General features: G+C 68.6%; 54 protein-coding genes, 3 tRNA genes and 1 other RNA gene (2 of these 58 cut by a window edge). 43 read left to right on the top strand and 15 right to left on the bottom strand.

What is annotated here, in order from left to right; translation table 11 throughout:
* The 5 genes from CK240_RS09720 to CK240_RS09700 form a co-directional block, all read left to right on the top strand.
* A protein-coding gene (locus CK240_RS09720; RefSeq protein WP_095640136.1) for a protein-L-isoaspartate(D-aspartate) O-methyltransferase crosses the window boundary here: on the top strand, positions 1-526 show its 3' portion. It extends 128 nt beyond the left edge of the window; only the last 526 of its 654 coding nucleotides appear in the window; the start codon falls outside the window, past its left edge; the stop codon is at positions 524-526.
* A 41-nt stretch (positions 527-567) separates the two neighbouring features.
* Positions 568-855: a GNAT family N-acetyltransferase gene (locus CK240_RS09715; protein WP_095640135.1), complete on the top strand. Its 288-nt coding sequence runs from the start codon at positions 568-570 to the stop codon at positions 853-855.
* Between the two features lie 311 nt (positions 856-1,166).
* The gene (locus CK240_RS09710) at positions 1,167-3,407 is read left to right on the top strand and encodes a FepA family TonB-dependent siderophore receptor (protein ID WP_095640134.1); all 2,241 of its coding nucleotides are present in this window, start codon (positions 1,167-1,169) and stop codon (positions 3,405-3,407) included.
* Positions 3,408-3,577: 170 nt separating this feature from the next.
* Positions 3,578-4,255, top strand: a complete 678-nt coding sequence (locus tag CK240_RS09705; RefSeq protein ID WP_095640133.1) for a TRAP transporter small permease subunit — start codon at positions 3,578-3,580, stop codon at positions 4,253-4,255.
* Positions 4,252-6,345: a TRAP transporter large permease gene (locus tag CK240_RS09700; RefSeq protein ID WP_240517361.1), complete on the top strand. Its 2,094-nt coding sequence runs from the start codon at positions 4,252-4,254 to the stop codon at positions 6,343-6,345. Before CK240_RS09705 ends, CK240_RS09700 begins: the two co-directional genes overlap by 4 nt.
* 106 nt (positions 6,346-6,451) lie before the next feature.
* Here CK240_RS09700 and CK240_RS09695 read toward each other — a convergent pair whose 3' ends face one another.
* Positions 6,452-7,609, bottom strand: a complete 1,158-nt coding sequence (locus CK240_RS09695) for a TRAP transporter substrate-binding protein (protein WP_095640132.1) — start codon at positions 7,607-7,609, stop codon at positions 6,452-6,454.
* A gap of 204 nt (positions 7,610-7,813) precedes the next feature.
* Between CK240_RS09695 and CK240_RS09690 the strand changes: the two genes are divergently transcribed.
* The 3 genes from CK240_RS09690 (at position 7,814) to CK240_RS09680 (ending at position 10,673) form a co-directional block, all read left to right on the top strand.
* On the top strand, positions 7,814-8,683 hold the full coding sequence (locus CK240_RS09690) for an ABC transporter permease (protein ID WP_095640131.1): 870 nt from the start codon (positions 7,814-7,816) through the stop codon (positions 8,681-8,683).
* Entirely contained in the window at positions 8,680-9,486 is an 807-nt protein-coding gene (locus CK240_RS09685) for an ABC transporter permease (RefSeq protein WP_095640130.1), read from the top strand. Before CK240_RS09690 ends, CK240_RS09685 begins: the two co-directional genes overlap by 4 nt.
* 89 nt (positions 9,487-9,575) lie before the next feature.
* Complete coding sequence (locus tag CK240_RS09680) at positions 9,576-10,673, top strand: ABC transporter ATP-binding protein (RefSeq protein WP_095640161.1); 1,098 nt, start codon at positions 9,576-9,578, stop codon at positions 10,671-10,673.
* Between the two features lie 38 nt (positions 10,674-10,711).
* On the opposite strand, the gene tpiA is transcribed toward CK240_RS09680, so the two are convergent.
* Complete coding sequence (gene tpiA, locus CK240_RS09675; RefSeq protein ID WP_095640129.1) at positions 10,712-11,458, bottom strand: triose-phosphate isomerase; 747 nt, start codon at positions 11,456-11,458, stop codon at positions 10,712-10,714.
* Between the two features lie 205 nt (positions 11,459-11,663).
* The gene (locus CK240_RS09670) at positions 11,664-12,041 is read right to left on the bottom strand and encodes a HesB/IscA family protein (RefSeq protein ID WP_095640128.1); all 378 of its coding nucleotides are present in this window, start codon (positions 12,039-12,041) and stop codon (positions 11,664-11,666) included.
* 134 nt (positions 12,042-12,175) lie between these two features.
* Between CK240_RS09670 and dusA the strand changes: the two genes are divergently transcribed.
* Together dusA and CK240_RS09660 are read left to right on the top strand one after the other, a co-directional pair.
* Complete coding sequence (gene dusA / locus CK240_RS09665; protein WP_095640127.1) at positions 12,176-13,168, top strand: tRNA dihydrouridine(20/20a) synthase DusA; 993 nt, start codon at positions 12,176-12,178, stop codon at positions 13,166-13,168.
* 93 nt (positions 13,169-13,261) lie between these two features.
* Positions 13,262-14,068: a sulfite exporter TauE/SafE family protein gene (locus tag CK240_RS09660; protein WP_095640126.1), complete on the top strand. Its 807-nt coding sequence runs from the start codon at positions 13,262-13,264 to the stop codon at positions 14,066-14,068.
* On the opposite strand, the gene mazG is transcribed toward CK240_RS09660, so the two are convergent.
* Positions 14,065-14,862: a nucleoside triphosphate pyrophosphohydrolase gene (gene mazG, locus CK240_RS09655; RefSeq protein WP_095640125.1), complete on the bottom strand. Its 798-nt coding sequence runs from the start codon at positions 14,860-14,862 to the stop codon at positions 14,065-14,067. The two genes, CK240_RS09660 and mazG, sit on opposite strands and share 4 nt — an antisense overlap.
* A 205-nt stretch (positions 14,863-15,067) precedes the next feature.
* Here mazG and yajC point away from each other — a divergent pair, with 205 nt between their 5' ends.
* The 9 genes from yajC to CK240_RS09610 are packed head-to-tail and all read left to right on the top strand — an operon-like array spanning position 15,068 to position 21,234.
* Positions 15,068-15,403 (top strand): preprotein translocase subunit YajC, encoded by a 336-nt coding sequence (yajC, locus tag CK240_RS09650; RefSeq protein WP_095640124.1) that lies wholly within the window; start codon positions 15,068-15,070, stop codon positions 15,401-15,403.
* A 15-nt stretch (positions 15,404-15,418) separates the two neighbouring features.
* Positions 15,419-17,083 carry a protein translocase subunit SecD gene (secD, locus tag CK240_RS09645; protein ID WP_095640123.1) on the top strand — a complete coding sequence of 555 codons (1,665 nt, stop codon included), beginning with the start codon at positions 15,419-15,421 and terminating at the stop codon, positions 17,081-17,083.
* 12 nt (positions 17,084-17,095) lie between these two features.
* Positions 17,096-18,091: a protein translocase subunit SecF gene (gene secF, locus CK240_RS09640; RefSeq protein ID WP_095640122.1), complete on the top strand. Its 996-nt coding sequence runs from the start codon at positions 17,096-17,098 to the stop codon at positions 18,089-18,091.
* Entirely contained in the window at positions 18,091-18,444 is a 354-nt protein-coding gene (locus CK240_RS09635) for an Mth938-like domain-containing protein (RefSeq protein ID WP_095640121.1), read from the top strand. The genes secF and CK240_RS09635 overlap by 1 nt, the downstream gene beginning before the upstream one ends.
* Positions 18,445-18,458: 14 nt before the next feature.
* Positions 18,459-19,088, top strand: a complete 630-nt coding sequence (ccmA, locus tag CK240_RS09630; protein WP_095640160.1) for a heme ABC exporter ATP-binding protein CcmA — start codon at positions 18,459-18,461, stop codon at positions 19,086-19,088.
* A gap of 40 nt (positions 19,089-19,128) precedes the next feature.
* A complete protein-coding gene (gene ccmB, locus CK240_RS09625) occupies positions 19,129-19,785 on the top strand; it encodes a heme exporter protein CcmB (RefSeq protein WP_095640120.1) in 657 nt (218 codons plus the stop codon).
* A 42-nt stretch (positions 19,786-19,827) separates the two neighbouring features.
* A complete protein-coding gene (gene ccmC / locus CK240_RS09620; protein ID WP_095640119.1) occupies positions 19,828-20,553 on the top strand; it encodes a heme ABC transporter permease CcmC in 726 nt (241 codons plus the stop codon).
* On the top strand, positions 20,550-20,696 hold the full coding sequence (gene ccmD / locus CK240_RS09615) for a heme exporter protein CcmD (protein ID WP_240517360.1): 147 nt from the start codon (positions 20,550-20,552) through the stop codon (positions 20,694-20,696). The genes ccmC and ccmD overlap by 4 nt, the downstream gene beginning before the upstream one ends.
* Entirely contained in the window at positions 20,689-21,234 is a 546-nt protein-coding gene (locus CK240_RS09610) for a DsbE family thiol:disulfide interchange protein (protein ID WP_095640118.1), read from the top strand. Before ccmD ends, CK240_RS09610 begins: the two co-directional genes overlap by 8 nt.
* A 34-nt stretch (positions 21,235-21,268) precedes the next feature.
* Here the strand turns inward: CK240_RS09610 and CK240_RS09605 are convergent, their stop codons facing one another.
* The 3 genes from CK240_RS09605 to CK240_RS09595 all read right to left on the bottom strand — a co-directional run bounded on the left by CK240_RS09605 (position 21,269) and on the right by CK240_RS09595 (position 23,643).
* Complete coding sequence (locus CK240_RS09605) at positions 21,269-22,063, bottom strand: calcium-binding protein (protein WP_095640117.1); 795 nt, start codon at positions 22,061-22,063, stop codon at positions 21,269-21,271.
* 570 nt (positions 22,064-22,633) lie between these two features.
* Positions 22,634-22,708, bottom strand: a tRNA-Asn gene (locus tag CK240_RS09600).
* Between the two features lie 59 nt (positions 22,709-22,767).
* Entirely contained in the window at positions 22,768-23,643 is an 876-nt protein-coding gene (locus tag CK240_RS09595; RefSeq protein WP_095640116.1) for an MBL fold metallo-hydrolase, read from the bottom strand.
* Positions 23,644-23,689: 46 nt separating this feature from the next.
* Between CK240_RS09595 and CK240_RS09590 the strand changes: the two genes are divergently transcribed.
* The 8 genes from CK240_RS09590 to CK240_RS09555 all read left to right on the top strand — a co-directional run bounded on the left by CK240_RS09590 (position 23,690) and on the right by CK240_RS09555 (position 32,143).
* Positions 23,690-25,030, top strand: coding sequence for an ATP-binding protein (locus CK240_RS09590; RefSeq protein ID WP_095640115.1), 1,341 nt, complete (start codon positions 23,690-23,692; stop codon positions 25,028-25,030).
* Between the two features lie 174 nt (positions 25,031-25,204).
* A complete protein-coding gene (lon, locus tag CK240_RS09585; protein WP_095640114.1) occupies positions 25,205-27,622 on the top strand; it encodes an endopeptidase La in 2,418 nt (805 codons plus the stop codon).
* A 206-nt stretch (positions 27,623-27,828) separates the two neighbouring features.
* Entirely contained in the window at positions 27,829-28,143 is a 315-nt protein-coding gene (locus CK240_RS09580) for an HU family DNA-binding protein (RefSeq protein ID WP_095640113.1), read from the top strand.
* A gap of 55 nt (positions 28,144-28,198) precedes the next feature.
* Positions 28,199-28,273: transfer RNA gene (locus CK240_RS09575), tRNA-Val, on the top strand.
* 94 nt (positions 28,274-28,367) lie between these two features.
* Positions 28,368-28,443, top strand: a tRNA-Val gene (locus CK240_RS09570).
* Positions 28,444-28,972: 529 nt separating this feature from the next.
* The gene (locus tag CK240_RS09565; RefSeq protein WP_095640112.1) at positions 28,973-30,133 is read left to right on the top strand and encodes an isovaleryl-CoA dehydrogenase; all 1,161 of its coding nucleotides are present in this window, start codon (positions 28,973-28,975) and stop codon (positions 30,131-30,133) included.
* 40 nt (positions 30,134-30,173) lie between these two features.
* On the top strand, positions 30,174-30,599 hold the full coding sequence (locus CK240_RS09560; RefSeq protein ID WP_095640111.1) for a DUF1622 domain-containing protein: 426 nt from the start codon (positions 30,174-30,176) through the stop codon (positions 30,597-30,599).
* Positions 30,600-30,604: 5 nt separating this feature from the next.
* Positions 30,605-32,143 (top strand): AMP-binding protein, encoded by a 1,539-nt coding sequence (locus CK240_RS09555; protein ID WP_240517359.1) that lies wholly within the window; start codon positions 30,605-30,607, stop codon positions 32,141-32,143.
* Positions 32,144-32,193: 50 nt separating this feature from the next.
* On the opposite strand, the gene CK240_RS09550 is transcribed toward CK240_RS09555, so the two are convergent.
* Positions 32,194-32,802: an OmpW/AlkL family protein gene (locus tag CK240_RS09550; RefSeq protein WP_095640109.1), complete on the bottom strand. Its 609-nt coding sequence runs from the start codon at positions 32,800-32,802 to the stop codon at positions 32,194-32,196.
* 140 nt (positions 32,803-32,942) lie between these two features.
* Here CK240_RS09550 and CK240_RS09545 point away from each other — a divergent pair, with 140 nt between their 5' ends.
* The 5 genes from CK240_RS09545 to CK240_RS09525 all read left to right on the top strand — a co-directional run bounded on the left by CK240_RS09545 (position 32,943) and on the right by CK240_RS09525 (position 38,953).
* A complete protein-coding gene (locus tag CK240_RS09545; protein WP_095640108.1) occupies positions 32,943-34,547 on the top strand; it encodes a carboxyl transferase domain-containing protein in 1,605 nt (534 codons plus the stop codon).
* A gap of 100 nt (positions 34,548-34,647) precedes the next feature.
* Entirely contained in the window at positions 34,648-36,573 is a 1,926-nt protein-coding gene (locus CK240_RS09540) for an acetyl-CoA carboxylase biotin carboxylase subunit (RefSeq protein WP_095640107.1), read from the top strand.
* Positions 36,566-37,297 (top strand): glutathione S-transferase family protein, encoded by a 732-nt coding sequence (locus CK240_RS09535; RefSeq protein ID WP_095640106.1) that lies wholly within the window; start codon positions 36,566-36,568, stop codon positions 37,295-37,297. Before CK240_RS09540 ends, CK240_RS09535 begins: the two co-directional genes overlap by 8 nt.
* Complete coding sequence (locus CK240_RS09530) at positions 37,290-38,141, top strand: hydroxymethylglutaryl-CoA lyase (protein WP_095640158.1); 852 nt, start codon at positions 37,290-37,292, stop codon at positions 38,139-38,141. Before CK240_RS09535 ends, CK240_RS09530 begins: the two co-directional genes overlap by 8 nt.
* Positions 38,142-38,173: 32 nt before the next feature.
* Positions 38,174-38,953, top strand: coding sequence for a crotonase/enoyl-CoA hydratase family protein (locus CK240_RS09525; RefSeq protein ID WP_095640105.1), 780 nt, complete (start codon positions 38,174-38,176; stop codon positions 38,951-38,953).
* Here the strand turns inward: CK240_RS09525 and CK240_RS09520 are convergent.
* Positions 38,950-39,693: a DUF599 domain-containing protein gene (locus tag CK240_RS09520; RefSeq protein ID WP_240517358.1), complete on the bottom strand. Its 744-nt coding sequence runs from the start codon at positions 39,691-39,693 to the stop codon at positions 38,950-38,952. The genes CK240_RS09525 and CK240_RS09520 overlap by 4 nt on opposite strands.
* A gap of 61 nt (positions 39,694-39,754) precedes the next feature.
* On the opposite strand from CK240_RS09520, the gene CK240_RS09515 reads away from it, so the two are divergent.
* The 6 genes from CK240_RS09515 to CK240_RS09490 all read left to right on the top strand — a co-directional run bounded on the left by CK240_RS09515 (position 39,755) and on the right by CK240_RS09490 (position 44,861).
* Positions 39,755-39,991 (top strand): HP1242/YdcH family protein, encoded by a 237-nt coding sequence (locus tag CK240_RS09515; protein WP_095640104.1) that lies wholly within the window; start codon positions 39,755-39,757, stop codon positions 39,989-39,991.
* 3 nt (positions 39,992-39,994) lie between these two features.
* Positions 39,995-41,443: an FAD-linked oxidase C-terminal domain-containing protein gene (locus tag CK240_RS09510; protein ID WP_095640103.1), complete on the top strand. Its 1,449-nt coding sequence runs from the start codon at positions 39,995-39,997 to the stop codon at positions 41,441-41,443.
* Complete coding sequence (locus CK240_RS09505) at positions 41,433-42,506, top strand: FAD-binding protein (protein WP_095640102.1); 1,074 nt, start codon at positions 41,433-41,435, stop codon at positions 42,504-42,506. Before CK240_RS09510 ends, CK240_RS09505 begins: the two co-directional genes overlap by 11 nt.
* A 1-nt stretch (position 42,507) precedes the next feature.
* On the top strand, positions 42,508-43,812 hold the full coding sequence (gene glcF / locus CK240_RS09500; protein WP_095640101.1) for a glycolate oxidase subunit GlcF: 1,305 nt from the start codon (positions 42,508-42,510) through the stop codon (positions 43,810-43,812).
* The gene (locus tag CK240_RS09495) at positions 43,809-44,258 is read left to right on the top strand and encodes a VOC family protein (RefSeq protein ID WP_095640100.1); all 450 of its coding nucleotides are present in this window, start codon (positions 43,809-43,811) and stop codon (positions 44,256-44,258) included. The genes glcF and CK240_RS09495 overlap by 4 nt, the downstream gene beginning before the upstream one ends.
* 129 nt (positions 44,259-44,387) lie before the next feature.
* Complete coding sequence (locus tag CK240_RS09490) at positions 44,388-44,861, top strand: Hsp20 family protein (protein WP_095640099.1); 474 nt, start codon at positions 44,388-44,390, stop codon at positions 44,859-44,861.
* Between the two features lie 54 nt (positions 44,862-44,915).
* Here the strand turns inward: CK240_RS09490 and CK240_RS09485 are convergent, their stop codons facing one another.
* The 4 genes from CK240_RS09485 to CK240_RS09470 are packed head-to-tail and all read right to left on the bottom strand — an operon-like array spanning position 44,916 to position 48,152.
* Positions 44,916-45,398 carry a thioesterase family protein gene (locus CK240_RS09485; RefSeq protein ID WP_205957802.1) on the bottom strand — a complete coding sequence of 161 codons (483 nt, stop codon included), beginning with the start codon at positions 45,396-45,398 and terminating at the stop codon, positions 44,916-44,918.
* A gap of 25 nt (positions 45,399-45,423) precedes the next feature.
* Entirely contained in the window at positions 45,424-46,023 is a 600-nt protein-coding gene (gene recR, locus CK240_RS09480; protein ID WP_095640098.1) for a recombination mediator RecR, read from the bottom strand.
* A gap of 1 nt (position 46,024) precedes the next feature.
* A complete protein-coding gene (locus tag CK240_RS09475) occupies positions 46,025-46,369 on the bottom strand; it encodes a YbaB/EbfC family nucleoid-associated protein (RefSeq protein WP_095640097.1) in 345 nt (114 codons plus the stop codon).
* Between the two features lie 4 nt (positions 46,370-46,373).
* The gene (locus tag CK240_RS09470; RefSeq protein WP_095640096.1) at positions 46,374-48,152 is read right to left on the bottom strand and encodes a DNA polymerase III subunit gamma/tau; all 1,779 of its coding nucleotides are present in this window, start codon (positions 48,150-48,152) and stop codon (positions 46,374-46,376) included.
* Positions 48,153-48,322: 170 nt separating this feature from the next.
* Here CK240_RS09470 and nudC point away from each other — a divergent pair, with 170 nt between their 5' ends.
* Positions 48,323-49,240, top strand: a complete 918-nt coding sequence (nudC, locus tag CK240_RS09465; protein WP_240517357.1) for an NAD(+) diphosphatase — start codon at positions 48,323-48,325, stop codon at positions 49,238-49,240.
* 293 nt (positions 49,241-49,533) lie between these two features.
* On the opposite strand, the gene ffs is transcribed toward nudC, so the two are convergent.
* Positions 49,534-49,630, bottom strand: an RNA gene (gene ffs / locus CK240_RS09460) — signal recognition particle sRNA small type.
* 135 nt (positions 49,631-49,765) lie between these two features.
* Between ffs and CK240_RS09455 the strand changes: the two genes are divergently transcribed.
* Positions 49,766-50,224, top strand: coding sequence for an SRPBCC family protein (locus CK240_RS09455; protein ID WP_095640094.1), 459 nt, complete (start codon positions 49,766-49,768; stop codon positions 50,222-50,224).
* A 10-nt stretch (positions 50,225-50,234) separates the two neighbouring features.
* On the opposite strand, the gene CK240_RS09450 is transcribed toward CK240_RS09455, so the two are convergent.
* The gene (locus CK240_RS09450; RefSeq protein WP_095640093.1) at positions 50,235-51,143 is read right to left on the bottom strand and encodes a prephenate dehydratase; all 909 of its coding nucleotides are present in this window, start codon (positions 51,141-51,143) and stop codon (positions 50,235-50,237) included.
* A 183-nt stretch (positions 51,144-51,326) separates the two neighbouring features.
* Here CK240_RS09450 and CK240_RS09445 point away from each other — a divergent pair, with 183 nt between their 5' ends.
* The 3 genes from CK240_RS09445 to CK240_RS09435 form a co-directional block, all read left to right on the top strand.
* Entirely contained in the window at positions 51,327-51,863 is a 537-nt protein-coding gene (locus CK240_RS09445; RefSeq protein ID WP_095640092.1) for a c-type cytochrome, read from the top strand.
* Positions 51,864-52,044: 181 nt separating this feature from the next.
* Positions 52,045-53,946 (top strand): extracellular solute-binding protein, encoded by a 1,902-nt coding sequence (locus CK240_RS09440; RefSeq protein ID WP_095640091.1) that lies wholly within the window; start codon positions 52,045-52,047, stop codon positions 53,944-53,946.
* Between the two features lie 28 nt (positions 53,947-53,974).
* Positions 53,975-54,941, top strand: the 5' portion of a protein-coding gene (locus tag CK240_RS09435) for a microcin C ABC transporter permease YejB (RefSeq protein ID WP_095640090.1). The gene runs 110 nt beyond the window's last position; only the first 967 of its 1,077 coding nucleotides appear in the window; its start codon is at positions 53,975-53,977; its stop codon lies off the right edge, out of view.

Raw genomic sequence — 54,941 nt, 5'->3', positions numbered from 1 at the left:
GGCGGCAGACGCCTATACCGACCGGCCGCTGTCCATCGGCGAGGGCCAGACCATCTCGCAGCCCTATATCGTCGGGCTGATGCTGGAAGCGGGCGAGATCGGGGGGCAGGACCGCGTGCTCGAGATCGGGGCAGGGTCGGGTTATGCCGCCGCCGTGGCAAGCCGCCTGGCCGCGCAGGTCTGCGCTGTCGAGCGCATTGGGGCCTTGGCGCAGGCCGCGCGCGAAAGGCTGGCCCGGCTGGGCTATGACAACGTCGAGGTTTTGCAGGGGGACGGAACGGAAGGTTGGCCGGCGCGGCGCATCTTCGACGTGATCCTGGTTGCCGCGGCCGGCCCCGAAGTGCCGCAGGCGCTGGTGGCGCAGCTTGCGCAGGACGGTCGGCTGGTGATGCCGGTCGGCCCCCGGTCCGGCCCGCAGCGGCTTGTGCGCCTGCGCCGAACCCCGGATGGTTTGCGGCAGGACGACTGGGGCGCCGTGGCCTTCGTGCCCTTGATCGGCGCCGAGGGCTTTGCCGAGGACAAGTGAACCCCGTCGGACCAGGACGGCAGCAGCGAAAGGACGCATCGATGGCCGAGTTTCAGATTGAACGCGAGGAGAGCGGAAAGGGTGGTCGCTATGTCACCCGGCTGGAAGGGGCCGAGGCCGAGATGACATGGACCGCCGCCGAAAGCCTGGACATCATCGACCACACCTATGTTCCGCCGGAATTGCGTGGCCGGTCGGTGGGCGAGGCGCTGGTCGCCCGCGCGGTCGAGGATGCGCGTCGAAGCGGCCGCAAGATCCTGCCGCTGTGCAGCTTCGCGGCGGCGCAGTTCCGGCGCAATTCCGACTGGCAGGACGTGCTGGCGCGCTGACCGCTCCCCGTCACGTCCGATGGCGCAGCGTCAAGGGCGGGCCCGGCCGCCCCCCGGCCCGTCGTATCCCGAACACGCCGCGTCGGTCCGTCATCCCGGGATCGTTCCATATGCCGTGCCGACCCGCCGCACGATCCTGCCTTGCAGGCTGGCCGCGCTGAGGTCGCCCGTCAGATCCCGGCATGTGACGGAAGGTCGCCTCGTTCCTGCCGCCCTTGCATGTCCAACTAAATTAGTAAAGAAGAACAATCCTCTGCATATGCAAGCCTCCACTGCCAGCCAATGCGTCTTTCTGGTGAGTGGAGCGATAGATGAGAACTCTTGCGATGCGGCTGGCCTCGGGCACGGCGCTTGGACTGGCCGCGGCCGCGATGGCGGTCCCCCTTTCCGCGCAGGAAACCGACAGCGTGGTGCTGGAAACGGTGGTGCTGACCGCAGAGGAGCAGGCCAAGCAGGCACTTGGCGTGTCCCAGATCACCGAGGAGGACCTTGAAAGGCAGCCCGTCGTCAACGACGTGGCGGAAATCATCCGCAAGCAGCCCGGCGTCAACCTGACCGGGGCCACGGCCACAGGTCAGCGCGGCAACCAGCGCCAGATCGACATCCGTGGGATGGGGCCGGAAAACACGCTGATCCTGATCGACGGCAAGCCCGTGCTGTCGCGCAACTCGGTCAAGATGAGCCGGGGCGGCGAGCGCGACACGCGCGGCGATTCCAATTGGGTGCCCGCCGAACTGATCGAAAGCATCGAGGTCATCCGCGGCCCGGCGGCGGCGCGCTATGGCTCGGGTGCCTCGGGTGGGGTGGTCAACATCATCACCAGGCGCCCCGACAGCTTCACGGGCCAGGTCACGACCCACTACAACCTGCCCGAAAGCAGCGACGAGGGCGACACCGCCCGCGCGAACTTCATGCTGGCGGGCCCGGCGGGCGAACGGATGAGCTTCCGCCTGTTCGGCAGCTACAACAAGACCGACCCGGATTCGACCGACATCAACGCGGTCGAGGTGATCGACGAGGACACCGGCCTGCCCGTCGTCCAGGAACTCTCCGGCCGCGAGGGCGTCGTGAACAAGGACGGGGGCGCGCTGCTGACGTGGCAGGCCGCGCCGGGCCACGAGGTCGATTTCGAGGTCAATGTCTCGCGCCAGGGGAACCGCTTCGCCGGCGACACCCGCAACGGCGCGGTGCAGGAGGACGTGGGTGACGTGAACCTGATCGGGGACGAGACCAACCGGATGTATCGCCGCGCTTATGCGATCACCCATCGCGGCGAATACGCCTTCGGCGAGTCGCGCAGCTTCATCCAGTGGGAGAACACCCACAACACCCGGCTCTGCGCGGGGCTTGCCGGCAGCTCCGAGGACAACATCACGAACTGCGTCGACACCGACGGCGACGGCACCAACGATGCCACCGAATATCAGACCATCAAGCTGGACACGGTCACGGCCAAGTCCGAATGGATCATGCCGATGGACCTGGGCGGAAAAGCCAGCAAGCTGACCTTCGGCGCCGAGTACCGGGGCGAGTTCATGGAGGACGCGGCCTCGATCCGGAACGCGCTGCCACCCGAACTCGGAGGGGATACGGGCGTCCCGCCGGACCCCTCGGACCGCGACCCCGACATCGACCAGCAGACCATCGGGCTTTACGCCGAGGCCAATATCGAGTGGAACGACCGTCTGACGCTGACCCCCGGCCTCCGGCTGGACCATGGCGACCGCTTCGGCAGCGCCGTCTCGCCAAGCCTGAACGCGACCTATGCGATCAGCGACGCCTGGACGATGAAGCTGGGCGTCGCGCGCGCCTTCAAGACGCCGAACCTGTACCAGCTGAACCCGAACTACGTGTATTCGACCAACGGCAACGGCTGCCCGTTCCCCTATTACCGGCAGGGCCCGTGCTACATCCTCGGCAACCCCGATCTTGAACCGGAACGCAGCCTGAACAAGGAAATCGGCATCGCCTATGAGGGCGCGAACGGGGTGGCCGGCAGCCTGACCTGGTTCCACAACGATTATGACAACCGCATCGCCGCCGGACTCGAGCAGATCAACGGTGATGTCGTGCCGCGTCTTTATCGCTGGGAAAACCAGGGCGAGGCCGTGATCTCGGGGATCGAGGGGAACTTCTCGACCGACCTCGGGGAACGCTTTGCACTGAATGCGAACCTCACCAAGATGATCAAGTCCGAGAAGAAGAACGGCGAGCCGCTGAGCCTGATCCCCGACTATACGGTGAACGCGTCTCTGGACTGGTATGCGGGCGACGCGGTCACGGTGACACTGTCGGCCACCGTTTATGGCGAGATCGACGCGGCGACGCTCAACTCCTCGACGGGCTACGAGCTGGACGAAACGAACGACCGCCCCTCGTATTCGGTGGTCAACCTCGGGGCGGTCTGGGACGTGACCGAACAGGCGCGCGTTTCGGCCGGGATCACGAACCTGTTCGACGAAAGGGTCCTTCGGACGGACACCAACACCGGCGCCAACACCTTCAACGAGCCCGGCCGCGCGTTCTACCTGACGCTCAGCCAGTCCTTCTGAAAACGGCCGCCCGCCCCGCGTCCTGCGCCGGGGCGGGCACGGGCCCGGGCGGCCACGGAAATGCTTGACCGCCCCGGCGAAGGTCCGCCATATCCGCGCACCATCGAGGCCGGGGAAGACGCGTCGGAAAGGCGCGCGAACGGCGGCCGTCAAAGGGGAGGGATCTGGACATGAGCGGCCTTCTGGCCCTGTCGCGCGGCATCGACCGCATCAACACGGTGATCGGCCGCAGCGTCAGCTGGCTGATCCTCGTGGCCGTGCTGGTCAGCGCGGGAAACGCGATCATCCGCAAGGTATGGTCGATTTCCTCGAACGCCTGGCTCGAATTGCAATGGTATCTGTTCGGCGCGGCCTTTCTGCTGGCCGCGGCCTATACCCTGCTGGAAAACGAGCATATCCGCATCGACATCATCTATGGCGCGCGTTCGCGGCGCACGCAGCACTGGATCGACCTGATCGGGCATCTGCTGTTCCTGATGCCCTTCGTCATCCTGATGATCTGGCTGATGGTGCCCTGGCTTGAGCGCTCGATCGCCAACGGCGAGCGGTCGATGAACGCGGGCGGGCTGGTCCTGTGGCCGGCCAAGGCGCTGCTGCTGGCGGGCTTCATCCTGCTGTTCTTCCAGGGGCTGTCCGAGATCATCAAGAAGATCGCGGTGATGCGCGGGATCATTCCCGACACCCAGGCGCAGTTCTCGGCCCATGGCGAGGTGTCCATCGACGACAAGCTGCTGGCCGAGGCCGGCTTTGCCGATCCCGACCATCCGATCACGGACGAGCTGCTCGGCCACCCGGCCGACCACCGCACCAACTACACCGACCGCACCGACCGGGGGACGCGCAAATGATGGAACTGATCGCGCAGAACATGGCGCCGATCATGTTCGCAAGCCTCGTGGTGTTCCTGCTGCTGGGCTATCCCGTCGCCTTCGCGCTGGCCGCGAACGGCCTTCTGTTCTTCATCGTCGGCGTCGAGCTTGCCCCCCTGTCGGGGGGCAACATCAACCTGTCTTGGAACCTGCTTCAGGCCATGCCGGAACGGTTGTGGGGGTTGTTATCCAACGAGACATTGCTGGCGATCCCGTTCTTCACCTTCATGGGGATCGTGCTCGAGAAATCCGGCATGGCCGAGGACCTGCTGGACACCATCGGCCAGCTGTTCGGTCCGGTGCGGGGCGGCCTTGCCTATGCGGTCATCATCGTGGGCGCGCTGCTGGCGGCGACCACGGGCGTCGTCGCGGCCTCGGTGATCGCCATGGGGCTGATCTCGCTGCCGATCATGCTGCGCTACGGTTATGACCGGCGGCTCGCCTCGGGCGTGATCGCGGCCTCGGGCACGCTGGCGCAGATCATCCCGCCCAGCCTCGTGCTGATCGTGCTGGCCGACCAGCTCGGCCGGTCGGTAGGCGACATGTACAAGGGCGCCATGATCCCGGGCCTCGTGCTGACCGGGTTCTACCTGTCCTATGTCTTCGTGATGTCGATCATCCGGCCGAACTCGATGCCCGCGCTGCCGAAAGAGGCGAGAACGCTGGGCTCCGGCGTCGCCTCGCTTCTGGTGGCGCTGCTGCTGACGGGCGCGCTGGGCTATGCGCTGTTCCACTGGATGCACCCGCGCTACGGCACCAACGCCGACATCCTGGCCCCCACCGCGGCAGTGGTCGCGATCTACGTGCTGGCGCTGCTGGACCGCACGCTGAAGACCAACGTGATGAGCCGGCTGGCGCAGCAGGTCATCATCGTGCTGATCCCGCCGCTGGCGCTGATCTTCCTGGTGCTGGGCACGATCTTCCTCGGCATCGCCACGCCCACCGAGGGCGGCGCCATGGGCGCGGTCGGCGCGCTGGTGCTGGCCGGCGCCAAGGGCCGGCTGGGCGGCGGGGTCATCCCGCAGGCGCTGACGGCGACGACGCGGCTGTCGGCCTTCGTCATGTTCATCCTGATCGGGGCCCGGGTCTTCTCGCTGACCTTCTACGGGGTGAACGGGCACATCTGGGTCGAGCATCTGCTGACCTCGCTGCCGGGCGGCCAGTACGGCTTCCTGATCGTGGTCTCGATCCTCGTCTTCCTGCTGGCCTTCTTCCTCGACTTCTTCGAACTGGCCTTCATCATCGTGCCGCTGCTGGCACCGGCCGCGGAAAGCCTGGGCATCGACCTGATCTGGTTCGGCGTCCTGCTGGGCGTGAACATGCAGACCTCGTTCATGCACCCGCCCTTCGGCTTCTCGCTGTTCTTCCTGCGCTCGGTCGCGCCCAAGGTGCCCTACAAGGACAAGGTGACCGGCCTGATGATGGAGCCGGTGAGGACGGGCCAGATCTACTGGGGGGCCGTGCCCTTCGTGGTGATCCAGATCGTCATGGTGGGCATGGTCATGGCCTTCCCGGGAATGGTCATGCACTACAAGGGCCCGGCGATCGACACCTCGAACGTCGAGGTCAGCTTCCCTGCTGGCAACCTGGGCGGCGGCCTGGGCGGGCTCGGCGGTCTGGGCGGCACTCCCTTCGGCGCGCCGGCCGCACCCGGAGCCGCACCCGGCGGCCTTGGCGGTCTCGGCAATCCGTTCGGAGCGCCCGCACCCGCCCAACCTGATGCCGCCGCTCCTGCGGCTCCTGCGGCTCCGGCGGCTCCGGCAAGCGGGGGCCTGGGCGGGTTGAGTTCCCCGCCCAGCTTCGGCGCGCCTGCGACGCCTCCGGCTCCGGCTCCGGCTCCGGCCCCGGCAGCGCCGGGCGCCGACCTGAGCGCACCGCCCAGCTTTGGCGCCCCTGCGGCCCCTGCGGCCCCTGCGGCCCCTGCGGTCCCGGCGCCCGCACCCGCTGGCGGCCTTGGGACGCCCCCGAACTTCGGGACGCCTGCGGCCAGTGCCCCTGCCGGCGGGACGACGCCCGCCGTGCCGGTCACGCCCGCACCGGCGGAACCGGCGGCTCCTGCACCCAACTGAACGAAGAAAGGGCGCCTCAACGGCGCCCTTTTCCTTTGCAGGCCTACCGGGCCAACAGGAAAGCCGCCGCCCCGAGGGACGGCGGCTCTTTGTTCCGGCGCGCGGCTTACAGCTTGCCGTTGCGCTGCTGGATCATCATCATCGTGTCGAAGGTGTAGTCCGTCGTCTGGCCGTAGAGATACCAGTCGTTCAGGAAGGATTTCTGCGCCTCCCACATCCGCTTGAACTCGGCGTTCTCGTTCGACAGCTCGTCATAAACCTGCCGCGAGGCGTCGAAGGCGGCCATCATCACGTCTTCCGGGAAGGGCAGCGGCTGCGCGCCCGACTGGGCCAGGCGCTTCAGCGCCGTCGGGTTCTTGTAGTCGTATTCCGACAGCGTGTTCAGGTCGGTCGCCTGGCAGGCCGTGCGAAGGATCGCCTTGTAGACCTCGGGCAGCTCGTTCCACTTGGCGAGGTTGAAGAACATCCCCACCGTGGGCCCGCCTTCCCAGAAGCCGGGGTAATAGTAGAAGGGCGCGACCTTCTGGAAGCCAAGCTTCTCGTCGTCATAGGGGCCGACCCACTCGGCGGCGTCGATGGTGCCCTTTTCCAGCGCCGGGTAGATGTCGCCGCCCGCGATCTGCTGCGGCACGACGCCCAGCTTCTCCATCACGCGGCCGGCGAGGCCCGAGATGCGCATCTTCAGGCCCTGCATGTCGGCCACGCTGCCGATCTGCTTGCGATACCAGCCGCCCATCTGCGAACCGGTGTTGCCCACCGGCAGGGCCAGCAGGTTCTGCTTGGCCAGGAACTCGTTGTAGGAATCGATCCCGCCGCCGTGATAGTTGTAGGCAGCCTTGCCGCGGGCGTTGAACGTCCAGGGCAGGTCGGCGCCGCAGGCGAAGGCCGGGTCCTTGCCCCAGCTGTAATAGCCGACCGAGTTCGCCATCTCGACCGTGCCGTCGGTCGCCGCGTCGATGGCCTGCAGGCCGGGCACGATCTCGCCTGCCGCGAAGACCTGCAGGTTGAACTTGCCGTCGGTCATGGCCTTGACGCGCTCGGACACGTCCACGCCGCTGCCATAGATCGTTTCAAGCGACTTGGGGAAGGACGAGGCGACGCGCCAGTTGATCGTCGGCATTTCCTGCGCGATGGCGGGCGCGGCCAGGGTCGCGCCGGCTGCAGCCGCGGCGCCGCCGACCGAGGCAGTCGTCAGGAACCGGCGGCGGTCGAGTTTGGTCTTGTCGGTCAAGTCATTTCCTCCTCTGTGACGGGCGTGCGGCATTGACCGCGCCGCCGCCCGTTCGTGCGCGCAGATTGCATTGCGGGCAGGGGGCTGTCCACATGGCGTTGCAGTCATCCCGAGGAAACCTTGCCAACGGATTGATCTTGTCGTGCGGGACGCCGGGTCAGGGCGCGAAATCGTCTTTCCCTTTGGCCGCGTCTGTGGAATCGATGCGACCGGAACAAGCTTGGACAAGGACGCGCGATGGCGACCGCAAACGGCAGCGAGGCCGCCCAAGGGCTGCGCATGATTGCGCCACCACTGGTCTATGCCATCCTGATGCTGGCGATCCCGCTGCTGACGATCCTGACATATTCCTTCCTGACCGACGGCTATCAGACGATCATCCGCGAGTTCACGCTGGAGAACTATCGCGCCGTCTGGGGTGACCCGATCTTCCGCACGCTGATGCTGCGATCGCTCTTCGTGGCGGGGCTGGTGACGCTGGTCACGGTCGTGCTGGCCTTTCCGGTCGCCTATTTCCTGTCCTTCGTCGTGGCCCCCCGGCACAAGGCGGTGTGGATATTCCTGATCACGATCCCCTTCTGGACCAGCTACCTGATCCGCGTGTTCCTGTGGAAGGTGATCCTCGGCTACAACGGCGTCATCAACTCGGGGCTGAAATCCCTCGGGATCATCGAGCAGCCGCTGTCGTTCCTGTTGTACAACACCGGGTCCATCGTGGTGACGCTGGCCCACGCCTATGCCCCCTTCGCGATCCTGCCGATCTATGTCGCGCTGGAAAAGATCGACCGCTCGCTGCTCGAAGCCGGGCGGGACCTGGGCGAAAGCCGGCTGATGACCTTCTGGCGCGTCACGCTGCCCCTGGCCATGCCGGGCGTGCTGGCGGCCGTACTGATCGTCTTCATCCCGACCATCGGCGACTACGTCACCCCCACCCTGATCGGAGGCGGCAAGATCCCCATGGTGGCGAACCTGATCCAGGCGCAGATGCTGGACATCGACAACAAGCCCCTCGGTTCGGCCATCGCCGTGACGGCCATGGCGATCGTGGGGGTGCTGGCGCTGGTCTTCCTGTTCCTCAACCGCCGCTTCCTGAAGGTGCGGCAATGAGGGGGGGCGGCCTGCGCGCCTATGCGCTGCTGTATCTGCTGTTCCTTTACGCGCCGATTCTGCTGCTGCCGATCTTCGCCTTCAACTCGGGCACCATCATCGCCTTCCCGCTGCAGGGCCTCACGACCCAGTGGTTCGAGCAGATGTGGGCCAACGCGACGCTGCGGCGCGCGCTGGGGAACTCGCTGACCATCGCGTTCAGCGCGGCGGTGCTGGCGACCTGCCTCGCGATCTTCGCGGCGCGCGCCTCGACCCGCTACCGCTTCCCTGGCAAGGGCGGGGCGCTGGGGCTGATCATGATGCCGCTGATCCTGCCGGAAATCATCGTCGGCCTTTCGCTGCTGGTGGTGCTGCTGGCGGTCGGCGTGCGCCTGTCGATCCTGACCATCATCATCGGCCACACGCTGATCTGCATGCCCTATGCCGTGGCGATCCTGACCACGGCCTTTTCCTCGCTGGACCGGTCGCTCGAAGAGGCCGCCTATGACCTGGGCGAAACGAAGTGGAGCGCGTTCCGGCTGGTGATCCTGCCGCTGGTCATGCCCGGCATCATCTCGGCCATGCTGATGAGCTTCACCATCAGCCTGGACGACTTCATCATCGCCTTCTTCATGGGCGGCAACGAACCGACGCTGCCAACCTACATCTTCAGCCAGCTTCGCTTCCCCAAGTCGATCCCGATGATCATGGCGGTGGGGACGGTGCTGGTGATGATGTCGATCCTGCTTCTGGCGATCGCCGAGTATTTCCGCCGTCGCGGCGCTGCCCGCACCGGCCAGACAAGCAGCGGAGGCTTGCTGTGAACGCCCGAAATCCCATGCCTGTGGCGCGCGAAGGCGGCCCCGCCCGAGACGAGCACGGCCGCCCCACGCCCATCGAGACGCGTCGCGTGATGATCGAGTGCCGCGATGTCCACAAGTACTACGGGGACTACCATGCCCTTCGCGGCATCGACCTGACCATCCGCGAGGCCGAGTTCTTCTCGCTTCTCGGCCCCTCGGGCTGCGGCAAGACCACGCTGCTGCGGACCATCGCCGGGTTCGAGGACATCTCCTCGGGCGTCGTGCTGATCGACGGCAAGGACATGGCGAACGTGCCCGCCAACGTCCGGCCCACGAACATGGTGTTCCAGTCCTACGCCATCTTCCCGCACCTCACCGTGGCCGAGAACGTGGCCTTCGGGTTGCGCCGCGATCCCCGCTCCAGGGCGGAAAAGGCCGCCGCGGTCGAGGAGGCTCTGGCGATGGTTGGCCTTCGCGGCTACGGCGCCCGTGCGGCCCACGCCCTGTCGGGTGGCCAGCGGCAGCGGGTGGCACTGGCGCGCGCGCTGATCCTCAAGCCCAAGGTGCTGCTGCTGGACGAGCCGCTGTCGGCGCTGGACCGCAAGATGCGCGAGCAGATGCAGGTCGAACTGATCAAGCTGCAGCGGCAGGTCGGCATCACCTTCGTTCTGGTGACGCATGACCAGGAAGAGGCGCTGGTCATGTCCGACCGCATCGCCGTCATGTTCGAGGGCGAGATCGCGCAGCTGTCCTTTGCCGAGGAACTTTACACCCGCCCCGCCAGCCGGCGCGTCGCGGATTTCATCGGCGTGATGAACTTCCTGCCCGCACGCGTGCTGGGCGACACGGCCACCGGCGTCCGCGTGGATGTTCCCGGCTTCGGCGAGTTCGAGGTTCCCGCCGCCAATGTCAGCCGCGCGGATGCGGGCGACAAGGGCCCCTCGGTCGGCTTCCGTCCCGAGGCGGTGACGCTGCTGACCCGCGACGCGCCCGCGCCCGACAGGGAAACGCCCGGCGTGATCGAGGAGATCGTCTATTACGGCGACATGTCCTATTACGACGTGCGGCTGGACGGCTCGGCCCGGTTTGACGGTCAGGGGCACCCCATCCGCATCTCGATGCGCAACGTCTTCGGGCGCGACCTGCCGGACCTCGGCACGCGCACCCGCGTCAGCTGGTCCCCCGGCTCGGTGATCCTGTTCCGCTGAGGAAAGGGCGGCCCGGATCGCCGGGCCGCGCCAGGGGTTCAGGCCGCGTCCAGCGCCTTGACGATGGGACCGAAGTCGCTGGCCTTCAGGCTCGCCCCGCCCACCAACGCGCCATCGACATCGGCAATGGCGAAGATCTCGGCGGCATTCGACGGCTTGACGCTGCCGCCGTAAAGCAGGCGGAACCCGGCCCCGTCGGGGAAGCGCGCAACCAGCGCCTTGCGCATGGCGGCATGGACCTCGGCGATCTGTTCGCCGGTCGGGGTGCGGCCGGTGCCGATGGCCCAGACGGGTTCGTAGGCGACGACGGTGTTCGCCGCCGTGGCGCAACCGGGAACCGAGTCCGCCAGTTGGCGCGCGATCACGTCCAGCGTTTCGCCGGCGTCGCGCTGCGCCTCGGTCTCGCCGACGCAGATGACGCTGACGATGCCGGCGCGGTGGGCGGCGACGGCCTTGGCGGCAACCGCCGCGTCGGTCTCGCCGTGATCGGCACGGCGTTCGGAATGGCCGACGATGACATGGCTCGCACCCGCGTCACGCAACTGCTCGGCCGAGATGTCGCCGGTATGGGCACCCGACTCCTTGGCGTGACAATCCTGGCCGCCCACGGCGACGGGGCCTCGGCCCACGCGTTCCGCCATGGGGTGCAGCAGCGTGGCGGGCGGGCAGATGAGGATATCGACCTCCGCGGAGGCGCAGTCGCGCATCAGCGTTTCAACCTCGGCCAGCGAGGCGAGGGTTCCATTCATCTTCCAGTTTCCGGCGGCAAGCTTGCGGGGCGGCATGGGATCCTCCTGTTGGGTCGGCCACGGCGTAGCGCGGGGGGACGCAGGGGATCAAGGGCGCGTACCGGCGTCGCTGCCGGACCGGGGCGCTGCCCCGGGCCCCGGGATACTTGAACGAAGAAGAACTGCCTTCAGCCCCGGAAGGGGCGCAGGCCGTCTTCTGTCCTCAGGGGGCCGCGCCAAAGGCGCCAGCGAAGGTCCGCCCTCAGCCGTCCCGGCGGGCGGCCAGGCCTTCCAGCGGCTCGAAACGGATCGATTCGCCGCAGCCGCAGGTGTCGGTGACGTTCGGGTTCACGAAGCGGAAACCGCTGTCCAGCAGGCCGGTGCGATAGTCGATCTCGGTCCCGAACAGGAACATCTGCGCGGTGGGCGCGATCAGCACGCGCGCCGCGCCCTGTTCCACCACCTCGTCATTGGGCGACGGGGTCTCGGCCAGTTCCATCGTGTATTCCATGCCTGCGCAGCCGCCCTTCTTCAGGCCGATACGCAGCCCCGAGGCCCCCTTTTCTGCCATCAGCCGGGCAATCCGTGCCTCGGCCGCGGGAGTGATGGTGACGGGAGGTTTTCCGGGGATCGAGAACATGGGAGAGGCCTTTCGCGCTGGCCACCAAGATAGGCAGCCGGGTCCCAACGCTCAAGCCGTGGCGCGGCGGGTTTGCCGTCGCGGGCTCGGTCTGCTAGAAGGCGCGGTCCCGAGAAAGCCGCAAGACCCCGCCGATGACCGCCGAAACCCCTGTCCGCAGCGCCGCCCGCCTGTCCGTCGCACCCATGATGGACTGGACGGACCGCGTATGCCGCGGGTTCCACCGCCTGCTCAGCCGCCGGGCGTTGCTTTACACCGAGATGGTCACGGCGCCCGCCGTCATTCATGGCGACCGGGCACGGCTGCTGGACTATGACGCGGCCGAGCATCCGGTGGCGTTGCAACTGGGCGGCTCGGACCCGGCAGAGCTGCGCGAGGCCACGCGGATCGCCGCCGACTGGGGCTATGACGAGATCAACCTGAATGTCGGTTGCCCCAGCGACCGGGTCCAGTCGGGCTGCTTCGGGGCGGTGCTGATGAAGACGCCCGCGCTGGTCGCGGAATGCGTCGCCGCCATGCAGGCCGTCAGCCCGGTCGAGGTCACGGTCAAGTGCCGCATCGGCGTGGACGAGCAGGAGCCCGCCGAGGTGCTGCCCCTCTTCCTCGACACCATGGTTGCAGCAGGCGTCCGCCGCGTCACCATCCATGCCCGGAAGGCCTGGCTGCAGGGCCTCAGCCCGCGCGAGAACCGCGAGATCCCGCCCCTGGACTATCCGCTGGTCCATGCGATGAAGACGGCCTTTCCGCAGCTTCACCTGTCCATCAACGGCGGCATCGGCTCGCTGGAGGCGGCGGCGCGGCACCTTGAGGTCATGGATGGCGCCATGATCGGGCGGGCAGCCTATCACGAGCCCTGGGCCATCCTCGGCGGGGCCGACAGGCTGTGGGGCGACGCACCGCCGTTCGCCGAGCCGGCGCAGGCCGCGATGGCGATGCGCGAGGTGATCGCGCGGCATCTCGAGGCCGGCGGGCGGATGCACCAGGTCACGCGGCACATGCTGGGCCTGTTCCACGGCCGTCCCGGCGCCCGGATGTGGAAGCGCATCCTGTCCGAGCGCGGCTCGGCCGGCACTCTGGACGACTACGACGCGGCGCTGGCGGCGGTCGGCGCGCGCGAGTTCGCCTGACGCACGACCGGGCCGGAAAACGGCGCCGCCCTCTGGCCCGCGCGGGCCGGTCGCGCTAAGCGGCGGCTTTGCCTCTTGCCCTAAGGCGCGCCCATGATCGCCCTGCTGCCCCATGTTCTTGCCGTTCTTGCCGCCGGAGCCTTCGCGGGCATCCTTGCCGGGCTTCTGGGCGTGGGCGGCGGGATCGTGCTGGTGCCGGCCTATGGCGCGATCCTTGCGGCGGCCGGCTACGGCGGGGGCGACATGATGCAGATCTGCCTCGCGACCTCGCTGTCCACGATCATCGTGACCTCGATGCGCTCGGTCACGGCCCATCACCGCAGGGGCGCGGTGGATTGGCAGATCCTGCGCGACTGGGCGCCCTGGATCGTGCTGGGGGCGTTCGCGGGCGTGTGGCTGGTGTCGCGCCTGACCACGCATGAGTTGCAGGTCATCTTCGGCGTGCTGGTCTTTGCCGTTGCCAGCTACATGCTGCTGAGCCGGTCCGAATGGCGGCTGTCGGACCAGGCACCGCAGGGTGCGGCCCGCGCCGTGATGGCCGGGGCGGTGGGTCTGGTCGGCGTGCTATTGGGCATCGGAGGCGGCTCGATGGGAGTGCCGCTGCTGACGCTGCACGGGCGGCCGATCCACCGCGCGGTCGCCACGGCGGCAGGCTTCGGGGCCGTGATCGCGCTGCCCTCGGTGCTGGCCTTTCTGTTCGTCCCCGCGGACGGCGCGCCGCCCGGTACCGTCGGTTCTGTCAACCTGCCCATCTTCGCCATCACCATCACCATGTCGCTGCTGACGACGCCTTATGGCGCGACGCTGGCGCACAACACCGACCCGCGCCGGCTCAAGCGGATCTTCGCGGTGTTCCTGATGGTCGTGGCGCTGAACATGCTGAGGAAGGCGCTGCTTTAGGCCCTTTCGGCGGCCTTCGCGGCGTCCCACAGCGCGTCCATCTCCTCAAGCGTCGAGTCCTCGGGGCGGCGGCCCTGGCTTGCAAGGGTGGCTTCGATGGATTGGAAGCGGCGTGTGAACTTGGCGTTGGCGCCACGCAGCGCCTCCTCGGGGTCGATCTTCAGGTGGCGGGCGAGGTTCGCCATGACGAACAGGAGGTCGCCGAATTCCTCGGTCAGGTGGGCCGGGTCGGCACTGTCGCGGGCGGCCACGAGCTCGGCGGTTTCCTCGCGGATCTTGTCCAGCACCTGTTCGGCCGCGGGCCAGTCGAAGCCCACGCGCGCCGCGCGGTTCTGCAGCTTGACCGCGCGGGTCAGCGCAGGCAGCCCCAGCGCCACGCCGTCCAGCGTGCCCCGTTCCGCCTTGGCGGCCCGTTCCTTCGCCTTGATCGCTTCCCAGTCCTTCACCTGCTGCTCGGCGGACTTGTCGCGGGATTCGTCCCCGAAGATGTGGGGATGGCGTGCGACCAGCTTGTCGGAAATCGCGCGGGCCACGTCGGCGAAGTCGAACATGCCCTTCTCCGCCGCCATCTGCGCGTGAAAGACCACCTGCAGCAGCAGGTCGCCCAACTCGCCCGGCAGTTCCTCCCAGGCCTGCCGGGTGATGGCGTCGGCCACTTCATGCGCTTCCTCGAGGGTGTAGGGCGCGATGGAGGCGAAATCCTGCTCGATGTCCCAGGGGCAGCCGGACTGCGGGTCGCGCAGCGCGGCCATGATGTCGATCAGGCGGCGGGTTTCGGCGGTTGCGTCGGACATGGGCGGCTTTCCTTGAAGGGCAGGGCCTCACGAAGACACGAGCCACGGGGCAGAGTCCACCGCCGCCCCCGCGTTCGTGACCCGACCCTGCCCCGGGGGCGGCGGCTGTTTCTGGACAAGGGCCCTGCCTGCGACTAGGTTCCGCGCCAATCCGCCGCCGGGGCCCTTGCCCCGGCGTCCCCTGACCCTGCGACAAGGATCGCCCATGTTCGTCACACCCGCCTACGCCCAGGCCGCCGCCCCCGCCGCCGGCGGAGCCGCCGCGTTCGCCCAGTTCGTCCCGCTGATCCTGGTCTTCGTGATCATGTATTTCCTGATCATGCGGCCCCAGCAGAAGAAGATGCGCCAGCACCGCGAGATGATCGGGGCGCTGAAGAAGGGCGACAACGTCATCACCCAGGGCGGCATCCTGGGCAAGGTCGTGGCCGTCCGCGACGAGGAGGTCGAGGTGGAGATCGCCCAGGGCGTCCGCATCCGCGTCGTCCGCGCCACCATCGCGCAGGTGGTCAACCGCGCCGCCCCTGCCGCCGCGAACAGCTGAAGCCGCAGGGTCGCCATGCTGCAGATCCCGACCTGGAAGCGCGTCCTCATCATCGGCATCGTTCTGGTGGGGCTGCTTTATGCGATGCCGAACCTGTTCTATCAGCGGGTCGAGACGCATAACGACGCCATCACCGCGGCCGAGCGCGCCGGGTTCGAAACGCCCGAGCAGGCCGCCGCCCGGTCCTTGTGGCCGGACTGGCTGCCCGCGACCCTGGTGAACCTCGGGCTGGACCTGCGCGGCGGCGCCCATCTTCTGGGCGAGGTCAACGTCGAGGAGGTCTATGCCTCGCGGATGACGGCCCTGTGGCCCGAACTGCGCGACGCCCTGGCGGCACAGCGCGATGTGGTGGGCGCGGTGCGCCGCGTTCCCGGCCCGCCCGACCAGCTGCACGTAGAGATCGGCAATCCCGACCAGATGGCCCGCGCGGTGGAAATCGTCCGCGGCCTTGCCACGCCGGTGGTGTCCGTGTCGGGGGCGGGAACGTCCAGCCTCGACATCACGGCGCAGGGCGCGACCATGATCGTGCAGCTGTCCGAGGCCGAGCGCGCCGCCACCGACGACCGCACCGTCCAGCAGTCGCTGGAGATCGTGCGCCGCCGCGTGGACGAGGTCGGCACCCGCGAGCCCACGATCCAGCGTCAGGGTCAGGACCGCATCCTGATCCAGGTGCCCGGCATCGGTTCCGCCGAGGAACTGAAGGAGCTGATCGGCACCACCGCCAAGCTGACCTTCAACCCGGTCGTCGGGCGCGGCACCGACCCGAACGTCCAGGCAGGTCTGGGCAACATCGTCGTGCCCGCGATGGAGGAGCCGGGCGTCTATTACACCCTGGCCGAGGCCCCCGTCGTCACCGGCGAAGACCTGACCGACGCGCGGCCCAGCTTCGACCCGAACGGCCAGCCTGCCGTGGACTTCCGCTTCGGCCCGCAGGGCGCGCGGCGCTTCGGTGCCTATACAGCAGCCAACGTTGGCCAGCCCTTCGCCATCGTGCTGGACAACCAGGTGATCTCGGCGCCGGTGATCCGGCAGGCGATCCCCGGCGGCAACGGCCAGATCTCGGGCGCCATGACGGTGGACGAATCGACCCAGCTGGCCGTGCTGCTGCGCGCGGGCGCGCTGCCTGCCGAGATGACCTTCCTGGAAGAACGGACCATCGGCCCGGAACTGGGGCAGGATTCGATCGACGCGGGCACCAAGGCCGCAACCATCGCGACGGTGCTGGTCGTGGGCTACATCGTCGCCAGCTACGGGCTGTTCGGCGCCTTCGCCTCGGCCGCGGTGATCATCAACGTCATCCTGATCCTGGCGATCATGGGGGCGATGGGGGCCACCCTGACGCTGCCCGGCATCGCGGGGATCGTGCTGACCGTCGGCACGGCGGTCGATGCAAACGTCATCATCTATGAACGCATCCGCGAGGAGCTGCGCGCCGGAAAGCGCGTGGTCAAGGCCATCGACGACGGCTTCAACGAGGCGATGAGCGCGATCATCGACGCCAACGTCACCACCTTCATCGCGGCGCTCGTCATGTTCTTCCTGGGGTCCGGGCCGGTCAAGGGCTTCGCCGTCACGCTGGTCATCGGCATCGCCACCTCGGTCTTCACCGCGATCTACCTGACGCGTCTGATGATCGTGGTCTGGCTGGAACGCCGCCGTCCCGCGAGCCTGGTCCTGTAAGGGGAAACATTCATGGCATTCCGTCTGAAACTCGTCCCCGACAACACGAAGATCGACTTCTTCCGCTGGCAGTGGCTGACCGCGGGGATCTCGGGTCTGGCGATGGTGGCGTCGGTGATCATCATCCTGACCATGGGGCTGAACTTCGGCATCGACTTCAAGGGCGGCACCACGATCCGCGCGGAAAGCTCGACCGAGTTCTCGGTGGCCGAATACCGTGACGCGCTGGACGGGCTGGACCTGGGCGACGTCTCGATCACCGAGGTCTTCGATCCCGGCTTCGGTCCCGACCGCCACGTGGCGCAGATCCGCATCGGCACCACGAACGACACCGGCTCGGTCACGCCCGAGGAGCTGAACCGGATCGAGTCCGCCCTGCGCGCGGTCGATCCCAACGTCACCTTCGCCGCCATCGAGTCCGTCGGGCCCAAGGTGTCGGACGAGTTGATCAAGACCGCCCTTTATGCGGTCGGCGCGGCCACGATCGGCATCCTGTTCTACATCTGGCTGCGGTTCGAATGGCAGTTCGCGGTCGGCGCGGTGACGGCGCTTGTCCACGACGTGCTAGTGACGGTCGGCATCTTCTCGCTGTTCCAGCTTCGCTTCGACCTGACAACGATCGCCGCGCTGCTGACGATCCTCGGCTATTCGGTCAACGACACGGTGGTCGTCTTCGACCGCCTGCGCGAGAACCTCATCAAGTTCAAGACCATGCCGCTGATCGACGTCATGAACCTGACCGTGAACGAGACGCTGTCGCGCACGGTCATGACGGCCGTGACCACGGCGCTGGCGCTGGCGGCCCTGCTGATCTGGGGCGGCGACGTGATCCGGAACTTCGTCTTCGCGATGTTCCTGGGTGTCTTCATCGGCGCCTACTCGACCGTGTATCTGGCCAAAAGCGTCGTGCTGTGGCTGGGCGTACGCCGCGACTGGAGCAAGTCCGAGAAGATCGCCAAGGCCGAACGCGACGAGCTGTCGGGTACGCCCTTCCAGGACACGCCCTGATGCCCATGCGCGAAACCGATTTCACCGGGGGCGTCCCGGTGGACGGTTACGGGCCGGGGTTCTTCCGGGTCGCCGGGCAGGTCCATCGCGGCGCGGTGATCGTCGCCGGCGACGGGGCAAGGGCCTGGTCGGGACTGGATGACGCGGCCGCGCTGGTGGCGCTGGCGCGCACGACGGACGTGCTGTTCCTGGGAATGGGCGCGGACATCGCCCGCCCGCCCGCGGCGCTGGTCGCCCTGCTGGAACAGGCGGGGCTGATGGTCGAGGCCATGTCCACGCCCAGCGCCGCGCGCAGCTACAACGTCACCCTGTCCGAGGGGCGGCGGGTCGCCTGCGCCCTGATCCCGGTCTGAGGCCCGGCGTGGCCGTGCTGGTCCGGGTGCATGACCTTGCCGTGTCGCGCGGCGGCCGGCGCGCGATCGAAGGCGTCGGCTTCACCCTTTCCGCAGGCGAGGCGCTGATCCTGCGCGGCCCCAATGGCATCGGCAAGACCACCCTGCTGCGCACGGTCGCGGGGCTCCAGCCTCCGACCCAGGGCCGGATCGAGGCCGATCCCGACGCCATCGCCTATGCCGCCCACGCCGACGGGCTGAAAGGCGCGCTGAGCGTCGCCGAGAACCTGCGCTTCTGGCGCGCTGTCTTCGGCGGCCCGCCCGTCGAGCCCGCGCTTGCGGCCATGAACCTTATCGCGCTGGCCGAGCGCCCGGCCGCGATGCTGTCGGCGGGGCAGAAACGCCGCTTGGGCCTTGCGCGCCTTCTGGTCACGGGCCGCCCGGTCTGGGTGCTGGACGAGCCGACGGTTTCCCTGGACGCGGGCTCGGTCGCGCTGTTCGCAGGCGCCGTGCGCGCCCATCTCGCGGCGCAGGGCGCGGCGCTGATCGCCACCCACATCGACCTCGGCCTGCCCGAGGCGCGGGTGCTGGACCTCGGCGCGCACAAGGCGGCGGCCACGGCGCCCGCGCGCGCGCCCGCCAGCTTCGACGAGGTCTTCGGATGAGAAACCTTTCCCGCGTGGAACTGCCCGGACAGGAGCGCCCATGCTCGCGCTGCTGATCCGCGACCTGAGGCTTGCCACGCGGGCAGGGGGCGGCTTCGGGCTGGGCCTCGCCTTTTTCCTGATCGTCTGCACGCTGGTTCCCTTCGGCGTCGGTCCCGAGGGCGGGACGCTGGCCCTGATCGCCCCCGGCATCCTGTGGGTCGGCGCGCTCTTGGCCTGCCTGCTGTCCCTGGACCGCATCTTCGCGCTGGACTGGGAGGACGGCAGCCTCGACCTGCTGGCCACCGCGCCCCTGCCGATGGAAGGGGCGGTGCTGGTCAAGGCGGCGGCCCACTGGATCACGACGGGCCTGCCGCTGGTGGTGGCCGCGCCCGTCTTCGGCATCCTGCTGCACCTGCCCTCGGGCGCGCAGGGCTGGCTGGTCGCGGCGCTGCTGCTGGGAACGCCCGCGCTGTCGATCCTGGGGGCCTTCGGCGCGGCGCTGACGGTGGGCCTGCGCCGGGGCGGTCTGCTGATGTCGCTGCTGGTCCTGCCGCTTTACGTGCCCACCCTGATCTTCGGGGCCGAGGCGGTGCGACGCGGGGCCGCAGGGGGCGACGGGACCACGCCGCTGGTGCTTTTGGCGGGAATTACCCTTGCCACGCTGGCCGCAATCCCCTTTGCCGCCGCCGGCGCGCTGAGGGTCAACCTGCGGTGAGGGGGCTTCACGCCGCCCCCCCGCAGGGCTAGAGGAAAAGCCATGTCGATCTGGGAATACGCCAACCCCGTCAAGTTCATGCGCACCTCGGGCGCCGTGCTGCCGTGGCTGGTGGGCGCCACCGCGATCTGCCTGCCGGCGGGGCTGATCTGGGGCTGGAGCGTGCCCGAGGACTACAAGCAGGGCGCGACCGTCAAGATCATGTTCCTGCATGTTCCCTCGGCCATGATGGCGATCAACATCTGGGTCATGATGCTGGTGGCCTCGCTGATCTGGCTGATCCGCCGCCACCATGTCAGCGCGCTGGCCGCCCGCGCCGCGGCCCCCATCGGGGCGGTGATGACGGTCGTGGCGCTGGTCACGGGCGCCGTCTGGGGACAGCCGACCTGGGGAACCTGGTGGGAATGGGACCCGCGCCTGACCTCGTTCCTGATCCTGCTGCTGTTCTACCTGGGCTACATGGCGCTGTGGTCCGCGATCGAGAACCCCGACAGCGCCGCCGACCTGACCGGCGTCATGTGCCTTGTCGGCTCGGTCTTCGCCTTCCTGTCCCGCTATGCGGCGCATTTCTGGAACCAGGGGCTGCACCAGGGGTCCACCATCAGCGTCGCGCCGGGGGACCGGATCAGCTCGGTCTACAGCTATCCGCTGTATACCTGCATGCTGGGGTTCTTCCTGCTGTTCGTGACGCTGCTGCTGATCCGCACCCGCACGGAAATCCGCCGCCGCCGCACTGCGGCCCTGCTGGCAAGGGAGATGCGCGCATGATCGCCGAACTCGGTCGCCACGCGGCCCCGGTGCTGGCCGCCTGGAGCATCTCGGGCGTCCTGATCGTCGGGCTGATCGCCCAGACGCTGGTCGCGGCCTCACGCGCCCGCCGCGCGCTCGAGAAGGTGGAGCGCCGTGGCTAGGATCTCGCCCCTTGTCGCCATTCCGCCGCTGGCCTTCGCGGGGCTTGCCGCCATGTTCCTGTGGGGCATGGGGCGCGACGACCCGACCGCGCTGCCCTCGGCCCTGGTCGGGCGGCAGGCGCCTGCGGTGCCCGCGACGACGCTGCCGGACAAGCGTCAGCTGACCGACGCCGACCTGCGCGGAGGAGAGGTGACTCTGGTCAACTTCTGGGCCAGCTGGTGCCCGCCCTGCCGGGCCGAGCATCCGACGCTGGAAGCCCTGACGGCCGAGGGGATCAACGTCGTCGGCATCGACCTCAAGGACCCGGAACCCGCCGCGCTGCGCTTTCTGGCCGAGCATGGCGACCCCTTCGCCGCGCTGGCGACCGACCCGCAGGGCCGCACGGCGATCGAATGGGGCGTGACCGCCCCGCCCGAAACCTTCATCCTGGACGGCGAGGGCAACGTCCTGCACCGCCACGCCGGTCCCCTGATCCGCGAAGACTATACCAACCGCTTCCGCCCGGAACTGGACAAGGCTCTGGCGGCCGAGCGCTGAGGGGCAGGGCGGCTTGCGCCGCCCGGCCTGTGGCTTACCAGACGAAGTCGTCAGCCCCGAGACTGCCGAGCGAGGTCCACTCGATCTTGAGGGATGCCGTGCCGTCGCGGAAATAGACGTGGCCGCCGGACTGGGACAGGTGGTCCCGCACGTCGGCGAAGCTGTCGAGGTCCGAGAAGCTGCGCAGGTCGATGCGGTCGTCATCGCTGTCGTCGAAGTTGCGCACCGTGTCCTGCCCGCCGTTGAAGACGAACAGGTCGTCGCCCTCGCCGCCGCGCAGCATGTCGTTGCCCGCGCCGCCGTCCAGCGTATCGCTGCCTTCGCCCGCGGCCAGGTCGTCGTTGCCTGCGCCACCCAGGGCAAGGTCGTTGCCTTCGCCCGCGATGACGATGTCGTTGCCCGCGCCTGCGTTGAGCCAGTCGTTGCCCTCGCCCCCGAAGACGCGGTCGCCGCCCGCGCCCGAGATGACGAGGTCGTCGCCCTCGCCTGCGTTAATGCTGTCGGAACCGCTGCCCGACCGGATGGTGTCGTTGCCTTCGTCGGCGTTGACGCGGTTGGCGCCGTCGCCCGCGTCGATCACGTCATTGCCGCCGTCGTCCCGGATGAGGTCGTTGCCCGCCCCGCCCCAGATGACGTCGTTGCCCTCTCCACCATTCAGGGTGTCGTTGCCGGCCTCGCCCCAGACACGGTCGTCGCCGCTGCCGGCAAGGATCGTATCGTTGCCGCCACGGCCCCACAGATTGTCGTCACCGCTGAAGCCACGGATCAGGTCCCCGAGCGGCGTGCCGAACAGGCTGTTGTCGCCGTCATTGCCATTGATGGTTGCCATGTCGCGTCTCCTTTGCGGACCCGGAAGTGGGTCGAAGAAGGGTAGGCGCAGGTCGGCATGACCGTGGCATGACAAGGCTGCGATCATTGCCGTCTTGGCGGCAATCCGCGCAGGCAGGCGAGCCCGGCTCGCGCCCCGTCAGGCGGGGCCCTGCGCCCGACCTCGGCCATTCCGGCCCGACCTGCGGCTCGGGCCGCTTGTTGCGGGCAGGGGCGATGGCGAAGTCGCGGCCGTCGTGCATTCGGCCGAAACGCCTGCCCGGAATCGGGACGATGCCCCTGGGTACCGCCACCGATAGCGGCAACCTGTTCGGTCCGGTCCGAACCATCGGTGCGGCGCTGCAAGGACGAGGGCCGAAATGAAATCCTGTCGCACGAGCCTGCATCGGACTGGCGGGAACTGAACGCATTCGGATGCCTGAGAAGCCTTGCCTGCGCGTATCTGCAAGGACCTGCCCGTCAGAACCGGCTCGGCATAACAGGCAGCAGGCAACAACGAGAGCCCGCCCCGAACCCTGCTGCCCGGAAAGGAAAGGGGCTCAGCCTTTGCAGGCCAAGCCCCTGAAATCTTTGGCTCCGGCGGTAGGGATCGAACCTACGACCAATTGATTAACAGTCAACTGCTCTACCGCTGAGCTACGCCGGAACACGAGGGGGCATCTAGCACCCGTTTCCGGGGTCGTCCAGAGGGTTCGCGCAGAAAATTCATCCTTCCGCGACGGCAGGCCGGTGCCAGCGCGCCCTTGCACCCGGAGGGCCGTCGCAGGCGACCGCGCCCAGGTCGGCCAGGGCCAGAAGATGCGCCAGCACGTTGCGCTCGGCGGCAGGCATCAGGTGCTGGGGCACCGCATAGATGCGTGCGGCAAGGTCGGCGGCGGTTCCGCCCGCCTGGTCGAGCGCCGCAAGGATCTGGCCCGTGCGGTGCCGGCGGTGCGCGGCAAGCTCGGCCAGGCGGGGCAGGGGGTCGGTGACCGGATCGCCATGTGCCGGATAAAGAACACGGGGCGCCATCCCGGCGAGCAGGTCCAGCGAGCGGAAGTAATCCACCAGGTCGCCGTCGGGAGGAGAGATCAGCGTCGTGCTCCACCCCATCACAAGGTCGCCGCAGAAGACGGCGTCGCCCAGGCGGAAGCTCAGGTGGCCACCCATGTGGCCGGGGGTGTGCAGCGCCTCAATCGTCCACTCGGCGGACTGCAGGACCTCTCCGTGCCGCAGGGGGATGTCGGGACGGAACGCCAGGTCGATGCCCTCTCCGCCACCGGCGAGGCCCGTCTGCGCCAGCCGCGCCATCCCGGGCGAACGGCCGGAATCTGCGGGACCGTAAGCGAAGACCGGGGCGCCCGTGGCCTCGGCAAGCCGCGCGACTCCTGCCGAGTGGTCCAGATGCGCCAGGGTGACAAGGATATGCGAGATCCGCCCCTCGGCGGTATCCAGAATCGCCCGGATATGGGCCGGGTCATCGGCGCCGGGGTCGATCACTGCGATCTCCTCCTGTCCGATCAGGAAGCTGTTCGTCCCGGGGCCGGTCATGGCCGAGGGGTTGGGGGCCAGAACGACCCGCACTTTCGCCGCGTTGCTCATGGCCCTAGGCTGGACCGGGGCCCGGGCGGGCGCAAGCGAGGTGAGCATGGATTTCGGCTGGCTCAAGCGGTTGATGCCCCGCGGTCTTTACGGGCGGGCGGCGCTGATCCTGTTCCTGCCGGTGGTGGTCATCACGCTGGTGGTGACGGTCATGTTCCTCCAGCGGCATTTCGAGGACGTGACTCAGCAGATGGTGGAAACCGCCGCCGCCGAGGTCGCGCTGGTCACCGACCGCGTGCAGTCCGCCCCCGACGACGCGCAGGCGCTTCTTGCCGGACGCGAGATCGCGGTGCCGCTGGAACTGACGGTCGAGCTGCCCCCGCCCCCCGGTATCGAGGAGCGCCGCCGCTTCTACGACTTCTCGGGCCGCGTGGTGATCGCCGAGATGCACCGGCGCCTGCCGGCGGTCGCGGCCGTGGACCTGTGGAACCTGCGCCGGGTGCGGGTGCTGGTGGGCGGGCCGCGCCCCTTCCTGCTGGAACTGCCGCGCCGGCGGCTGACGCCCTCGAACCCGCACCAGTTGCTGGTCCTGATGCTGACGACCTCTCTGCTGATGACGGCCATCGCCACGATCTTCCTGCGCAACCAGCTGCGACCGATCCGCAGGCTCGCCGACGCGGCCGAGGCCTACGGGCGCGGGCAGGTCAAGCCCTATCGCCCCGCCGGCGCGACCGAGGTGCGCAGCGCCGGGCGCGCCTTTGTCGAGATGCGCAACCGGATCGAACGGCAGAACGAGCAGCGCAAGATGATGCTGTCCGGGATCAGCCACGACCTGCGCACGCCCCTGACGCGGCTGCGGCTGGGGCTGTCCATGCTCGGTCCCGACCTGCCGCCAGACCGCGACGAGATCGCGGACATGGAACGCGACGTGGCCGAGATGGGAAAGATGATCGACGCCTTTCTGGACCTTGCCCGGGGGGACGCGCAGGACGGCGAGGCGGAAGCCCTCCCCGCGCGCGAGTTCGTGGACGAGATCGTCAGCGATGCGCTTCGCGGCGGCCAGCGGGTGAGGCTGGTGCGCTTCGAGGGCGGTGCGGACGATGGCCGGATCGTCGCGCGTCCGCAGGCGCTGCGCCGCGCCGTCGAGAACCTGATCGGCAACGCAGTCCGCTATGGCACGCGGGCCGAGGTCGAGGCGGCGCTGACCCCCCGCAGCTTCCGCATCGCCGTCGAGGATGACGGGCCCGGCATCCCCCCCGAGCGCCGCGACGAGGCGATCCGGCCCTTCGTGCGGCTGGATGCGGCCCGCAACCAGGACCGGGGGCAGGGGGCCGGCCTGGGCCTCGCCATCGCCGCAGATATCGCCCGTACCCACGGGGGCGAACTGCGCCTGTCCGATGGCGCGCGCTTGGGCGGCCTCAGGGCCGAGATCGTCATTCCCCGCTGAGCCCGGCGTTATCCGCCCGTTCATCTTCTTCGTGCAAATATCCCGGGGTCCGGGGCAGCGCCCCGGTCGGCCCCATTGCAGCAGGGGTCCGCGGTTCCTAGATTGGTCGCAAGCAGGTCCGGTGCGCTGCCCGACCCCATGGGGGCCGCCGGTCCGGGCATGAAAGGACAGTTCATGAACGACAAGACCCAAGCCACGTATCCGGTGCTTCCGCTCCGTGACATCGTGGTCTTCCCTCACATGATCGTGCCGCTGTTCGTGGGCCGCGAAAAGTCGGTCCGCGCGCTGGAAGCCGTAATGGAGGCTGACCGCCCGATCCTTCTGGCCGCCCAGAAGGACGCCTCGGTCGATGAACCGGACGCCGACGGCATCTTCACAACCGGCGTGCTGGCCAACGTCCTGCAGCTGCTCAAGCTGCCCGACGGCACCGTCAAGGTGCTGGTCGAGGGCCAGTCGCGCGTCCGCATCACCGGCTTCGTGGCCAACGAAGACTACTTCGAGGCGGGCGCCGAGCCGCTGGCCGAGACCGAAGGCGACACCGCCAGCGTGACCGCCCTGATCCGCACCGTCGCCGAGGAGTTCGAGCGCTACGTCAAGGTGCGCAAGAACATCCCCGAGGAGGCCGTGACCTCGGTTGCCGAGGCGCGTGACGCCCACCGGCTGGCCGACCTCGTGTCGGGCCACCTCGGCATCGACGTTGCCCGCAAGCAGGAACTGCTGGAAACGCTGGATGTCGCCGAGCGGCTCGAGAAGGTCTACGGCCTGATGCAGGGCGAGATGTCGGTCCTGCAGGTCGAGAAGAAGATCAAGTCGCGCGTCAAGACCCAGATGGAGAAGACGCAGCGCGAGTACTACCTCAACGAGCAGATGAAGGCGATCCAGCGCGAGCTGGGCGATGGCGACGAGGGCCAGAACGAACTCGCCGAGCTCGAGGAGAAGATCAACAAGACCAAGTTCAGCAAGGAAGCGCGCGACAAGGCGCAGGCCGAGCTGAAGAAGCTGAAGTCGATGTCGCCGATGTCGGCCGAGGCCACGGTCAGCCGCAACTATCTCGACTGGCTGCTGTCGCTGCCGTGGGGTGTGAAGTCGCGCACCAAGCGTGACCTTTCGTCCGCCGAACAGATCCTGGACGCCGACCACTATGGCCTTGAAAAGGTCAAGGAGCGGATCGTCGAGTATCTCGCGGTGCAGGCGCGCTCGGACAAGCTGAAAGGCCCGATCCTTTGCCTCGTCGGTCCGCCCGGCGTCGGCAAGACCTCGCTCGGCCGTTCGGTGGCGAAAGCCACGGGGCGCGAGTTCATCCGCATCTCGCTTGGCGGCGTGCGCGATGAATCCGAGATCCGCGGTCACCGCCGGACCTATATCGGCTCGATGCCCGGCAAGATCATCCAGGCGCTGAAGAAGGCCAAGACCACGAACCCGCTCATCCTGCTCGACGAGATCGACAAGATGGGACAGGACTTCCGTGGCGACCCGGCGTCGGCGATGCTCGAGGTGCTGGACCCGGAACAGAACGCGACCTTCGTGGACCACTATCTGGAAGTGGAATACGACCTGTCGAACGTCATGTTCCTGACCACGGCCAACAGCTACAACATGCCGGGGCCGCTGCTGGACCGGATGGAGATCATCCCGCTGGCCGGCTACACCGAGGACGAGAAGCGCGAGATCGCGCGCCAGCACCTGCTGCCCAAGCAGATCAAGGCGAACGGTCTGAAGAAGGGCGAGTTCTCGGTTTCGGACGAGGCGCTGACCCATGTCATCCGCTACTACACCCGTGAAGCGGGCGTGCGGAGCCTCGAGCGCGAGATCGCCAAGCTGGCCCGCAAGGCCGTGACCGAGATCCTCAAGGGCAAGGTCGCGTCGGTCGAGGTCACGCCCGAGAAGGCCGAGGAGTACCTGGGCGTCCGCCGCTTCCGCTATGGCCTGGCCGAGAAGGAGGACCAGGTCGGCGTAGTGACGGGGCTGGCCTACACCCAGGCGGGCGGCGACCTGCTGCAGATCGAGGCGCTGAAGCTGCCCGGCAAGGGCGTGATGAAGACGACCGGGAAACTGGGCGAGGTGATGAAGGAATCGATCGACGCGGCGGCAAGCTTCGTCCGGTCGGTTGCGCCCGAGCTGGGCATCAGCCCGCCCGAGTTTTCCAAGCGCGACATCCACGTCCACGTGCCCGAGGGGGCGACCCCGAAGGACGGCCCCTCGGCGGGTCTGGCCATGGTGACCTCGGTCGTGTCGGTGATGACCGGCATCCCGGTCCGCAAGGACATCGCCATGACCGGCGAGGTGACGCTGCGCGGCAACGCGCTGGCCATCGGCGGGCTGAAGGAGAAACTTCTCGCGGCGCTTCGTGGCGGCATCAAGACGGTGCTGATCCCCGAGGAGAACGAGAAGGATCTGGCCGACATCCCGGCGAACGTAAAGGAGGGGCTGAACATCATCCCCGTCTCGAACGTCCGCGAGGTCCTGCGCCACGCCCTGGTGCGGATGCCCGAGCCGGTGGAATGGGACGAGGCCGCCTATGAGGCCGCCGAGGTCAAGCGCCTGGCCGCCCTGCGCGGCGAGGCCCAGGCCAGCGGTCCGACTGCCCACTGAGGCAGGCGACCTGCGGCAAGATCAAGGCGCGCGCCCCTCGGGGCGCGCGTCTGCGTTTCAGCCGCGCCTTGCCGGAACCGGGCGGGAAGACGCAGGCGGCCGCCCTTGTATTATATGCTGTTTTCGCAAGGTCACCCGTTGCAAAGTGGCAGTGCTCGGCTAGTGTCCGCCCCTTCCGTCAAGAAACGTCAACGACAGGTCCCGTGATGGCCGCTGAAAAACAGGGAGCAAGCCGGCCGCGCCGTGCCGCCGCTCCCGGAAAAGATCCGATTCCCGCCCGCGTCCTGCACAAGCGCGAGTTCCTCGCGCGTGTCGCCGCCGAAGTCGACCTGTCCCGCACGCAGATCCGGGACATCGTCGAAGCGACGCTGAACCAGCTGGGCCGCGCCATCGCCGAGGGCGAGACCCTGGCCCTGCCGCCCTTTGGCAAGGCGCGCGTCAGCCGCCAGGCAACTGCCAAGGGGGACGAGGTTCTGGTCCTGCGCCTGCGCCGCAAGGACGTGGCGGACGAGACGGACTGATCGCACACGAAGGGGCTTGCGGGCGCCCTGCAAGGGCGCTATCTAGCGCGGCACCGGGCGATTAGCTCAGCGGTAGAGCGCTTCGTTCACATCGAAGATGTCAGCGGTTCAAATCCGTTATCGCCCACCATCATTCCCGGGGACCGCCCGCGCCACCGCGCAGGCGGTCCCTTTCGTTTCCGCGGCTTGCCTCGGCCTTCGGGTCACGCCATAAGCGCGGGCAGGGGCGGTTAGCTCAGTTGGTAGAGCATCTCGTTTACACCGAGGTTGTCGGGGGTTCGAGTCCCTCACCGCCCACCAAGTCTCATCCCATCAACGGCTTGCAAGACGCTTTCTCCGGGTGCGCCCTACAAGGGTGACGCCATGCGACTCGCGTCCTGCCTCGCCATGTCACGGCATGGGGTGTTTCACGTCCGCTGACCCCTGCGGAACGTGCTGCGTGAATCCGCCCTGCGAAGTGGCGTCAGGGTGTCATCGGGAACTCGCAATCCGACTATCTCCCGACGATCTGCGCGGCTCTTGGCTGTCCCAGGGCAGGCTGCCGTTCGCGCTGCAATACGGGCTGCCATGAAGCACGATGGGATCAGGCGGCATGGGACAGCGGGCCGGAAAGCCGCTCGTGCACGATATGTTGCGCCGGGCTGGGCAGTGCTCGTGGGCCGTGTCCCGTCGCCTTCGGTCGAGCCTGTGTTCCTCGGCGCGCGCCATCAACATGCATCTTGCGTGCTGCAGCGTGCCGACCGTTACTGTGGCAGTTGACCGGTGGCTGCCAGTTGCGGCATAAGGCCGATTAACTGAACGAACGTTCAATAACCGGGGGAGGGTTGTGATGTTCACGCGAGGGATGGATTTCGACCTGGGCGAGGACGTGAACGCCCTGCGCGACATGGTTCACCGCTGGGCGCAGGAACGGGTCAAGCCCATCGCCGCGCAGGTGGACCGCGAGAACGTCTTCCCCGCCGACCTATGGCGCGAGATGGGCGACCTCGGCCTTCTGGGCATCACCGTCCCCGAGGAATACGGCGGCACCGGCATGGGCTATCTGGCCCACACGATCGCGGTCGAGGAGATCGCGCGGGCCAGCGCCAGCGTCAGTCTGTCCTATGGCGCGCATTCGAACCTTTGCGTGAACCAGCTCAAGCTGAACGGCTCGGAAGACCAGAAGCGGAAATACCTGCCGAAGCTCTGCTCGGGCGAGCATGTCGGCGCGCTGGCGATGTCCGAGGAAGGCGCGGGCTCCGACGTCGTCGGCATGAAGCTGCGGGCGGAAAAGCGGAACGGCTACTACGTCCTGAACGGCAGCAAGTACTGGATCACCAACGGTCCCGACGCCGACGTGCTGGTGGTCTATGCCAAGACCGACCCCGAGGCGGGGTCCAAGGGCATCACCGCCTTCATCGTCGAGAAGGGCATCAAAGGCTTCACCCAGGGGCCGCATTTCGACAAGCTGGGGATGCGCGGCTCGAACACGGGCGAGCTGATCTTCGAGGACGCCGAGATCCCCTTTGAGAACGTGCTGGGCGCCGAGGGCAAGGGCGTGCGTGTCCTCATGTCCGGGTTGGATTACGAGCGGCTGGTCCTGTCGGGCATCGGCACGGGCATCATGGCGGCCGCGCTGGACGAGGTCATGCCCTATGTCCGCGAACGCAGGCAGTTCGGCCAGCCCATCGGGAACTTCCAGCTGATGCAGGGCAAGATCGCCGACATGTATGTCGCGCTGAACACCGCCCGCGCCTATGTCTACGAGGTCGCCAAGGCCTGCGACGCGGGCAAGGTGACGCGGCAGGACGCGGCGGGTGCGGTGCTTTACGCGTCCGAGCAGGCGATGGTGCAGGCGCACCAGGCCGTGCAGGCGCTGGGTGGGGCGGGCTTCCTGAACGACTCGACGGTCAGCCGGCTGTTCCGCGACGCCAAGCTGATGGAAATCGGGGCAGGGACCAGCGAGATCCGCCGGATGCTGATCGGCCGCGAGCTGATGGCGCTGGACTGATGCGCGGGGGGCTGCGTCTCTTTCAGGGCAAGGCGGCGCCATGAACGGCTTCTTCGACTATGTCCGCGACGAGGGCCTGCTGCACGGCCGCATGGAGTGGCTGGTCGGCGCGATCGAGGTCGCGGCCACGCTGATCGACCTTGTCGCCATTGCCGTGCTGCTGGTCGGCGCAGCCCGCTTCCTGATCGGCTATCTGAAGGCCGAGTTCGGACCCGGAGAGGACGAGCGCAAGCGCGGGCTGAACGCCGAGCGGGTGGAACTGGGCCGCTACATCCTTGCCGGGCTGGAGATCCTGATCGTCTCGGACATCATCACCACGGCGGTCAGCCTGGCGATGTCCGACCTGGTGTTCCTGGGCATCCTTGTCGTGATCCGCTCGGTCACGTCCTTCTTCCTCGAACGCGAGCTGGAAACGGTGCGGCGCGAGCTCGGGGACGCCGACGAACCGCGCGAGGGCAGGGGATGAGGCCGATGCTGTCCCACACCGATTATGGCAGGCTGCGGCGCGAGTTCCGCTGGAACTGGCCCGCACGCCTGAACATGGCCGACCAGGCCATCGGCGGCTGGGCGCGCGCCGAGCCGCAGCGCACGGCGATCATCGAATACGACGGCACGCTCCGGCCAGTGACCTATGCCGAACTGGATGCCCGCGCCGACCGCCTGGCCCATGCGATGGCGGCCCGGCGCGGTGACAGGGTGGGCATTTTCCGCACTCAGTCCGCCTGGACTGCCGCCGCTCATGCCGCGGTGTGGAAATCAGGCGCGATCTCGGTCCCGCTGTTCAAGCTGTTCGGGGACGAGGCGCTGCGCCTGCGCCTGACCGATGCCGGGATCACCACGGTCGTTACCGATCCCGAAGGCCGCGCGATGCTCGCCCCCTTCGGCCTGCGCGTGATCGTCCCCGAAGAGGACGACCTGCCGGACGCAGGTCCGTTCCCGACCGCCGACACCACGCCCGAAGACCCGGCGGTGATGATCTACACATCGGGGACCACCGGCAGCCCCAAGGGCGCGCTGCACGGTCACCGGATGCTGTCCGGCCACCTGCCGGGCGTCGAGATGAGCCACGACCTGCTGGAACCCGGCCGCGACGTGCTGTGGACCCCCGCCGACTGGGCCTGGATCGGCGGCCTCTTCGACGTGGCGATGCCGGGCCTTGCTCTGGGCGTGCCGGTCGTCGCCGCGCGCCTGCCCAAGTTCGACGTGGATAGCTGCCTGGCGCTGATCCGCGACTGCGGCGTGACGGCCACCTTCCTGCCGCCGACCGCCCTGCGGATGCTCAAGGCGGCGGGGGCGACGGTGCCCGGCCTGCGCTCGGTCGCTTCGGGCGGCGAGACGCTGGGCGCCGAGATGCTCGACTGGGGCCGCCGCGCCTTCGGTCTGACGATCAACGAGTTCTATGGCCAGACCGAGTGCAACATGGTCGCCTCGTCCGCCTCCTCGATGTTCCCGGCGCAGCCCGGCGCCATCGGCAAGGCGGTGCCCGGCTTCGACGTGCGGGTCATCGACGAAGACGGCCAGCCGACCGACGGCGAGGGCGACATCGCCATCCGCCGCGGCGCGGGCTCCATGATGCTGGGCTACTGGAAACGCCCGGATGCCACGGCCGAGAAGTTCCGCGGCGACTGGCTGGTCACGGGCGACCGCGGCGTGATCGAGGACGGCTACATCCGCTTCGTCGGCCGCGACGACGACGTGATCACATCCGCCGGATACCGCATCGGCCCCTCCGAGATCGAGGACGTGCTGATCAAGCACCCTGCAGTCGCCGCCGCCGGCGTGATCGGCAAGCCCGACCCGCTGCGGACCGAGATCGTCGTGGCCTATGTCGTGCTGCGCGAAGGCTTCGCGGCCTCGGACAGCCTGGCGAAGGAGCTGCAGGACCACGCCCGAACCCATTGCGCCGCCCACAGCTACCCGCGCGAGGTGGCCTTCCTGGATTCGCTGCCGATGACCGTCACCGGCAAGGTCATGCGCCGCGAACTGCGCAAGCTGGCGGGGGGCACATGACCCGGGGTCAACTTGCCGCGATGCGCGCCCCCGAGGGGGCGCGTGCCGCTTCAGAACTTGAAGACATAGGCCGCCTGCACGGCGAAGGGATCGATTTCGACCTCGCCGATCTTCTCGCCGTTCAGCTTGACGTCGGCGTCGATGTCGATCCAGCGCACGGTCGCACGGATCGCGGAGGTATCGTTCAGCCACCAGTCGGCGCCCGCCTGCACGGCCAGGCCGAAGCTGTGTTCCAGATCCAGGTCGTTCCCGGCCAGCGCGCCTTCGGTCGATTCGTCCCAGAAGCTGGTGTAGTTCAGGCCGATCCCTGCATAGGGCTTGAAGGCCGAGCCGGTGTCCCAGTGATAGTTGACGCTCAGCGTCGGCGGCAGGTGCTTGACGGTGCCGACCTTGCCCACGCCGTCGATGTTGACGTCATGCTCGAAGGGCGTGGCGGCCAGCAGCTCGACGCCGATGTTGTCGCGCAGGAAGTATTCCACCGTCAGCGTCGGGCGGGTGTCGTTGTCGACCTCGACGTCCAGGTTGCCGGCAACGGTGCCGTTGTCGTCCTTGGGCATGACGCTGCCCACGCCCACGCCCACGGTCCAGTCGCCCGCCTGCTGGGCCAGCGCGGGCATCGCCAGCACGGCGACAAGGGCGGCAAGGCTGATCGTTTTCATCACTGTTCTCCCGTTCGATCTTGTGCCGTTGCCCTGCCCGCGTTCGCGGGATCGTCACATGATCCAGATCAAACCCCCGGCCGCGCGGGCGCCCCTGCGACAGCGCGCCGCATTTCTTCGCCTTCACAGGAGCATCCGGCATGAAACTGAAATCGGCGGCTCTGACCTCGTCGGACGCCTTCCGCTCCAACAGGCAGGCGCATCTGGCGATGCTGGACACGATCCGGCAGGCGGCCGACGCCGCGGCCCAGGGCGGCGGCGCGGATGCGCTGGCCCGCCACACCTCGCGCGGCAAGATGCCCCCTCGGGAACGGGTCGCGAACCTGCTCGACCCCGGCTCGCCCTTCCTGGAAATCGGCGCGACGGCCGCGCATGACATGTATGACGGCGCGGCCCCCGGCGCGGGCGTGATCGCAGGCGTCGGGCGGGTGCATGGCCTCGACGTGATGGTGGTCGCCAACGACGCCACCGTGAAGGGCGGCACCTACTACCCGATGACGGTCAAGAAGCACCTGCGCGCGCAGGAGATCGCGGAAGCCTGCCATCTGCCCTGCGTCTACCTGGTCGACTCGGGCGGCGCGAACCTGCCCAACCAGGACGAGGTCTTCCCTGACCGCGACCATTTCGGACGGATCTTCTTCAACCAGGCGCAGATGAGCGCGAAGGGCATCCCCCAGATCGCCGTGGTGATGGGAAGCTGCACGGCGGGCGGCGCCTATGTTCCCGCCATGTCCGATGTCACCATCATCGTGCGCAACCAGGGCACCATCTTCCTGGCCGGGCCGCCCCTGGTGAAGGCCGCGACCGGAGAGGTCGTCAGCGCCGAGGACCTGGGCGGCGGCGACGTCCACACCCGCCTGTCGGGCGTGGCCGACTACCTGGCCGAGGACGACAGCCACGCGCTTGCGCTTGCCCGCCGCGCCGTCAGCCACCTGAACCGCCGCCTGCCGCAGACGGTCGTCTGGCAGTCGCCCGAAGCGCCCCTCTACGACCCCGAGGAGATCCTGGGCGTCGTCCCCGCCGACCTGCGCACCCCATATGACATCCGCGAGGTCATCGCCCGCACCGTGGACGGCTCGCGCTTCGACGAGTTCAAGCCGCGCTTCGGCGAGACGCTGGTCACGGGCTTCGCCCATATCGAGGGCTGCCCTGTCGGCATCGTCGCCAACAACGGCGTGCTGTTCTCGGAAGCCGCCATCAAGGGCGCGCATTTCATCGAGCTCTGCTCGCAGCGGTCCATTCCCCTGATCTTCCTGCAGAACATCACCGGCTTCATGGTCGGCCGGAAATATGAAAACGAGGGCATCGCCCGCCACGGCGCCAAGATGGTGACGGCGGTGGCGACCACGGCGGTCCCCAAGATCACCATGCTTGTCGGCGGCAGCTTCGGCGCCGGCAACTACGGCATGGCCGGCCGCGCCTATAGCCCCCGGTTCCTATGGACCTGGCCCAACAGCCGCATCAGCGTCATGGGCGGCGAGCAGGCGGCGGGCGTTCTCGCCACCGTCCGCCGCGAAGGGATCGAGCGCAAGGGCGGCAGCTGGAGCGCCGAGGAAGAAACCGAGTTCAAGCGCCCTACGATCGAGATGTTCGACCGCCAGTCGCACCCGCTCTACGCCTCGGCCCGGCTCTGGGACGACGGCATCGTGGACCCGCGCAAGACCCGCGACGTGCTGTCGCTGTCGCTCCGCGCCAGCCTCAACGCGCCCATCGAGCCGACCCGCTTCGGCGTCTTCCGGATGTGACGATGCGCAGACACCCGGGTCTTTCTTCTTTGCACAAATATCCTCCGGGGGTCCGGGGGTGGAAAACCCCCGGTGCGGCCGGGCAACACAGGGCATCGCCATGTTCAGCAAGATCCTGATCGCCAACCGGGGCGAGATCGCCTGCCGCGTCATGGATACCTGCCGCCGCCTGGGCGTCGGCACCGTCGCCGTCTATTCCGACGCCGACCGGGGCGCGCGCCACGTCTCGATGGCCGACGAGGCCGTGCATATCGGCGGCCCCGCGCCGAAGGACAGCTACCTGCGCGGCGACGCCATCATCCGGGCGGCGCTGGACACCGGCGCGCAGGCGATCCACCCGGGCTATGGCTTCCTGTCGGAAAACCCGGACTTCGTGGATGCGGTGACGGCGGCAGGGCTGGTCTTCATCGGCCCCTCGGCGGATGCGATCCGCGCCATGGGCCTCAAGGACGCGGCCAAGGCGCTGATGGAGCAGGCGGGCGTTCCCGTCGTCCCCGGCTATCATGGCGAGAACCAGGACCCCGCGTTCCTTGCGGACCGGGCCGACCGCATCGGCTATCCCGTCCTCATCAAGGCGGTCGCGGGCGGCGGCGGCAAGGGGATGCGCAAGGTGGACGCCCCCGCCGACTTCGCCGCCGCGCTGGCAAGCGCGCAGGGCGAGGCGCAGACCGCCTTCGGCAACCCCGCCGTGCTGATCGAGAAATACATCACCGCCCCCCGGCATATCGAGGTGCAGATCTTCGGTGACGGCACAAACGCCGTGCATCTGTTCGAGCGCGACTGCTCGCTGCAGCGCCGTCATCAGAAGGTGATCGAGGAAGCCCCGGCCCCCGGCATGACGCCCGAGGTCCGCGCCGCGATGGGCGCCGCCGCCGTCCGCGCCGCCGAGGCCATCGGCTATGCCGGCGCAGGCACCATCGAGTTCATCGTGGACGGCTCGAACGGCCTGCGCCCCGACGGCTTCTGGTTCATGGAGATGAACACCCGCCTTCAGGTGGAACATCCCGTGACCGAGGCCATCACCGGCGTCGATCTGGTCGAATGGCAGCTTCGCGTCGCCTCGGGCGAGCCGCTGCCCAAGCGGCAGGACGAACTGACCATCACCGGTCACGCCTTCGAGGCGCGGCTTTACGCCGAGGACGTACCCGCAGGCTTCCTGCCTGCCACCGGCAGGCTGGCGCATCTGAAGTTCGCCGACAACGCCCGCAACGAAACGGGCGTGCGGCAGGGCGACAGCATCAGCCCGTGGTACGACCCGATGATCGCCAAGATCATCACCTTCGGCCCGACCCGCGCCATCGCCCTGCGCGCGCTGGAAACCGCGCTGGTGGACACCGAGGTCGCGGGCACCGTCACCAACATCGACTTCCTCATCGCCCTTACCCGGCACGAGGGCTTCCGCAAGGGCGAGGTGGACACCGGCCTCATCGCCCGCGACCTCGACCGGTTGCTCGATCAGGCCGAACCCTCGCCCGAAACCCGCGCCTTGGCCGCGCTCGGCGTCGCCGGGCTGCACGACCCCGAAGTGCGCGGCGGCGTCACGCTCTGGTCCCCCCTGCGCCGCACCGTGACCTGGGAAGGCGGCCAGGGCGTGGTCGAGGTGCTCGGCCCCGGCACGGCGCGGGTGACGCTGGAGGGCATCGCGCATGATGTCCTGTGGCAGGGGGAACGCTGGTGGGTGAACGGCTCGCCCCGCCGCTCGCGCATCGTGACGCACCCGGCGGGCGTCAGCGTCTTCGGCGGCCGCAGCCTGACGCTGGTGCCGCAGGATCCGCTGGACCGGCAGACCGAGGCGACGGGCAGCGGCCTGACGCTGTCGCCCATGCCGGGGCTGGTCAAGGCGGTCTTCGTCAGCGCGGGCCAGCAGGTTGCTGCGGGCGACCGCCTGGCCGTGCTGGAGGCCATGAAGATGGAACACACCCTGACCGCCGCCCGCGACGGCACCGTGGCCGAGGTGCTGGCCGAACCCGGCGCGCAGGTCGAGGCCGGCGCCCCCCTGATCCGGCTGGAGGACGAGGATGCCTGAGACCCCGCCCGAACCAACCCCCACCGACGCCGCGCCCCCCGCGTCAGGCGGTCCCGTCAAGGATGACAGGGGCGAGATCATCCTGTGGCACGTGCCGCTGTCGCGATCCATGCGCGTCCTGTGGCTGCTGAACGAGCTTGAACTGCCCTTCCGCCTGCGAGTCATGGACCTCCGCTCGAAGGACATGCGCGGGGCCGAGTATGAGGCCATCCACCCGGTCGGCCGCGCCCCCGCGCTGCAGGTGGACGGCAATGTCATCCACGAATCCGGCGCGATGGTCGAATACCTCTGCGAGACGCGCGGGCCGCACCTGTGGCGCGGTCCCGGAGAGGACGGGCGGCTCGGCTGGCTCGACTGGCTGCATTTCGCGGAAACCATCGGCCAGCACATCGCGAACCTCACGCAAAGCCACCTGATGCTGCGCGATCCGGCGACACGCTCGCTGACCGTCATGAAACTGGAAACCGCGCGGCTGGGCCGCACCCTGCGGCTGGTCGAGCAGACGGTTCAGGGTCAGGACTGGCTGATGTCCGGCGGCTTCTCGGGCGTCGATTGCGCCGTTGGCTGGTCGGTCTGGACGGCGGGCCGCTTCACCCGCCTGTCGCCTGCGCTTCAGGCCTATGCGGACCGCTGCACCTCGCGCCCCGCCTTCCGCCGCGCGCTGCCCCAGGAAGGCGAGCCGCAGCTTTACGACCGCGACTTTTATGAGCTGCCCGATGCCTGAGTTCGTCGAAATCTTCGAGATGGGCCCGCGCGACGGGCTTCAGAACGAAAAGCGCCTGATCCCCGCCGCCGACAAGATCGCCCTGGTGGACCTTCTGTCCCGCGCGGGCTTCCGCCGGATCGAGGTCACCAGCTTCGTGTCCCCGAAATGGGTGCCGCAGATGGCCGATGCCGCCGAGGTGCTGGCCGGGATCACGCGCCGGCCGGGCGTGCGCTACGCCGCGCTGACGCCGAATCTCAAGGGCTACGAAGGGGCGCGCTCCGCCCGCGCCGACGAGGTGGCGATCTTCGCCAGCGCCTCGGAAGGCTTCAGCAGGGCCAACCTGAACTGCACCGTCGCGGAAAGCCTGGACCGCTTCGCTCCCGTGGCCGAGGCCGCCCGCGCCGACGGCATCCCCGTGCGCGGCTATGTCAGCGTCGTGACCGACTGCCCCTTCGACGGTCCGACGCCGCCCGCAAACGTGGCGCGTGTCACCGCCGCGCTGCGCGATCTCGGCTGCTACGAAATCAGCCTGGGCGACACGATCGGGCAGGGCCGCCCCGAGACCATCGACGCCGTGCTGGCCGCCGTGCTGGAGGAGGTTCCGGCCAGCCAGCTCGCAGGCCATTATCACGACACGGCGGGCCGTGCGATCGACAACATCGACGCGAGCCTCGCGCGCGGGGTCCGGGTCTTCGATGCAGCCGTGGGTGGCCTTGGCGGCTGCCCCTATGCGCCGGGCGCGGCCGGGAACGTGGCGACCGAGAAGGTCGCCGCGCATCTGGCGGCGCGGGGCCTCGACACGGGGCTCGACATGGATGTGCTGCGGCAGGCCGCCGCGATGGCGCAGGGGATGCGCAGGTGAACCACGGCCCGGCCGTTCAGAAGGGAACAGGAATGGAAACGATCCGCATCGAAACGGACGCGCGCGGCGTGGCGACCCTGTGGCTGGCGCGTCCCGACAAGCACAACGCGCTTTCGGCAGAGATGATCGCCGAGCTGACCGAGGCGGCCGAATTGCTGGGCGGCGACCCGGCCGTGCGCGTGGTGGTTCTGGCGGCCGAGGGGAAAAGCTTCTGCGCGGGCGGCGACCTCGGCTGGATGCAGGACCAGATGGCCGCGGACCCGGCGACCCGGCGGCATGGGGCGGGCAAGCTCGCGCTGATGCTCAATGCGCTGAATGAACTGCCCAAGCCCCTGATCGGCCGCGTCCACGGCAACGCCTTCGGCGGCGGGGTCGGCTTGATGTCGGTCTGCGACGTGGCGGTGGGCGCGCGCACGGCGAAGTTCGGGCTGACGGAAACCCGGCTCGGGCTGATCCCGGCGACCATCGGCCCTTATGTCCTTGCCCGGATGGGAGAGGACAAGGCCCGCCGCGTCTTCATGTCGGCCCGCATCTTCGACGCCGCGGAGGCGAAGATGCTGAACCTGCTGGCCTCTGCCGTGGACCCCGAGGACCTGGACGCCGCCGTCGAGGACGAGGTCACCCCTTATCTGCAGACGGCCCCCCGGGCAGTGGCTGCGGCCAAGCGCCTGGCCCGCGCCCTGGGTCCCCGGATCGACCGCGACATCATCGAAATGTCCGTCGATGCCCTGATCTCGGTCTGGGAGGACGACGAGGCCCCTCACGGCATCGGCGCCTTCTTCGGGAAGCGCAAGCCCCGGTGGCAGGCCTAGGGGCGGCGCTCTCCCAGGTCCCGCAGGATGGCGCGGCGCGAGCCTGACGCGAACTCGCGCCGCAGGGTCATCGCGGTCACGATGGCGGTTCCCGCGATCAGCCCCCACGGGCCGGCCAGCCAGCCCAGCGCGCCGAGCGCGAAATAGACCGCGCGCAGCCCGATGTTGAAGTTGCGGGCGGCCTGGATGTTGACCTCGGCCGCGGCAAGCGCGCGCGCCTCCGTTTCCGGCAGGCGGGGGTCGTTCGGCACCGCCGCCATCATGATGGCGCAATAGCCGAACAGCCGGTGCGCCCAGACGAACTTGAGAAAGGCGTTCGCCACGAACAGCAGCACAAGCAGGATCTTGAGCCTCCACAGCAGCGCCGGGATCTCGGCGGCCTCGAGGTCGCGCGCGATGCCGGCCAGCGGATCGGTGTTCCCGATCAGCGCCAGCCCGCCGCCGATGGCGATCATGCAGGCCGAGGCGAAGAAGGACGTGCCCTCGCGCAGGGACGCCAGGATGTTGCCGTCGAAGATGCGGGGATCGCGGTGGACGAACTGGCGCATCCAGTCGCGGCGGTAGGTCTTCATCAGGACCGACACCGAGGCGCGCCTGCGGGGCGGATGCTCGATCACCCGCGTCACGCCAAGCCACGACAGGCACAGCAGCGCCAGCGCCAGAAGGTCGAGCGGGGTCAGGGTCAGCGGGAGGGCGGTCATGGGTTCCTCGGGGTGGACCGCGTCACGATAGAAGGGCATCGGGCCGGTTGCCACAGCCCTGACCGAGGACTATCTCGAAAGGAACAAAGGGAGGAACAGGATGGCCGCTCCGCACGCGATCCACGAGGAGTTCCCGGGCGACGCCGACCGTATCCATCAGCTGAAGATGACTGATGGCCACTTCGCGCGGCTGCTGGAGGAATACGACCGGATCAACGACCAGGTGGCAGGCGCGGAATCGCGTCAGGCACCCATGTCGGACGAGGCCGAGACCGATCTTCGCAAACGCCGCGCCCGGCTCAAGGACGAGATCGCGCGCGCCTTGGCAGGGGGCTGAGCCATGCGGATGCCCGTTCCCGATGCAGGCGTGATCGCGCGCCGTGCCGCCATCGTCGCCCGCCTGCGGGCGGTCATCGGCGCAGGCACCGTCATCGACGACCCTGTCGAGGCGCGCGCCTATGAATGCGACGCCTTGTCCGCCTATCGCTGCCCGCCGCTGGCCGTGGCCCTGCCCACCACGACCGCCGAGGTCGCCGCCGTCCTGCGCGTCTGCCACGAGGAGCGCGTGCCCGTCGTGCCGCGCGGCGCAGGGACCAGCCTTGCGGGCGGGTCCATGCCCACGGCGGATGCGGTGGTCCTGGGCCTTGCCCGCATGAACGCGGTGCTCGAGGTCGATTACGGCGACCGGCTGATCCGGGTGCAGGCGGGGCGGACGAACCTGTCCGTCTCGACCTTCGTGGACGAGGCCGGGTTCTTCTATGCGCCCGATCCCTCCAGCCAGCTTGCCTGCGCCATCGGCGGCAACATCGGCATGAACTCGGGCGGGGCGCATTGCCTGAAATATGGCGTCACCACGAACAACCTGCTGGGCGTGACGATGGTCCTGATGGACGGCAGCATCGTGGAACTGGGCGGCCCGATGGGCGAGGGCCCGGGCCTCGACCTGCTGGGGGTCGTCTGCGGGGCCGAAGGCCAGCTTGGCATCGTGACCGAGGCCACGCTGCGCATCCTGCCCAAGCCCGCCGGGGCGCGCCCGGTGCTGATTGGCTTCGATGCCTCGGAAACCGCCGGGGCCTGCGTCGCCGCGATTATCCGCGCGGGCATCCTGCCGGTCGCCATCGAGTTCATGGACCGCCCCTGCATCGTGGCGACGGAGAATTTTGCCCGCCCCGGATACCCCGATTGCGAGGCGCTGCTGATCATCGAGGTCGAGGGCACGCCCCCCGAGATCGACGAGCAGATCGCCCTCATTCGCGCCATCGCCGAGGAGTTCTCGCCGGTCGAGTTCCGGGAAAGCAGGTCCGAGGACGAATCCCGCCGCATCTGGCTGGGCCGCAAGTCGGCCTTCGGCGCGATGGGGCAGATGGGCGACTACATGTGCCTTGACGGCACGATCCCCGTCTCGGCCCTGCCCAGGGTTCTGCGCGGCATCGCCGAGATGTCCGAGGCCGCGGGCCTGCCCGTCGCCAACGTGTTCCACGCGGGCGACGGCAACATGCACCCGCTGATCATCTTCGACGCGAACCGCCCCGGCGACCTGGAGCGGGTGGAGGCCCTGGGCGCCGACATCCTGCGCCTCTGCGTCGAGGTGGGCGGCTGCCTGACCGGGGAACATGGCGTCGGCGTCGAAAAGCGCGACCTGATGGTGGCGCAGTTCACCGATGCCGACATGGAGGCGCAGATGCGCGTCAAGGATGTCTTTGATCCGCAATGGCTGCTGAACGCCGCCAAGGTCTTCCCGCTGGAGGTTTCGGAATCCCGCCGGGAGGCGCGACGCAATGCGGCCTGAAACCGAGGCCGAAGTCGCGGGTCTTGTCCGGGGCGCCCGCGGTCCGCTGTCCGTCATCGGCGGCGGCACCCGCCTACTGCCGGGCGAAGGGCAGGGAACGCGGCTTTCAAGCGCCGCGCTGACCGGCGTGACGCTTTATGAACCCGCCGCGCTGACCCTGGTCGCGCGCGCCGGCACGCCCCTGGCGGAAATCGAGGACCTGCTGGCCTCGGAACGCCAGCGCCTTGCTTTCGAACCGCCCCCTGCGGCGGGCTCCACCATCGGCGGCGTCATCGCGGCGAATGCCAGCGGCCCGCGCCGGGTCAAGGACGGGGCCGCGCGGGACAGCCTTCTGGGTGTCCGCTTCGTCGACGGCAGCGGAGAGATCGTCAGCAACGGCGGCCGGGTGATGAAGAACGTCACCGGCTACGACCTCGTCAAGTTGATGGCCGGAAGCCGCGGAACTCTGGGCGTGATCACCGAAGTCAGCCTCAAGACCCAGCCGATCCCGCCCGCCAGCCTTACGCTGGCGCTGCCTGAACTGGGCGCGGCAGCGGCGGTTCCCGCCCTGACCGCCGCGCTGACCGGCCCCTGGGACGTGACCGGCGCTGCCTGGCTGCCCCCCCATGGTGCGCTGATCCGCATCGAGGGCCTCGAAGGCTCGGTGAAGCTGCGCGCCGACACGCTGTCCGCGCGCCTTTCTGCCTTCGGCACGGTCCAGCCTGTCGGGGACGACCCGTGGCTTCTTCTTCGCCAAAATATCCCGGGGTCCGGGGCAGCGCCCCGGCCCGGCGGCGCCGTCTGGCGCGTCGCCTGCCGCCCTTCGCAGGCCGCCACGATCCTGACCATGAACCCCGAAGCGGCGCCGCTCGCCCTCGACTGGGGCGCATCGCTGATCCTCCTCTCCCTTCCATCGGACGCACGTCCCGCGCTTCCGTCCGGAGCCCGCGCCCTCTGCCTGCAAGGCGCGCACCGCGGCCCGCTGCCGCCGTCCGATCCCGTCACCCGGCGGCTGGAAGACGGCCTTCGCGAACGCTTCGACCCGCGCGGGATCTTCGCCGCACCCGAACTGACGGTGGCCTGAGATGCAGACGAACTTTTCCCCTGAACAACTGGCCGATCCCGGGATCGCCACCGCCAACAAGATCCTGCGGACCTGCGTCCATTGCGGCTTCTGCACGGCGACCTGCCCGACCTATCAGGTGCTCGGCGACGAACTCGACAGCCCGCGCGGGCGCATCTACCTCATCAAGGACATGCTGGAATCCGGCCGTCCGGCGGATGAGAAGACGACGCTGCACCTCGACCGCTGCCTGTCCTGCCTGGCCTGCATGACGACCTGCCCCTCGGGCGTGGACTACATGCACCTGATCGACCATGCGCGGGTCCATATCGAGAAAACCTACCGCCGCCCGTGGCGCGACCGGGCGCTGCGCTCGCTGCTGGCCTGGGTGCTGCCGCATCCCGGTCGCTTCCGCATGGCGCTGGTCGGTGCGAAGCTGGCGCGTCCCTTCGCCCGCCTGATGCCCGACCGCCGCCTGCGCGCGATGGTCGAGATGGCACCGCCGCGCATCGTCGGCCCCGCGGCGGACGATCGGGGCGCGACCTATGCGCCCATCGGTCCCAAGCGCGCCCGCGTTGCCATCCTGACCGGCTGCGCGCAGAAGGCGCTGAACGCCGACATCAACGAGTCGACCATCCGCCTGCTGCGCCGCGCGGGCTGCGAGGTGGTGATCCCGCCGAACCTCGGCTGCTGCGGCGCGCTGACCCACCACATGGGCCGCGACGACCAGGCACGCGAGACCGCCCGTTCGACGATCCGCGCCTTCCTCGCCGCCGATGCCGAGGCGCCCCTGGACGCGATCATCGTCAACACCTCGGGCTGCGGGACGGTGGTCAAGGACTATGGCCACCTGTTCGCCCAGGACCCCGACCGGGCGGGAGCCGAGCGCGTGGCGAGCCTCGCCCGCGACGTGACCGAGTTCCTCGACAGCCACGGCCTGCCGCCCGTCACGCAGCCGCTGGACCTGCGCGTGGCCTATCACGCGGCCTGCTCGCTGCAGCACGGCCAGCGGATCGTGGCGGCGCCCAAGGCGCTGCTGGGGCAGGCGGGGGCGACGGTCGTGACCCCGGCGGACCCGCATCTCTGCTGCGGCTCGGCGGGAACCTACAACCTGCTTCAGCCGGAGATGTCCGCCGCCCTGCGCGACCGCAAGGTCCGCACGATCGAGGCGACCGGCCCGCAGGTCATCGCCGCCGGCAACATCGGCTGCATGATGCAGATCGGGCAGGGCACCACCGTCCCCATCGTCCACACGGTCGAGCTGCTGGACTGGGCGACCGGCGGCCCCCGCCCCGCCGCGCTGACGGAACTGGAGCACGCCGCATGACCATCCCGCCGCTACTGGGGACGCTGGAAACCGCGCTTTATGCCGATGACCTCGACGCGGCGCGGATGTTCTGGACCGACATCATGGGGCTGGAGGAGATCGTCAGCGTCCCCGGGCGCCACGTCTTCTTCCGCACCAGTGACCAGCCGCGCCCGCAGGTGCTGCTGGTCTTCAACCCCGAGGCGACGGCAGTGCCGCCGAAGCCCGGCGCCGACCAGCCCGTGCCCCCGCATGGCGCACGCGGCCCGGGTCACGCCTGCCTTGCCGTCGCGCCCGAGGCGCTGGACCGCTGGCGCGCGCATCTGGAAAACCACGGGATCGGGATCGAGGCCGACTTCCTGTGGCCCAATGGCCGCCGCTCGCTTTACTTCCGCGACCCCGCGGGCAATTCGATCGAGCTTGCGGACCCGGCGATCTGGGCCCCCCAGGGCGTGCCCTCGACCTGACCCACCCCTTGACAGGCAGGGGGGCGCTTCCCAGATTCATCTCAGCCGGAGGGCCAGATGGCGCCGGCGGACCGCCTGCCCGGACTCCGGGGGGCAGCACTGTTCACATCGCTGAAAAGGATGCGATCCATGCGTAGCACTATGGACCTGACTCCGCTTTACCGTGCGTCGATCGGCTTCGACCGTATCGCCGACCTGATGGACCGCGCGCTTGCGTCGGACATCGCGACGCCGACCTACCCGCCCTACAACATCGAAAAGACCGGCGAAAACGCTTATCGCATCTCGATCGCCGTCGCGGGCTTTACCGCGGACGACCTGTCGGTCGAGATGAAGGATGGCGCCGTGATCGTCTCGGCCCGCAAGGTCGAGGAAGACCAGGGCCGGACCTTCCTGCACCGCGGCATCGCGACCCGCGCCTTTGAACGCAAGTTCGCGCTGGCCGACCATGTCCGCGTGACGGGCGCAAGCCACGTCGACGGCATGCTGCACATCGAACTGGTGCGCGAGGTGCCCGAGGCGCTGAAGCCGCGCAAGATCGAGATCTCGAAATCGGCGGCCCAGACGCTGGAAGCCGAAGAGGTCAAGAAGCTGGACGCCTGATCCCGTCAGGCCACGGCATCGGGGGCGCCGCGGGGACACCCGCGCGCCCCTTTTTCATGTCCGGTCACGCCGCAGGCCGACTCGGCGGCCGACCTGCTGGGGGAGCGGCAGGTGCGCATGGGCCGCGACCGCATCGGCGATCCGCGCCAGCACCTCGGGCGCGAAGGGCGCGACGCGGCGGCTGTTCAGATCGACATGCAGGATCAGGTTCTCGCTGATGGCGGCGGGTTCGTCCGCGCCGACGCGGCGCATGGTCTGGACGTAGTGCAGCCGCTTCGCGTCATGCCCGATCAGGCGCGTTTCCACGATCACCCGGTCGCCCGCATGAAGTTCGCGCAGGTAATGGACCTGCGCCTGCGCGGTGAAGACGGAGGCGCCGGTTTTCCTTGCGACCTCCGGGCCCAGCCCCAGGGGCGCAAGCGCGACATCCAGCGCATTGTCGAACAGCACGCCGTAATAGGCCATGTTCAGGTGGCCGTTGTAGTCGGTCCACTCCGCACGGACCTCCAGCGGCGGGCTGGTGAAGGGCGCGGTCACGCCGGTCTATGTCCGCAGCCCGGCGTCACAGCCGCCGACGCGCGCGCAGCGCCGCGCTGATGGTGCCGTCGTCCAGATAGTCGAGTTCGCCCCCGATGGGCACGCCCTGGGCAAGGCCCGTGACGGTGACGCCTGTGCCTTCCAGCGCCTCGGCGATGTAATGGGCGGTCGTCTGGCCCTCGACAGTGGCGTTCAGCGCCAGGATCACCTCGGAGATGCCTTCCTCGGCCACCCGCCCGATGAGGCGGGGGATGCCGAGCTGGTCCGGCCCCACTTCGTCCAGCGCCGACAGCGTGCCGCCGAGGACGTGATAGCGCCCACGGAAGGCACGGCCGCGTTCCAGCGCCCACAGGTCGGCCACATCCTCGACCACGCACAGCTCTCCGTTCGCGCGCCTGGGATCGGCGCAGATGGGGCAAAGGTCGGATTCGCCGATGTTGCCGCAGCGGATGCATTCGCGGGAATGTTCCGCGACGGTCGCCATCAGCTGCGCCAGTTGCGCCATCTGGCCTGTGCGCCGCCGGATCAGCGCCAGCACGACGCGGCGCGCGGACCGGGGACCAAGCCCCGGCAGCCGCGCGATCTGGGCGATCAGCGCCTGGATGTCGTCGCTGCCCTCGGTCACGTCAGAACGGCAGCTTCATGCCCGGCGGCAGGCCCATGTCCCCGGCCAGCCGCTGACCCTCGGACTGCGCCCGCGCCACGGCCTTTTCCTGCGCGTCCTTGATCGCGGCAAGGATCAGGTCCTCGACCACCTGCTTTTCGGACGGCACGAAGATCGAGGGGTCGATTTCCAGTCCCTTCAACTCGCCCTTGGCATTGGCGGTCGCGCGGACCAGCCCGGCGCCGGCCTCACCGGTCACGGTCATGGTTTCCAGCGTCTTCTGGAACTCCTCGACCTTGCCCTGCATGTCGCGGGCGGCGGCCATCATCTTGCCCAGGTCGCCGATCCCGCCGAAGGGGTTCTTCATCGTCTTACTCCTCGTCCTCGAAGGGATCCCATTCCTCGACTGCCGCGACCGCCCCCTGCGAGGTGCCGTGCAGGTCTTCCGCCTCGTCATCCGCCGGCGGCGGGGTCTCGTCGCGGATCGCCTTGAAGCGCGCGCCCGGAGCCGCGGCGAAGATCGCGGCGATCACGGGGTTCTTCATCGCCTCGGCCTCGGCAGCGGCACGGACCGCAGCCTTCTGTTCGCTGATCGTGGGACCGCCGCCCTGGTCCACGACCGACACGGCCCAGCGCGCGCCGCCGGTCCAGCCGCGCAGGCGCTCGCCCAGGCGCTGGGCGAGGTCGCGCGGGGCCTCAGGCGTCGGCTGGAACTCGATCCGGCCGGGGGCATAGCGAACGAGGCGGATGTGGTCTTCCACCTGCGTCAGCAGGATCATGTCGCGCATCCGCCGGACGAGATCCACGACCGAGGTGAAATCGGGATAGGACGCCAGGGCGTCCGCCGCGATCTGAGGCTCGGGGGCAAGGGCGATGGCGCCGCCCGCGGCCATGCGGGCGGCAGGCGGCGCGGACATCTGGTGGCTGGGCGCGGCATGGGTCGGGGCGCGCTGCGCCTGCATGGCGGGGCGCGAAAGCTCGCCCGCGGCCTGTCCCGCCTGAACGCGGCGGATCAGCGCCTCGGGGTCGGGCAGGTCGGCCACATGGGTCAGGCGGATGATCGCCATTTCCGCCGCCATCATGGCGTTCGGCGCGGCCGAGACCTCCTCCAGCCCCTTCAGCAGCATCTGCCACAGGCGGGTCAGGGCGCGCATGGGGATGCGTTCGGCCATCTCTCGGCCACGGGTGCGTTCGTCGGGGCCGATGGTGGGATCATCCGCCGCGTCGGGCGTGATCTTCACGAGGCTGACCCAGTGGGTGATCTCGGCGAGGTCGCGCAGGACCGCCAGCGGGTCCGCACCCTCGGCATATTGCGACTGCAGTTCGGCCAGCGCCTCGGCCGCCGCGCCGCGCAGGATCATGTCGAAAAGGTCGAGCACCCGGCCTCGGTCCGCCAGCCCCAGCATCGCGCGGACCTGCGGCGCGGTGGTTTCCCCCGCGCCGTGGCTGATCGCCTGATCCAGCAGCGAGGTCGCGTCGCGGGCCGAGCCTTCCGCCGCCCGCGTGATCAGCGCCAGCGCGTCGTCGGAGATCTCTGCGCCCTCGGCCGCCGCGATCTTGCGCAGCAGGGCGATCATCACCTCGGGCTCGATCCGCCGCAGGTCGAAGCGCTGGCAGCGCGACAGAACCGTGACGGGAACCTTCCTGATTTCAGTCGTCGCGAAGATGAACTTCACGTGCGGCGGAGGCTCTTCCAGCGTCTTCAGCAGCGCGTTGAAGGCCGAGGTGCTAAGCATGTGCACCTCGTCGATGATGTAGATCTTGTAGCGCGCCGAGGCCGCCCGATAATGAACGGATTCAATGATCTCTCGGATGTCGTTCACGCCGGTTCTGGACGCGGCGTCCATCTCGAGCACGTCCACGTGGCGGCCCTCGGCGATGGCCACGCAATGTTCGCAGACGCCGCAGGGGTTGGTCGTGGGCCCGCCGGTGCCGTCGGGGCCGATGCAGTTCATGCCCTTGGCGATGATCCGCGCCGTGGTCGTCTTCCCTGTCCCCCGGATGCCCGTCATGATGAAGGCCTGCGCGATGCGGTCCGCCGCAAAGGCGTTCTGCAGCGTGCGAACCATGGCGTCCTGGCCGACCAGATCGGCAAAGGTTTCCGGCCGGTATTTCCGGGCAAGCACCTGATAGGCGGGGGTGTCGGGCATTCGGTCCTCGTCTGACCGGGGGAATGTAGGCGGCGGGGCGGGCAAGGGCAACGGTTGCGAGAACGCCCGACCTGTGGCGGGCGCGCCTCCAGCGGGGATATTTCGGGGACAGAAGTTGTTGGCTTTGCCGGCCCGCGGCGGCAGGGTGGCGCCGCAGGATGGGGGCAGGGATGGAACTGGCATTTTCGGGCGGAGGCCTGGACCGCGCGGCGGACCGGCGCGGCGGGGACGACTGGCAGAAGGACGCGCTTGTGCTGCCGGTCTGGCGCGGCAAGGTCTGCCTGAACGGCGACCGGCTGGTGCGGCTTGCCCCCGGTCACCCGGCGCTGGCGGACGCGGCCGAGCCGGTCCTGCTGGGCTTCGACGGCACGCAGGCGGTCGCGGCGCGGGACATTTCCGCCTGGACGCCCCCTTCGCTGCCCGAGACGCAGATGTTCTTCGACCCGACCGAGCAGGTCCATCCCGACATCGAGGGGGGCCGCTTCGTCGAGCTGCGCGGTGTCATGTCGCGGCTGTCGCCGATCGACGCCGAACTGTCCGCCACCGCCCGCGCGCTGACCGGCTGGCACGTCAGTCACCGCTTCTGCGCGGCCTGCGGCCAGCCCTCGCAGCCGCGCCAGTCCGGCTGGCAGCGCGTCTGCCCGGCCTGCGGCACCGCGCATTTCCCGCGCACGGACCCGGTCGTCATCATGCTGATCACGCACGGCGACCGGGCGCTGATCGGCCGATCCCCCGGCTGGCCCGAGGGAATGTATTCCTGCCTCGCCGGCTTTATCGAGCCGGGCGAGACCATCGAGGCCGCTGTCCGCCGCGAGGTGCTGGAGGAAACCGGCATCCGCGTCGGACCGGTGCGCTATGCGATCAGCCAGCCCTGGCCGTTTCCCGCCTCGCTGATGCTGGGCATGACAGGCGAGGCGGAGAACGAAGAAATCGTTCTGGACCCTGCCGAACTGGAGGACGCGCGGTGGGTCGACCGCGAGGAGCTGGCGCGCATCATGGACGCCACGCACCCGAGCCTGCGGGCGCCGCGCGCCGGCTCCATCGCCGGATGGCTGCTGGCAGGATGGGTGAGCGGCGGCGCGACGTGAGGCAATCGGACCGTCCGGGGTTTCCGCCGAACCCGGCCGTCAAGCGCCCGATCCTTCCGGTCACGGACGCGATCGGCAGGGCGGGTTGTTCTCGGAACTGGTGATGATCGGGGAAGGGCGCCCATCCCGAGATGCGCGATGTCGTGCGGCACGGACGATGCCGGTCGGAAGGCGGCGGTCGCCGAGACGCGGCTTGAGGCAGGCCATGGGCAGACCTGCAATGCCCGGCATCTTCACGATGCCGGACGGGTCCCGAGCCCGGTGAACGTCACGCCAGAGTGCCAAGGGGAAAAGGTGAGAGGCTGGACAACGACCCAAGCGGGGCTCGTTACGGCTGCTTCCTTCCGGACCTGACCGGGTTGGCGAGGCGCCTGCCCGCGCCAACCTCTCGACCGGACAGATACGGCAGGGCGCGGCACAATGCAAGCCCATGCAAATCTTGCCCGACAATCGTAGGTTGCCTTGTAACATCTTCTGTCGCCGGATAAGACGCGCCGGATTTTCAAGGCTCGTGATGGACGCACAATGAAGTTTTCACTGCGCCAGGATACCGGACTCTCCGCAGACCAGCTTTTCGACGCGATCAGCGACTTTTCCAGGATGGAGCGGATGCTGGTCCGGCGCGGCGCGGCCGTCCGGAGGGTGGACCCTGCGCATGAGCCGGGCGCCGGGATGGCCTGGGACATCGCCTTCGACCTGCGCGGCAAGCGGCGGGAACTGCGGCTGGACGTGGCCCAGTTCGACCGCCCCGAGAAGATCGTGATCCGGGGTCTTTCCGAGCCGCTGGACATCGCCATCGAGATGACCGTGATCGCGCTGACCCGCAGCAAGTCGCGCCTGATGTTCGAGGTCGAGGTCAAGCCGCGCAACATGCGCGCCCGGCTGATGCTGCAAACGGCCAAGCTGGGCAAGGCGCAGCTGGACCGCAAGTTCGCCGACCGGGTGAGCAAGTTCTTCGGCGACCTGACCACCCGCCGCGCCTGAAGGAACGTGCCTAGCGGCCCGCCCCCTGTTCGGCGCGCAGCGGGTCGGCAGGATACACGCCCAGGATCGTCAGGACCGAGGTGAAATAGCGCAGCTCGTCCAGGGCGCGGGCGACGGCGGGATCCTCGGGATGTCCCTCGATGTCGGCGTAGAACTGAGTCGCGGTGAAGTTGCCGTTCACCATGTAGCTTTCCAGCTTGGTCATGTTGACGCCGTTTGTCGCAAAGCCGCCCATGGCCTTGTACAGCGCCGCCGGGATGTTGCGGACGCGGAAGACGAAGCTCGTCAGCATCTTCTCGTGCCCGTCCCGGTTGGTGCGCCGGGCATAATCGGGCTCGCGCGACATGATCAGGAAGCGCGTGGTGTTGTTCTGGCGATCCTCGATCTGCTCGGCCAGGCTGTCCAGCCCGTAGATCTCGCCTGCCAGCGGGCTTGCCAGGGCGGCGCGCTGCGGCTCGCCCGCCTGGGCCACCATCAGGGCGCTGCCCGCCGTGTCCGGGCCCGTGATGGTGCGGATGTTGTGGCGGCGCAGGAAGTTGCGGCACTGGCCGAGAAGAACCGTATGGCTCATCGCCTCGGTGATGTCTTCAAGCCGCGTGCCGGGGACGCCCAGAAGGCTGATGTGAACGCGAACAAAAGTCTCGTCCACGATATGCAGGCCCGATTCCGGCAGCAGGTGGTGGATGTCGGCGACGCGCCCGTAGGTCGAGTTCTCGACCGGCAGCATGGCCAGCTCCGCCGCACCCGAGCGGCAGGCCTCGACCGTGTCCTCGAAGGTGGCGCAGGGAAGTGCCGCCATCCCCGGGCGGGCGCGGCGGCAGGCCTCGTGCGAATAGGCGCCCGGCTCGCCCTGGAAGGCGATCTTTCCGCTGACGGCCGTTCCGGGAAGGGAAGCGACGGAAGGGGAAAGGTCGGTCATCAGGGCACCTGCGGCGGAAAAGGCGCCACTCCGGGCGCGCATCGGGGGATGAGAAATGCCGGCGTCACGGGGCGAAGCCCCGTCCCGCAATCGGCGGACGCGGCCGAACTATACCTTGAACCGGCAAAGTGAAAGCGGATAGATAGCGCGCAGATCAAAGCTGCGACCGCAAGGAAATACGCCATGTTCAACACGATGACAGTGACCAAGACGGCCGCCGCGCTGATCGGCTCGCTGCTGTTCCTGCTGCTGGTCTCGTGGTTCGCGTCATCGTTGTATCACGTGGGCTTCTCGGGCCACGTGGCCGAGGGCGAGGAGATCCCGCAGGCTTATCGCATCCCCGTCGAAGGCGGCGAGGACGCGGGCGCCGAGGAAGCGGCGGCCGAGGAAGGCCCCGACTTCGCCACGCTGCTGGCCTCGGCCGATGCGGCGGCGGGGGAAAAGGCCTTCGGCAAGTGCAAGTCGTGCCACAAGCTTGACGGCAACAACGCGGTCGGCCCGCACCTGGACGGCGTGGTGGGCCGCGACGTCGCCTCGGTCGAGGACTTCAGCTATTCCGACGCGATGGCCGCGCACGAGGGCGCCTGGACGCCCGAGGAACTGAACGCCTTCATCACCAACCCGAAGGAGCATGTTCCCGGCACCAAGATGGCCTTTGCCGGCATCAAGAGCGCGGAAGAGCGCGCGAACCTGGTCGCCTATCTGCAGACGGCGAACTGATCCGGCAGCTTTCGGGGGAACTTCGGGCGCGGGGGCAACCCCGCGCTTTTTTCTTGCGCGCCGCATCGTGCCACCCGTCACAATGCCGACAGGCGGCTTGCGAGGTGCGGCGGCGGTGCCGTAGCGTCCGACCGATGGTCGGCCGGCTGCCCGGCACGACGCAGGCAGAAGGGGTCGGCGCATGGGCATGAAACGCAATCTGGTTCTGGCGACGGCCCTTGCGATATCGGCGACGCAGGCGCCCGCGCAGGCCCCGCAGCCTGTCGCGACCGCTCCTGCTGCTGCCGCGCCGGTCGCCTCGGCCACCACGATCTCGCACGGCGTCGGCACCTTCGACGCGCTGCGCCTGCCCGCCGACTTTCCCCATCTGGCCTACGTGAACCCGGACGCGCCCAAGGGCGGCGAGATCAGCGAATGGGCGGCGGGGGGCTTCGACAGCTACAACCCCTTCACGGTCAAGGGCCGGGCCGCCGCGCTGTCCACGGTGATGCTGGAAAGCCTGATGGAGGGCACCGCCGACGAGATCGGCGCGGCCTACTGCCTGCTCTGCGAAACGGTGGAATACCCGGAAAGCCGCGACTGGGCGGTCTTCACCCTGCGCGAAGGCATCACCTTCTCGGATGGCACGCCCATGAGCGCGGCCGACGTGCTGTTTTCCTATGAAACGCTGCGCGACAAGGGGCTGTCCTCCTTCCGCGCGGTGATCGCGCAGATGGTCGCCTCGGCCGAGGTGCTGGACGACCGCCGCATCCGCTTCACCTTCACCCCCGACTATCCGCGCCGCGACGTGATCCAGGCGGTCGGCGGGCTGCCGGTCTTTTCGCGCGCGGATTTCCAGGCGAACGGCCGCGACATCGCGGAAAGCTCGGACCGGCCATTTGTCGGCTCGGGTCCCTACATGTTCGACAGCGCCGACATGGGCCGCTCGGTCAGCTGGAAGCGCAATCCCGGCTATTGGGGCGAGAACCTGCCGATCAACCGGGGCCGCCACAATTTCGACCGCGTCCGCATCGAGTATTTCGGCGACTATGATTCGGCTTTCGAGGCCTTCAAGGCAGGCGCCTATACCTTCCGCAACGAGGCTTCCTCCATCCACTGGGCCACGCGCTACGACTTTCCCGCCTTCAGCAGCGGCTGGGTGAAGAAGGAGGAGTTGGAGGACGGCAACATCGCCAGCGGCCAGGCCTGGGCCATCAACCTGCGCCGCCCGCAGTTCCAGGACCCCCGCGTGCGCGAGGCGATCGGGATGGTCTTCAACTTCGAATGGTCGAACGCGACGCTGTTCTACGGCCTTTACGAGCGCATCACGAGCTTCTGGGACAACAGCCCGCTGAAGGCCGCCGGGATGCCCAGCGAGGCCGAGCTTGCCCTGCTGGAGCCGCTCCGCGCAGACCTGCCGCCGCAGGTCTTCACCGCGGAAGCCGTCGTGCCGCCCGTCAGCGGCGAGCGGCAGATGGACCGCGGCAACCTGCGCCGCGCTGCCGCCCTGCTGGAGGAAGCGGGATGGACCATCCCCGAGGGCAGCCGCGACGGCATCCGCCGCAATGCCGAGGGCCAGCCCCTGCGGGTGCAGATCCTCAACGACTCGCAGACCTTCGACCGCGTGATCAACCCGTGGGTGGAAAACCTGCGGACGCTCGGCATCGATGCCGTCAACGAGCGGGTTGACGATGCCCAGCTCGAGGATCGCAGGCGCAACCACGACTTCGACGTGATCACGGCCCAGTTGGGGCAGGACCCGATCCCGGGATCGGGGTTGCAGCAGTATTTCGGCTCGAAGTCGACGGACGACGTGTTCAACGTCATGGGGCTGGCCAACCCGGCGGTGGACCGGCTGATCTCGCACATCGAGGCCGCCACAACGCAGGAAGAGCTGAACACCGGCGTCCACGCGCTGGACCGGGTGCTGCGGGCGATGCATTTCTGGGTGCCGCAGTGGTTCAAGGCCAAGCATACCGTGGCCTATTGGGACATGTTCGCCCATCCCTCGACGATGCCGCCCTATGCGCTGGGTGAGCTTGATTTCTGGTGGTATGACGCGGATAAGGCGGATGCGCTGAGAAAAGCCGGGGCGATCCGCTAACCGGCCGCAGGCGCGGGCAGGGAATCCGATGGGCGCATATCTTCTGCGGCGGCTGCTGCTGATCATCCCCACGCTGATCGGCATCATGCTGGTCAACTTCACCCTGACGCAATTCGTCCCCGGCGGCCCGATCGAGCAGATCGTGGCCCGCGTCCAGGGCGAGGGGGATGTCTTCCGCAACATCGCCGGTGGCGGCGACGCAGGGCAGGGCGCATCCACCGAACGTTACGCCGGGGCGCAAGGGTTGCCGCCCGAGTTCATCGCCGAACTGGAACGCGAGTTCGGCTTCGACAAGCCGCCCGTCCAGCGCTTTCTGTCGATGATGTGGGACTACCTGCGCTTCGACTTCGGCGAGTCCTGGTTCCGGTCCATCTCGGTCGTGGACCTGGTGATCGAGAAGATGCCGGTGTCGATCACGCTCGGCCTCTGGTCCACGCTGCTGGCCTATCTGATCTCGATCCCGCTGGGCATCCGCAAGGCGGTGCGGGACGGCACGCCCTTCGACACTTGGACCTCAAGCGCGATCATCGTGGGCTACGCGATCCCCGGCTTCCTGTTCGCCGTGCTGCTGATGGTGCTGTTCGCGGGCGGCAGCTATTGGCAGATCTTCCCGCTGCGGGGGCTGACCAGCGACAACTGGGAAAGCCTTTCGGCCTGGGGCAAGGTCAAGGACTACCTGTGGCACATCACCCTGCCGGTGGTCGCCTCGACCATCGCCAGCTTTGCCACCCTGACACTGCTGACCAAGAACAGCTTCCTCGACGAGATCAACAAGCAGTATGTCATGACCGCCCGCGCCAAGGGGCTGACCGAGCGGCGGGTGCTTTACGGGCACGTCTTCCGCAACGCGATGCTGATCGTGATCGCCGGCTTCCCGGCGCTGTTCCTGGGCGTGTTCTTCGGTTCTTCCATCCTGATCGAGACGATCTTCTCGCTGGACGGCCTCGGCCGCCTGGGCTTCGAGGCGGCGGTGCAGCGCGACTATCCGGTGATCT

It is taken from the genome of Paracoccus salipaludis (assembly GCF_002287065.1).
In the GTDB taxonomy this organism is placed as follows: Bacteria; Pseudomonadota; Alphaproteobacteria; order Rhodobacterales; family Rhodobacteraceae; genus Paracoccus; species Paracoccus salipaludis.
This window is presented reverse-complemented; position numbering and strand designations above follow the sequence as displayed.

Coding starts and splice junctions, on each gene's coding strand:
- CK240_RS09715 (WP_095640135.1), top strand. CDS start 568: ATGGCCGAGTTTCAGATTGAACGCGAGGAGAGCGGAAAGGGTGGTCGC.
- CK240_RS09710 (WP_095640134.1), top strand. CDS start 1,167: ATGAGAACTCTTGCGATGCGGCTGGCCTCGGGCACGGCGCTTGGACTG.
- CK240_RS09705 (WP_095640133.1), top strand. CDS start 3,578: ATGAGCGGCCTTCTGGCCCTGTCGCGCGGCATCGACCGCATCAACACG.
- CK240_RS09700 (WP_240517361.1), top strand. CDS start 4,252: ATGATGGAACTGATCGCGCAGAACATGGCGCCGATCATGTTCGCAAGC.
- CK240_RS09695 (WP_095640132.1), bottom strand. CDS start 7,609: ATGCCGCACGCCCGTCACAGAGGAGGAAATGACTTGACCGACAAGACC.
- CK240_RS09690 (WP_095640131.1), top strand. CDS start 7,814: ATGGCGACCGCAAACGGCAGCGAGGCCGCCCAAGGGCTGCGCATGATT.
- CK240_RS09685 (WP_095640130.1), top strand. CDS start 8,680: ATGAGGGGGGGCGGCCTGCGCGCCTATGCGCTGCTGTATCTGCTGTTC.
- CK240_RS09680 (WP_095640161.1), top strand. CDS start 9,576: ATGATCGAGTGCCGCGATGTCCACAAGTACTACGGGGACTACCATGCC.
- tpiA (WP_095640129.1), bottom strand. CDS start 11,458: ATGCCGCCCCGCAAGCTTGCCGCCGGAAACTGGAAGATGAATGGAACC.
- CK240_RS09670 (WP_095640128.1), bottom strand. CDS start 12,041: ATGTTCTCGATCCCCGGAAAACCTCCCGTCACCATCACTCCCGCGGCC.
- dusA (WP_095640127.1), top strand. CDS start 12,176: ATGACCGCCGAAACCCCTGTCCGCAGCGCCGCCCGCCTGTCCGTCGCA.
- CK240_RS09660 (WP_095640126.1), top strand. CDS start 13,262: ATGATCGCCCTGCTGCCCCATGTTCTTGCCGTTCTTGCCGCCGGAGCC.
- mazG (WP_095640125.1), bottom strand. CDS start 14,862: ATGTCCGACGCAACCGCCGAAACCCGCCGCCTGATCGACATCATGGCC.
- yajC (WP_095640124.1), top strand. CDS start 15,068: ATGTTCGTCACACCCGCCTACGCCCAGGCCGCCGCCCCCGCCGCCGGC.
- secD (WP_095640123.1), top strand. CDS start 15,419: ATGCTGCAGATCCCGACCTGGAAGCGCGTCCTCATCATCGGCATCGTT.
- secF (WP_095640122.1), top strand. CDS start 17,096: ATGGCATTCCGTCTGAAACTCGTCCCCGACAACACGAAGATCGACTTC.
- CK240_RS09635 (WP_095640121.1), top strand. CDS start 18,091: ATGCCCATGCGCGAAACCGATTTCACCGGGGGCGTCCCGGTGGACGGT.
- ccmB (WP_095640120.1), top strand. CDS start 19,129: ATGCTCGCGCTGCTGATCCGCGACCTGAGGCTTGCCACGCGGGCAGGG.
- ccmC (WP_095640119.1), top strand. CDS start 19,828: ATGTCGATCTGGGAATACGCCAACCCCGTCAAGTTCATGCGCACCTCG.
- ccmD (WP_240517360.1), top strand. CDS start 20,550: ATGATCGCCGAACTCGGTCGCCACGCGGCCCCGGTGCTGGCCGCCTGG.
- CK240_RS09605 (WP_095640117.1), bottom strand. CDS start 22,063: ATGGCAACCATCAATGGCAATGACGGCGACAACAGCCTGTTCGGCACG.
- CK240_RS09595 (WP_095640116.1), bottom strand. CDS start 23,643: ATGAGCAACGCGGCGAAAGTGCGGGTCGTTCTGGCCCCCAACCCCTCG.
- CK240_RS09590 (WP_095640115.1), top strand. CDS start 23,690: ATGGATTTCGGCTGGCTCAAGCGGTTGATGCCCCGCGGTCTTTACGGG.
- lon (WP_095640114.1), top strand. CDS start 25,205: ATGAACGACAAGACCCAAGCCACGTATCCGGTGCTTCCGCTCCGTGAC.
- CK240_RS09580 (WP_095640113.1), top strand. CDS start 27,829: ATGGCCGCTGAAAAACAGGGAGCAAGCCGGCCGCGCCGTGCCGCCGCT.
- CK240_RS09565 (WP_095640112.1), top strand. CDS start 28,973: ATGTTCACGCGAGGGATGGATTTCGACCTGGGCGAGGACGTGAACGCC.
- CK240_RS09560 (WP_095640111.1), top strand. CDS start 30,174: ATGAACGGCTTCTTCGACTATGTCCGCGACGAGGGCCTGCTGCACGGC.
- CK240_RS09555 (WP_240517359.1), top strand. CDS start 30,605: ATGCTGTCCCACACCGATTATGGCAGGCTGCGGCGCGAGTTCCGCTGG.
- CK240_RS09550 (WP_095640109.1), bottom strand. CDS start 32,802: ATGAAAACGATCAGCCTTGCCGCCCTTGTCGCCGTGCTGGCGATGCCC.
- CK240_RS09545 (WP_095640108.1), top strand. CDS start 32,943: ATGAAACTGAAATCGGCGGCTCTGACCTCGTCGGACGCCTTCCGCTCC.
- CK240_RS09540 (WP_095640107.1), top strand. CDS start 34,648: ATGTTCAGCAAGATCCTGATCGCCAACCGGGGCGAGATCGCCTGCCGC.
- CK240_RS09535 (WP_095640106.1), top strand. CDS start 36,566: ATGCCTGAGACCCCGCCCGAACCAACCCCCACCGACGCCGCGCCCCCC.
- CK240_RS09530 (WP_095640158.1), top strand. CDS start 37,290: ATGCCTGAGTTCGTCGAAATCTTCGAGATGGGCCCGCGCGACGGGCTT.
- CK240_RS09525 (WP_095640105.1), top strand. CDS start 38,174: ATGGAAACGATCCGCATCGAAACGGACGCGCGCGGCGTGGCGACCCTG.
- CK240_RS09520 (WP_240517358.1), bottom strand. CDS start 39,693: ATGCCCTTCTATCGTGACGCGGTCCACCCCGAGGAACCCATGACCGCC.
- CK240_RS09515 (WP_095640104.1), top strand. CDS start 39,755: ATGGCCGCTCCGCACGCGATCCACGAGGAGTTCCCGGGCGACGCCGAC.
- CK240_RS09510 (WP_095640103.1), top strand. CDS start 39,995: ATGCGGATGCCCGTTCCCGATGCAGGCGTGATCGCGCGCCGTGCCGCC.
- CK240_RS09505 (WP_095640102.1), top strand. CDS start 41,433: ATGCGGCCTGAAACCGAGGCCGAAGTCGCGGGTCTTGTCCGGGGCGCC.
- glcF (WP_095640101.1), top strand. CDS start 42,508: ATGCAGACGAACTTTTCCCCTGAACAACTGGCCGATCCCGGGATCGCC.
- CK240_RS09495 (WP_095640100.1), top strand. CDS start 43,809: ATGACCATCCCGCCGCTACTGGGGACGCTGGAAACCGCGCTTTATGCC.
- CK240_RS09490 (WP_095640099.1), top strand. CDS start 44,388: ATGCGTAGCACTATGGACCTGACTCCGCTTTACCGTGCGTCGATCGGC.
- CK240_RS09475 (WP_095640097.1), bottom strand. CDS start 46,369: ATGAAGAACCCCTTCGGCGGGATCGGCGACCTGGGCAAGATGATGGCC.
- CK240_RS09470 (WP_095640096.1), bottom strand. CDS start 48,152: ATGCCCGACACCCCCGCCTATCAGGTGCTTGCCCGGAAATACCGGCCG.
- nudC (WP_240517357.1), top strand. CDS start 48,323: ATGGAACTGGCATTTTCGGGCGGAGGCCTGGACCGCGCGGCGGACCGG.
- CK240_RS09455 (WP_095640094.1), top strand. CDS start 49,766: ATGAAGTTTTCACTGCGCCAGGATACCGGACTCTCCGCAGACCAGCTT.
- CK240_RS09450 (WP_095640093.1), bottom strand. CDS start 51,143: ATGACCGACCTTTCCCCTTCCGTCGCTTCCCTTCCCGGAACGGCCGTC.
- CK240_RS09445 (WP_095640092.1), top strand. CDS start 51,327: ATGTTCAACACGATGACAGTGACCAAGACGGCCGCCGCGCTGATCGGC.
- CK240_RS09440 (WP_095640091.1), top strand. CDS start 52,045: ATGGGCATGAAACGCAATCTGGTTCTGGCGACGGCCCTTGCGATATCG.